This window comes from Nitrosomonas oligotropha, assembly GCF_009833085.1.
Classification (GTDB): domain Bacteria; phylum Pseudomonadota; class Gammaproteobacteria; order Burkholderiales; family Nitrosomonadaceae; genus Nitrosomonas; species Nitrosomonas oligotropha.
On record NZ_QRBZ01000003.1, the window covers coordinates 1 to 57,671 of the forward strand.

The 57,671-nt window shown below is 49.2% G+C and carries 46 protein-coding genes and 1 riboswitch (1 of these 47 running past the window's edge); of the genes, 26 read left to right on the forward strand and 20 right to left on the reverse strand.

Translation table 11 applies throughout. The annotated features are described in order from the left end of the window. The 7 genes from ABD07_RS01195 to ABD07_RS01225 form a co-directional block, all read left to right on the forward strand. Positions 1-2,962: Ig-like domain-containing domain (locus tag ABD07_RS01195; RefSeq protein WP_160816765.1), on the forward strand; the 2,962-nt coding region annotated here is incomplete at its 5' end. 120 nt (positions 2,963-3,082) lie between these two features. Beyond that, a complete protein-coding gene (locus ABD07_RS01200) occupies positions 3,083-4,354 on the forward strand; it encodes a GNAT family N-acetyltransferase (RefSeq protein ID WP_160816766.1) in 1,272 nt (423 codons plus the stop codon). A gap of 190 nt (positions 4,355-4,544) precedes the next feature. After that, on the forward strand, positions 4,545-5,588 hold the full coding sequence (locus ABD07_RS01205) for an MJ1255/VC2487 family glycosyltransferase (RefSeq protein ID WP_160816767.1): 1,044 nt from the start codon (positions 4,545-4,547) through the stop codon (positions 5,586-5,588). A gap of 41 nt (positions 5,589-5,629) precedes the next feature. Beyond that, positions 5,630-6,631, forward strand: a complete 1,002-nt coding sequence (locus ABD07_RS01210) for a diacylglycerol/lipid kinase family protein (protein ID WP_160816768.1) — start codon at positions 5,630-5,632, stop codon at positions 6,629-6,631. Between the two features lie 339 nt (positions 6,632-6,970). Beyond that, positions 6,971-8,119: an ABC transporter substrate-binding protein gene (locus ABD07_RS01215; protein WP_160816769.1), complete on the forward strand. Its 1,149-nt coding sequence runs from the start codon at positions 6,971-6,973 to the stop codon at positions 8,117-8,119. Next, entirely contained in the window at positions 8,116-10,302 is a 2,187-nt protein-coding gene (locus ABD07_RS01220; RefSeq protein WP_160816770.1) for a cache domain-containing protein, read from the forward strand. Before ABD07_RS01215 ends, ABD07_RS01220 begins: the two co-directional genes overlap by 4 nt. 36 nt (positions 10,303-10,338) lie before the next feature. Then, positions 10,339-11,352, forward strand: coding sequence for a hypothetical protein (locus ABD07_RS01225; RefSeq protein ID WP_160816771.1), 1,014 nt, complete (start codon positions 10,339-10,341; stop codon positions 11,350-11,352). 26 nt (positions 11,353-11,378) lie between these two features. Here the strand turns inward: ABD07_RS01225 and ftsH are convergent, their stop codons facing one another. Continuing rightward, entirely contained in the window at positions 11,379-13,211 is a 1,833-nt protein-coding gene (gene ftsH / locus ABD07_RS01230) for an ATP-dependent zinc metalloprotease FtsH (RefSeq protein ID WP_160816772.1), read from the reverse strand. A gap of 115 nt (positions 13,212-13,326) precedes the next feature. Further along, positions 13,327-14,664, reverse strand: coding sequence for an OmpP1/FadL family transporter (locus ABD07_RS01235; RefSeq protein WP_164502716.1), 1,338 nt, complete (start codon positions 14,662-14,664; stop codon positions 13,327-13,329). Between the two features lie 413 nt (positions 14,665-15,077). Here ABD07_RS01235 and ABD07_RS01240 point away from each other — a divergent pair, with 413 nt between their 5' ends. Further along, the gene (locus ABD07_RS01240; RefSeq protein WP_240142362.1) at positions 15,078-17,558 is read left to right on the forward strand and encodes an EAL domain-containing protein; all 2,481 of its coding nucleotides are present in this window, start codon (positions 15,078-15,080) and stop codon (positions 17,556-17,558) included. A gap of 165 nt (positions 17,559-17,723) precedes the next feature. Here the strand turns inward: ABD07_RS01240 and ABD07_RS01245 are convergent, their stop codons facing one another. The 7 genes from ABD07_RS01245 to ABD07_RS01275 all read right to left on the reverse strand — a co-directional run bounded on the left by ABD07_RS01245 (position 17,724) and on the right by ABD07_RS01275 (position 23,206). Then, positions 17,724-18,521, reverse strand: a complete 798-nt coding sequence (locus ABD07_RS01245; RefSeq protein WP_160816774.1) for a carbonic anhydrase — start codon at positions 18,519-18,521, stop codon at positions 17,724-17,726. Positions 18,522-19,188: 667 nt separating this feature from the next. Beyond that, on the reverse strand, positions 19,189-19,710 hold the full coding sequence (locus ABD07_RS01250; RefSeq protein WP_160816775.1) for a GNAT family N-acetyltransferase: 522 nt from the start codon (positions 19,708-19,710) through the stop codon (positions 19,189-19,191). Between the two features lie 38 nt (positions 19,711-19,748). After that, complete coding sequence (locus ABD07_RS01255) at positions 19,749-20,132, reverse strand: SirB2 family protein (protein WP_160816776.1); 384 nt, start codon at positions 20,130-20,132, stop codon at positions 19,749-19,751. 2 nt (positions 20,133-20,134) lie between these two features. Next, a complete protein-coding gene (locus ABD07_RS01260; protein ID WP_160816777.1) occupies positions 20,135-20,617 on the reverse strand; it encodes a hypothetical protein in 483 nt (160 codons plus the stop codon). Positions 20,618-20,757: 140 nt separating this feature from the next. After that, positions 20,758-21,108 (reverse strand): SpoIIAA family protein, encoded by a 351-nt coding sequence (locus ABD07_RS01265; RefSeq protein WP_160816778.1) that lies wholly within the window; start codon positions 21,106-21,108, stop codon positions 20,758-20,760. A gap of 85 nt (positions 21,109-21,193) precedes the next feature. Beyond that, entirely contained in the window at positions 21,194-22,039 is an 846-nt protein-coding gene (locus ABD07_RS01270; protein ID WP_160816854.1) for a DMT family transporter, read from the reverse strand. Positions 22,040-22,096: 57 nt separating this feature from the next. Beyond that, positions 22,097-23,206 carry an aromatic ring-hydroxylating oxygenase subunit alpha gene (locus ABD07_RS01275; protein ID WP_160816779.1) on the reverse strand — a complete coding sequence of 370 codons (1,110 nt, stop codon included), beginning with the start codon at positions 23,204-23,206 and terminating at the stop codon, positions 22,097-22,099. 219 nt (positions 23,207-23,425) lie between these two features. Between ABD07_RS01275 and ABD07_RS01280 the strand changes: the two genes are divergently transcribed. The 4 genes from ABD07_RS01280 (at position 23,426) to ABD07_RS01295 (ending at position 28,520) form a co-directional block, all read left to right on the forward strand. Then, positions 23,426-24,844: an adhesin gene (locus ABD07_RS01280; protein WP_160816780.1), complete on the forward strand. Its 1,419-nt coding sequence runs from the start codon at positions 23,426-23,428 to the stop codon at positions 24,842-24,844. 92 nt (positions 24,845-24,936) lie between these two features. Next, positions 24,937-27,123 carry a primosomal protein N' gene (locus ABD07_RS01285; RefSeq protein WP_160816781.1) on the forward strand — a complete coding sequence of 729 codons (2,187 nt, stop codon included), beginning with the start codon at positions 24,937-24,939 and terminating at the stop codon, positions 27,121-27,123. Between the two features lie 75 nt (positions 27,124-27,198). Further along, positions 27,199-27,435: an HP1242/YdcH family protein gene (locus tag ABD07_RS01290; RefSeq protein ID WP_160816782.1), complete on the forward strand. Its 237-nt coding sequence runs from the start codon at positions 27,199-27,201 to the stop codon at positions 27,433-27,435. An 89-nt stretch (positions 27,436-27,524) separates the two neighbouring features. Beyond that, a complete protein-coding gene (locus tag ABD07_RS01295) occupies positions 27,525-28,520 on the forward strand; it encodes a zinc-binding dehydrogenase (protein WP_160816783.1) in 996 nt (331 codons plus the stop codon). 123 nt (positions 28,521-28,643) lie between these two features. Here ABD07_RS01295 and ABD07_RS01300 read toward each other — a convergent pair whose 3' ends face one another. The 5 genes from ABD07_RS01300 to purB all read right to left on the reverse strand — a co-directional run bounded on the left by ABD07_RS01300 (position 28,644) and on the right by purB (position 34,625). Continuing rightward, positions 28,644-29,093: a hypothetical protein gene (locus ABD07_RS01300; RefSeq protein WP_160816784.1), complete on the reverse strand. Its 450-nt coding sequence runs from the start codon at positions 29,091-29,093 to the stop codon at positions 28,644-28,646. Between the two features lie 159 nt (positions 29,094-29,252). Next, the gene (gene dnaJ / locus ABD07_RS01305; protein WP_160816785.1) at positions 29,253-30,362 is read right to left on the reverse strand and encodes a molecular chaperone DnaJ; all 1,110 of its coding nucleotides are present in this window, start codon (positions 30,360-30,362) and stop codon (positions 29,253-29,255) included. A gap of 142 nt (positions 30,363-30,504) precedes the next feature. Continuing rightward, positions 30,505-32,448 carry a molecular chaperone DnaK gene (gene dnaK / locus ABD07_RS01310; RefSeq protein ID WP_160816786.1) on the reverse strand — a complete coding sequence of 648 codons (1,944 nt, stop codon included), beginning with the start codon at positions 32,446-32,448 and terminating at the stop codon, positions 30,505-30,507. A gap of 68 nt (positions 32,449-32,516) precedes the next feature. Further along, the gene (grpE, locus tag ABD07_RS01315; protein WP_160816787.1) at positions 32,517-33,110 is read right to left on the reverse strand and encodes a nucleotide exchange factor GrpE; all 594 of its coding nucleotides are present in this window, start codon (positions 33,108-33,110) and stop codon (positions 32,517-32,519) included. Between the two features lie 138 nt (positions 33,111-33,248). Continuing rightward, positions 33,249-34,625, reverse strand: a complete 1,377-nt coding sequence (gene purB, locus ABD07_RS01320; RefSeq protein WP_160816788.1) for an adenylosuccinate lyase — start codon at positions 34,623-34,625, stop codon at positions 33,249-33,251. Between the two features lie 205 nt (positions 34,626-34,830). Next, positions 34,831-34,921: riboswitch (cyclic di-GMP riboswitch) on the forward strand. 163 nt (positions 34,922-35,084) lie between these two features. Between purB and ABD07_RS01325 the strand changes: the two genes are divergently transcribed. Together ABD07_RS01325 and ABD07_RS01330 are read left to right on the forward strand one after the other, a co-directional pair. After that, positions 35,085-35,921: an FxDxF family PEP-CTERM protein gene (locus tag ABD07_RS01325; protein WP_160816789.1), complete on the forward strand. Its 837-nt coding sequence runs from the start codon at positions 35,085-35,087 to the stop codon at positions 35,919-35,921. Positions 35,922-36,133: 212 nt separating this feature from the next. Then, positions 36,134-38,338, forward strand: coding sequence for a cytochrome-c peroxidase (locus ABD07_RS01330; RefSeq protein WP_160816790.1), 2,205 nt, complete (start codon positions 36,134-36,136; stop codon positions 38,336-38,338). 77 nt (positions 38,339-38,415) lie between these two features. Here ABD07_RS01330 and ABD07_RS01335 read toward each other — a convergent pair whose 3' ends face one another. Further along, positions 38,416-39,750, reverse strand: coding sequence for a DUF3422 family protein (locus ABD07_RS01335; RefSeq protein ID WP_160816791.1), 1,335 nt, complete (start codon positions 39,748-39,750; stop codon positions 38,416-38,418). A 165-nt stretch (positions 39,751-39,915) separates the two neighbouring features. On the opposite strand from ABD07_RS01335, the gene bioA reads away from it, so the two are divergent. The 7 genes from bioA (at position 39,916) to ABD07_RS01370 (ending at position 48,084) form a co-directional block, all read left to right on the forward strand. Continuing rightward, complete coding sequence (bioA, locus tag ABD07_RS01340; protein ID WP_160816792.1) at positions 39,916-41,253, forward strand: adenosylmethionine--8-amino-7-oxononanoate transaminase; 1,338 nt, start codon at positions 39,916-39,918, stop codon at positions 41,251-41,253. 23 nt (positions 41,254-41,276) lie between these two features. Continuing rightward, the gene (locus ABD07_RS01345) at positions 41,277-42,674 is read left to right on the forward strand and encodes an MBL fold metallo-hydrolase RNA specificity domain-containing protein (RefSeq protein WP_160816793.1); all 1,398 of its coding nucleotides are present in this window, start codon (positions 41,277-41,279) and stop codon (positions 42,672-42,674) included. 293 nt (positions 42,675-42,967) lie between these two features. Continuing rightward, positions 42,968-45,082, forward strand: a complete 2,115-nt coding sequence (gene ovoA, locus ABD07_RS01350) for a 5-histidylcysteine sulfoxide synthase (protein WP_160816794.1) — start codon at positions 42,968-42,970, stop codon at positions 45,080-45,082. Further along, positions 45,079-46,248, forward strand: coding sequence for a MalY/PatB family protein (locus tag ABD07_RS01355; RefSeq protein ID WP_160816795.1), 1,170 nt, complete (start codon positions 45,079-45,081; stop codon positions 46,246-46,248). Before ovoA ends, ABD07_RS01355 begins: the two co-directional genes overlap by 4 nt. A gap of 130 nt (positions 46,249-46,378) precedes the next feature. After that, on the forward strand, positions 46,379-47,140 hold the full coding sequence (locus ABD07_RS01360; RefSeq protein WP_160816796.1) for an RDD family protein: 762 nt from the start codon (positions 46,379-46,381) through the stop codon (positions 47,138-47,140). Between the two features lie 89 nt (positions 47,141-47,229). Then, positions 47,230-47,781, forward strand: a complete 552-nt coding sequence (locus tag ABD07_RS01365; RefSeq protein ID WP_160816797.1) for a hypothetical protein — start codon at positions 47,230-47,232, stop codon at positions 47,779-47,781. A gap of 108 nt (positions 47,782-47,889) precedes the next feature. Then, positions 47,890-48,084, forward strand: coding sequence for an NF038104 family lipoprotein (locus ABD07_RS01370; RefSeq protein ID WP_160816798.1), 195 nt, complete (start codon positions 47,890-47,892; stop codon positions 48,082-48,084). A gap of 16 nt (positions 48,085-48,100) precedes the next feature. Here ABD07_RS01370 and phoR read toward each other — a convergent pair whose 3' ends face one another. After that, a complete protein-coding gene (gene phoR / locus ABD07_RS01375) occupies positions 48,101-49,408 on the reverse strand; it encodes a phosphate regulon sensor histidine kinase PhoR (protein WP_160816799.1) in 1,308 nt (435 codons plus the stop codon). A 158-nt stretch (positions 49,409-49,566) separates the two neighbouring features. Beyond that, positions 49,567-50,289 carry a phosphate regulon transcriptional regulator PhoB gene (phoB, locus tag ABD07_RS01380; protein WP_160816800.1) on the reverse strand — a complete coding sequence of 241 codons (723 nt, stop codon included), beginning with the start codon at positions 50,287-50,289 and terminating at the stop codon, positions 49,567-49,569. Between the two features lie 86 nt (positions 50,290-50,375). Between phoB and ABD07_RS01385 the strand changes: the two genes are divergently transcribed. Both ABD07_RS01385 and ubiE read left to right on the forward strand, forming a co-directional pair. Then, positions 50,376-50,786 (forward strand): gamma-butyrobetaine hydroxylase family protein, encoded by a 411-nt coding sequence (locus tag ABD07_RS01385; protein ID WP_108699770.1) that lies wholly within the window; start codon positions 50,376-50,378, stop codon positions 50,784-50,786. 51 nt (positions 50,787-50,837) lie between these two features. After that, complete coding sequence (gene ubiE / locus ABD07_RS01390; RefSeq protein ID WP_160816801.1) at positions 50,838-51,572, forward strand: bifunctional demethylmenaquinone methyltransferase/2-methoxy-6-polyprenyl-1,4-benzoquinol methylase UbiE; 735 nt, start codon at positions 50,838-50,840, stop codon at positions 51,570-51,572. A gap of 14 nt (positions 51,573-51,586) precedes the next feature. Here the strand turns inward: ubiE and ABD07_RS01395 are convergent, their stop codons facing one another. Beyond that, positions 51,587-52,990, reverse strand: coding sequence for a C13 family peptidase (locus tag ABD07_RS01395; RefSeq protein ID WP_160816802.1), 1,404 nt, complete (start codon positions 52,988-52,990; stop codon positions 51,587-51,589). Between the two features lie 57 nt (positions 52,991-53,047). Between ABD07_RS01395 and ABD07_RS01400 the strand changes: the two genes are divergently transcribed. Both ABD07_RS01400 and ABD07_RS01405 read left to right on the forward strand, forming a co-directional pair. Beyond that, a complete protein-coding gene (locus tag ABD07_RS01400; protein ID WP_160816803.1) occupies positions 53,048-53,359 on the forward strand; it encodes a hypothetical protein in 312 nt (103 codons plus the stop codon). Positions 53,360-53,389: 30 nt separating this feature from the next. Further along, positions 53,390-54,340, forward strand: coding sequence for a chemotaxis protein (locus ABD07_RS01405; RefSeq protein WP_160816804.1), 951 nt, complete (start codon positions 53,390-53,392; stop codon positions 54,338-54,340). Between the two features lie 200 nt (positions 54,341-54,540). Here the strand turns inward: ABD07_RS01405 and ABD07_RS01410 are convergent, their stop codons facing one another. Continuing rightward, positions 54,541-55,710, reverse strand: coding sequence for a PEP-CTERM sorting domain-containing protein (locus ABD07_RS01410; RefSeq protein WP_160816805.1), 1,170 nt, complete (start codon positions 55,708-55,710; stop codon positions 54,541-54,543). Positions 55,711-56,586: 876 nt separating this feature from the next. Between ABD07_RS01410 and ABD07_RS01415 the strand changes: the two genes are divergently transcribed. Further along, on the forward strand, positions 56,587-57,114 hold the full coding sequence (locus ABD07_RS01415; RefSeq protein ID WP_160816806.1) for a DUF3617 domain-containing protein: 528 nt from the start codon (positions 56,587-56,589) through the stop codon (positions 57,112-57,114). A 65-nt stretch (positions 57,115-57,179) separates the two neighbouring features. On the opposite strand, the gene ABD07_RS01420 is transcribed toward ABD07_RS01415, so the two are convergent. After that, positions 57,180-57,671: the 3' portion of a PEP-CTERM sorting domain-containing protein gene (locus ABD07_RS01420; protein ID WP_160816807.1), read on the reverse strand. 141 nt of this gene lie beyond the right edge of the window; only the last 492 of its 633 coding nucleotides appear in the window; its start codon lies beyond the right edge, outside the window; its stop codon occupies positions 57,180-57,182.

Below are 57,671 nucleotides of genomic sequence, written 5' to 3' on the forward strand. Positions count from 1 at the left end.
TACCCGTACCATCGCGATTAACGACGCCAGTCAGGTCACTTTTGACGGTTTCAACGGTATCAGCATCAACCCGGCCGCCGATTTGGTACCCGGCACTAACTACAGCATCCGGATCGACAGCGGTGCTGTCACCGATGTGAATGGCCATGCCTATGCTGGCATTAGCGATGACACTACGCTGAATTTTTCCACCATTGCAACCGAACCGCAGCTAACCGGAAGCTTTCCTGGGGATGATTTCACCGAGTTCCAAGTGGATCAGAATATCGAACTCTATTTTAATGAGCAGGTTAAGCCCGGCAGTAGCGGTAATATTGTCATCAGCAACGGCTCCGATACCCGTACCATCGCCATTAATGATGCCAGTCAAGTCAACTTCGATTCCTATCGGGTCGTCATTAATCCGGTCGCCAACTTGCTTCCCAATAGCCACTACAGCATCAAGATCGATAGTGGAGCCATCACCGATTTGAACGGTCATGCATACGCCGGTATCGGCGATGACACCGCATTGGATTTCTCCACCATTACGGGCGAACCTCGTCTCAACGGTAGCGATCCCAGTGACGATTCCGCCGGTTTCCAAGTCGATCAAAATATCAGACTCTATTTTAATGAGCAGGTTAAGCCGGGCGATAGCGGCAATATCATCATCAGCAATGGTTCCGATACCCGCACCATCGCCATCAACGACGACAGCCAAGTCACTTTCAATGGTAGTAAGATAACTGTTAATCCAACAGACGATCTGGTTCCCAGCACGAATTACAGCATCAAAATCGATAGCACGGCCATTACCGATCTGGATGGTAATCCGTACACCGGCATCAACGACGATACCACGCTGAATTTCTCCACGATCACCAGCGAGCCGCTCTTGTTCTCGAGTACTCCGTGGGATGGTTCCACTGACTTTTCGGCTGACAACAACATTACGCTAGCCTTCAATGAAGAGGTTCAAGCGGGCAGCAGCGGTAATATTGTCATCAGCAATGGCTCCGATACCCGCACCATCGCCATTAACGATGCCAGTCAGGTCACTTTCAACGGCAGTAAGATAACCGTGAATCCAACAGCCGATCTGGTTCCCAATACGAACTACAGTATCCGGATCGATAACGGTGCTATTACCGATTTGAGCGGTCATGCCTATGCGGGTATTAACGACGATACCACGCTTAACTTTTCTACGATCAGCGCTGAACCGCGGCTATACGGGAGCAATCCTTGGGATGGATTCACGGATTTTCAAATTGATCAGGATATCGCTTTAACTTTTAATCAATCGGTTAAACAAGGCGCTAACGGCAATATCATTATCAGCAATGGCTCCGATACACGTACTATCGCAATCAATGACAGCAGCCAAGTTACATTTGATGGATACACTGGCGTAATTATCAATCCAACAGCCGATCTGGTTCCCAATACCCATTACAACATCAAAATCGATAGTGGCGCTATCACCGATCTGGAGGGTAATTCTTTCGCCGGAATCAGCGATGATACGACGCTTGATTTCTCCACCATCTCGAGCGACCCTCAGCTATTTGGCAGTTATCCTCAGGATGACTTCGCCGGATTCCAAATGGATCGAGATATCGAACTCTATTTTAATGAGCAGGTTAAACCCGGCGGTAGCGGAAATATCGTCATCAGCAATGGCTCCGATACGCGCACCATCGCCATTAACGATGCCAGTCAAGTCAGCTTTGATAATCCCTATAAAATCGTCATTAATCCGCTAGCCGATTTGATTCCCGACTCTCATTACAATATCAAGATCGATAACGGTGCGATCACCGATTTGAACGGTCATGCATATGCCGGTATCAGCGATGACACCGCGCTTGATTTCTCCACCATCACGGGCGACCCTCAGCTATTTGGTAGTTATCCTTGGGATGATTACCCCGGATTCCAAATCGATCGGAATATCGAACTCTATTTCAATGAACCGGTTAAGTCTGGCGGCAGCGGCAATATCATCATCAGTAACGGTTCCGACACACGCACCATTTCGATCAATGACAGCAGCCAAGTCACATTTGATGGTTACACGGGTGTAATCATCAATCCAACAGACGATCTGGTCCTCAACACTAACTACAGCATTAGAATCGATAGTGGCGCCATTACCGACTTAGCCGGTAATCCTTACGTTGGTATCCATGACGATACGTCGCTCAACTTTCCGACGGTACCAAGCAATCCTCTGTTGATTGACAGTTCGCCGGTGGATAATGCCAGCGATGTTGCAGTGGGTGACAACATTGCTCTCTACTTCAATGAAGAGATAAAACCAGCGAGCGGTAACATTGTGATCAGCAATGGCACGGATATACGGACTATTTCGATCAACGATTCCAGTCAAGTCTCATTCAGTGACAGTAAGTTTGGCGGCAATCAAATCCTCATCAATCCAACAACCGATCTGGTCCCCAACACTGACTACAGCATTAGAATCGACAACGGCGCTATTACCGATTTAACCGGCAATTCGTACGCCGGCATCAATGACGATACGACGCTCAACTTTACGACATTATCAAGTGACCCGCTATTGTTCGGCAGTTCGCCGATGGATGATGCCGTCGATGTTGCAGTGGGTGATAACATTGCTCTCTACTTCAATGAAGAGATAAAACCGGCAAACGGTAACATTGTGATCAGCAATGGCACGGATATACGGACGATTTCGATCAACGATTCCAGTCAAGTCACGTTCAGTGACAGCAAGTTTGGCGGCAATCAAATCTTCATCGATCCGGCAGCCGATCTGATCCCCAATACGACTTACCATATTGAAATCGATGCAAGTGCCATCACCGATACCGCTGGAAATTATTACGCCGGAATCAACGATGACACCACCCTCAATTTCACCACGACCGACACTTTTGTTACACCGCCAATTGTGGGTGTGGCAGGTATTGGCGATCCGGCTTTTCCAGTTCTATAACACGTAAGTTGCACTCTGTCAGCAGCGTCATCGCGGTTGGATGGCGCTGCTGATACAGTACATGGCAAAGGCAATCGCCTGCAATTTTGCACACATGCCCGATTGACTCCGAATCCACACATGCGACAAATTTCCGAAGCTCTGCAACGTGCTGTCCGCCATCAGCAATCCGGGCAACTTTCCGAAGCGGAAGCGGTTTGCCGCCAAATTCTTGCCGCGCTGCCGGATCAACCCGACACGCTGCATCTGCTCGCGATTATTTATGCCCAGACCAAGCGTTATTCGCTAGCGAACGATAATTTCCGCAAAGCAATCGCCCTAGCGCCCGCGCGCGCCGATTTTGCTGGTAATTATGCCAATGCATTATGGGAGCAAGGTTCGATTGAGGAAGCGATCAGTTATTGCGAACGCTCCCTCGCCATCAATGCCAATCAAGCCGAAGTGCTCAATGTATTAGGCAATGCGCTGATGGCGCAAAACCGCCATGAGAAAGCGGCGGAGTGTTTCCGCCGGGCACTCCAATTGCGTCCGCGGTATCCGCATGCACTCAACAACCTCGGCAATGCGCTGCAGAAAATGAACCAAGCCGCCGAAGCGATTCCCTGTTATCAGCAAGCAATCGAATTACAGGGCGATTATTCGGAAGCCTGCAATAATCTGGGGCAAGCGTTAAAGAATCTGGGCAGAATCGATGAAGCCAGAGCTCAGTTTCATAAAGCATTACAGCTCGCCCCCAGCTTCAATCAGGCGCGCAATAATCTTGCCGAAGTCGATTCCTGCTGGCTGGAACCGCTAGAGGGAAAAAAATTATTCCTGCGCCGCTACGAAGCGCAAGACGCCGCTTATTTGCGATACTGCCACCAAAATAATGATTTCATGACGCTGTACAACCAATATATTCCGCGCCATCAGCCGCTCGACGAATTGGCGGCAAAATTGCATCAGACGCACGCATTGCATCCGTGCCAGACAAAATCCGTCGACTGGGTCATATTGCGTAAGAATACCGGCCAACCGGCCGGTATCGCCAATCTCGTCGACCTCAATTTATCGCACCGCCGGGCGGAATTTCTGATCGGATTACCGGATTCTGAAGATCGCACCCGCGGCATCGCACTCGAAGCGACTTTATTGGTTCTGGACTATGTATTCAACCGGATCAAATTAAATAAACTGGTCGCTCATGTTTACGCGCACAATGCCTTTTCCCAGAAAAACGTTTTAGCACTCGGATTTACGCAAGAAAGTTATTTGCGCGAGCATCTGGTGGATCCGCATGGCAATCTTCTGGATGTGTACGGCAACGGCATGACCATGCGCGATTTCCATTTCAATCCAAAAATTTCCAGACTCTCTCAACGCATACTCGGTCGCGATATTACCGTGGCCTAAGTGGTGGTCGTCCGCAATTTCCGGGTGTTTTTTCTAAGCTTCTTCTTCCTTTCAGTGCATCCGATGTAATCCACAGAACTGTCATTTTTCTGTCATGACAGCTTGCTACACTCTGCCCGATTTAATCACACCCTAACACATTCGGATTTCAAATCACTATCGCAGATATCCATTGAGGAACTGGAGCACCATGAAAATTTTTTACGGCATCCAAGGAACAGGCAATGGCCATATCACGCGTGGCCGCATCATGGCGCGTGAGTTGCAAGCAGCGGATCTCGAAGTCACATATTTATTCACTGGCAGGCCGCAAGATAAGTTTTTCGCTATGGAAGTTTTTAACGGTCATCAGTGGCGCGAAGGACTGACATTCGCGACTAATAAAGGCAAAATCAATCACCTGAAAACCGTGTTGCAATCCAAACCGCTCAATTTTCTCAAGGATATCCGGCAGCTGGATTTAAGCGCTTACGATCTGGTCATTTGCGATTTTGAACCGGTCACCGCTTGGGCAGCACGCCGGCAAAACAAAAAAACCGTCGGCATCTGTCATCAATACGCGTTCCAGCATGACATACCGCGCGCAGGTCATGATCCGGTTTCCGAAGCCGTATTGAAAAACTTCGCGCCGGTTGATGTAAGCATCGGCTTGCATTGGCACCATTTCGATCAGCCCATTTTACCGCCGGTGATTGAAACGCCTTTTATTCCCGGGCGGATTCAAAAAAACAAAATTGTCGTTTATCTACCGTTTGAAGATCAACAGCACATCATCAAACTGTTCGCATCCTTCAAAAATTTCGAGTTCTTCATCTATTCCCCGGAAGCCTCGCCTTCTCAGCATGCGCATATCCATTGCAAACCCTTATCGTTGACCGGATTTCAGCAGGATTTGTCGGATTGCGCGGGCATCATCTGCAATGCCGGTTTTGAGCTGGCCAGCGAAGCATTGCAACTAGGTAAAAAAATCCTGGTAAAACCGGTGCATGCGCAAATGGAACAAGCTTCCAATGCAGCAGCGCTCAGCCTGCTGGGCTATGGCCAGATGATGCAAACCGTCGATGCCAAACGTATTGAACAATGGCTCTACGAAACTAAAGCAATTCGTGTCACCTACCCGAACACTGCCAAACATCTGGTGCAGTGGATCAAGGACGGCATGCCGCCGGTCGATCGGTCATGGTGCGATCGAGTCTGGTCGGAGGTCAATATCATTCCGGTTGAATTATCGTGAATTTGAACAAACACGCTGGAATTAACCCGCACATTTCATCCATGAACGACAATCACTTGTTTCAACCCAATCCGCTATTGCTCAAAATACCCGCACCGGAAAAAATCCTGATCATTTTTAATCCGATATCCAGCGCGGGCAATACCGAAGCGCTCGCGCATCAACTAGCAGCGGCGCTGTCCCGGCAAGGCAAGCATACGGAAATCTGTCCCTCCGAGAAAAAAATGAAGGGCTATACTCGCATTGTGGATAACATTTCGTCCAGTGAGTTGGTCGTTGTGGTGGGCGGTGACGGCACTATCCGGAAGTTATTGGATCTGCTCAACAAAACAACCACGCCGGTGTATGCCATACCGGGTGGAAACGAATCGCTGTTTGCACGTTCCTACGCCATGAGCACCGAGGCGGATGATTTGCTCCAGGCTATCGCTTCCGGGGTTTGCTTGCAGCAGTTTTACGGTTTGATCACCGGCAAGGGCATACGCGGCGAGAAACCCTTTTTTCATATGGCTTCGATGGGACTGGATTCTTTAACGGTTAAGAACATCGGTAAGCGCAAAGGCCCACTCAACGATTCGATCTATCTTTGGCATGGACTGAAAGCGCTGTGTTCACTGCATCACCCTACCATCTCGGTGAATGTCGATGGCGAACAAGTCATCGACCGTGGCTCCGGCTATGTGATCGTGGCCAACAACTCAGCATATGCGAAAAACCTGCAACTCGTACCGAGCGCCGATCCGTCCAAAAACGAATTGGTTGTCGGCTTTCTGTCAGGAGCCCGGCCGCAGCATGAATTGGTCAAAGCCATGCGCATTCTGCAACAAAAACCCGCAAACCTCCCCATGCAGTATTTCAGTGGTAAGCAAATCGCTTGCACGTTGCACGACAAAGCCTATCCACTCCAAGTCGATGGTGATTATTTCCGCAATCGCGATATCGAAGCCGAAAGCACTGTTGTATTCAGTGTCAGTCAACGGCCCATCCGGGTATTAATTCCTCCGGCGCTGAATACAACCGCATTGCACATCAGTAACAGCTGATTGAATTGTTCTCCAAGGAGAATCTCAGATTTTTGGGATTTTCCGCATGCAGTGCAAAGCGATACAAACAACACCGCAACCGGATTCAATAACTCCACTCCGCGCTAAAACCTTTGGCATTGCTTGCACGGCTTTGGATGCACGCTAGCGATAAAACAGCTGGAATGGTTTCTATGTCGCGACAGATATGATATGGTACCGCATTTAAGTATGAAACAATCTAAGATACATAATGTTAGTTGATAGAGTTAATCATACACTCGAAATTAAATTCAGCCAAACCATTGATCAAGCCAAAACGACACCGGCAACGCAATCCTTCCCATCTGAATGATCAGCATGCTTAAATCCATCCCGATAAAGAAATTAAGCCTTTTCTATACACAGTGTTGCGCTTATATCGTTGTTCTCTGCTGTTGCAGTTTTGTGCATGCCGAACCCATCGCGCTCGGCATGAGCACCTCGCTCAGCGGCCCCAATCAGTTATTGGGGCGCGCCATGTACCTGGGTATGAATGCTTTGTTCGAGGAAATCAATCAGCAAGGCGGTATTCGCGGCCGCATGATCAATCTGACCGTACTTGATGACGGGTATGAGCCGGATAGTGTCAAAGTGAACACGATACAGTTGATTGATCAGCATAAAGTCATCGCCATTGTCGGTAACGCCGGCACGCCGACAGCCGCGATTGCCGCACCCCTTGCCAATGCACGCGGCGTGGTATTTTATGGCGCTTTCACCGGGGCCGATTTATTGCGCAAGACCCCGCCCGATCCTTATATATTCAATTTCCGCGCCAGCTACCGGCAGGAAATGGAGTTGATCGTACAAGATATTCTGGATCGCGGCATTTCTCCGTACCGCATTGCCCTCTTTTTGCAGGATGACACGCTGGGACAAACCGGTTTCGACATCACCAAGGCGGTTTTGGAAAAATCGGGGTTTAAGCATACCGATCGGCTGCTGGTCACGCGTTACCCGCGCAATTCTTTAGCGATACAAAGCGCGATCAAAGCGATGATTCAGGCGACACCCAAGCCTGAGGCGATCATCATTGTGGGCGCATATCAACCCGCCGCTCAGTTTATCCGTTTTTCTCACCGCATTTTCCCCAATGCGCGGTTTTATAATTTATCTTTTTCCGCCGCTTCGCTACTGGCCGATGCGCTACCCGGCATCCATGGACGAATCTATATGACCCAAGTGGTGCCGCCCGCAGAAACCGATTCCGAAGAGCAAGACTTCATCTGGCGAGAAGGCTATCTTGCGGCGCAGGTTCTGGTTAAAGCGCTGCAAAGCATCCCCGGACAAATCACCGGCGACAGCCTGAAACAAGCGTTGGAAGCATTAGGATCGGTTAATTTGGAAGGTTTTGGCACAGTCACCTTAAATCCCGGCGATCATCAAGCAAGCGATCATGTCTGGCTGACGCTTTTGGATAAGACCCGTCAATGGAATAGCGTGAAAACTACCGGAGAAGATAATTGAAGGTAACCCCGCAACTGGAATCACCGGAACAAGCGAAGTGGACATTTACTTCCTGGATCAAGGGAATTCTCGGTATTTGCACGGTCATATTCTTGTGCATTTTTATTGCGTCAACCAACGGCATGGTGCAGAAATACCGCACCACCTTGCAGCTATCGCAACAACATGCGGCCGCCACCACGCAAACCATCGCCGATTCGATTAACGATCAATTTACCGCGCTGGCTTCCGCTGCCAATGAGCTTGCGGAAAACTTGCGGAAAATTTCCTGGAGCCAGGAAGCAATCGATACCGCATTGAACGAGGCGGCACTCAATCATTTTGGCTTCAATGCGCTGGGCGTAGCCTTCGATTTATACCAAGCCGACCCGCAGCTGCGTCTGTTTGCGCCGTTTATCCGCCAGCAAGGCACGGCCCATCAAATGGACCGGATCGATCAGTATTACGACTATACCGGTCACGCGGCGTATAGCGCGAAAAACGGTAACAGCAAGAATAGTGACTGGTATCTGCAAGCCACCGGCGGAAGAAGCGGTTGGCTGGCGCCCTACTTTGATATGGCTTATCAACAGCACACGCTGAAGTATGTGCTGCCATTGCAAAAAAACGCGGAAAGCAGCAAAGTGCCTGGCGTAGTGTTTTTGGATATCGACCTGGACTGGGTCAGGCAGCAAGTCGAGAATCACGATGTAGGCGATAACGGTTACGCGATCGTCGTCAATGAATTCGATCAAATTATCTATCACGGACTCAAGGGTTCCAAGAAAATCGTCAGCGACTTGAATCAGGCTATTACACCGACTTACTTTGCTGAATTCACGGCGGGGAAATTAGGGACCAACGAACTCACCGGCCGCTCCGCCTGGTTCAACCGCTACCCCATCGGCGAAACCGGATGGTATGTGTTAACCGTGATGAATGCGGAAATTGGTAAGAAGCACTTATTTGAGAACGACGATGAAGAAGATACCCGGGTAATTCACGAATCCGATTTAATCAGCTGGATCGTCAACGCGGTCGTGCTGTGCCTCCTGATTTATATCTGGATTGCGTTCGTCAAACAGCAGCAATCGGTCGCGCAGTTGCTGCGCCATGCATTTATCTCGTCATTGCTGTTGACCGTGGGCATCGTGTCGATCTGGATCACGGAATATTACACGCCTTCGGTAACTCACAATCAATCGTTGACACTATCGAATCGCGCAATCGTCGAGCAATTTCAGAACGATTATGCCGTCGCTTCATTGCAAGAATCAAAAACACCACCCTTTTTTGTTCCAACCGGTTTGTTCATCCAATCGATTGAATTTCAAAATGCCACCAACGTGGCGATAACTGGTTATGTGTGGCAGCGTTTTCCCAAGCACTTTGAAGAAGAGATCGAACATGGCGTCATTTTCCCCGAAGCTATAGAAACATCTATAGACGAGGCGTATGAGCACGAAGAAAGCGATGAAATCGTCAAAGGCTGGTATTTTGAAGCCACATTACGAGAAACCTTCGATTACAAAATATATCCCTTCGACCGGCAACTTCTGTGGGTGCGTCTCTGGCCTACCAGTTTTTCCAAAAATGTCATTCTCGTGCCGGACTTTAAATCCTTCGATAGTCTGAATCCCAATACGCTACCGGGCGTTGAGCAGGATTTTGTTTTATCCGAATGGAATCCATCGCGAGCTTTTTTCGGGATCAAAGTGAATAAATACAACAGCAATTTCGGCGATCGCCAGTTCACCAGTCACGACAAGATGCCGGAGCTGTATTTCAATCTGGAAATTTCGCGCAACATTGTCAATCCATTCATTGCGCATTTATTTCCTCTGGCTGTCGTGCTACTGATGTTATACGGACTGGTTCTCACCATCTCCAAACAGGAAACGAAACTGACGATCACCGGTTTCAATGTATCGACCATCGTCGCCGCGTGCTCGGCGCTCTTTTTCATCTTATTGATTATGCACGTGCAGCTGAGAGACGAACTGGCGGTAAATACCATTGTATATTTGGAATATTTCTACCTTGTCTCCTACGTCACCATCCTGATGGTAACCGTCAATGCCGTGCTGATTTCATACGATCCACCGCTCGGGATATTGGCATTTAAGGACAATTTCATTCCAAAACTTATTTATTGGCCGGTCTTACTGACTTGGATTTTTATCATTACTGCCATTCTATTTTAACCGCTTGCCTTCAGTGCCACGATACCAGGAGCAATCATGGAAGATAACCAATCGCCCGATCCTTATAAACAAACGAGTCTGAGGTATCAGCTCTACCGGGAAGCGCGGGCCATGGCCGAATACGCGCTTGCCAACGGCAAAACAGTGCCGGATAAAGTGATACGTACCATCGATACATTTACTGTTCAGAGCAATGCCGGTTTGAATGACCGGATTCATGTCCGGGCGGATCTGGATATCGGTGAATTGCTTGCCGCGCACTGCGCATTGGCCAGAATAGTGGAACCCGCCAAGCCGAATACCATTTTGTTGCTGGACATCGAGCAAGGGGTTACCGGATTCATGAAATTTCTCGGTCCGGTTTCATTGATCCGCCAAATGATGATCGCGGCTATCGTGTCGCTGATATTATTCATCGGACTGACTTTGACCGAAGAAGTAAGCAACGACAGCGGCAATATTATGTTGCAGGATGGCTTGGAATTGCTCCTCAATCTGATGTTCTATCTGGCCGCGGCCGGACTGGGCGCTTCGTTTGCCGCACTGTATAAAGCCAATACGTTTATCGCCAACGGTACTTTTGACCCCACGTATCATGCTTCCTACTGGATTCGTTTCTTTCTGGGTTTGATTGCCGGCCTGATTCTCGCCATCATGGTTTCCGAGGATTACTTCAGCAGACACTTGAGTGAAACGCCTTTCCTGGAAAAAGGCATTATCCGGCCGCTACTGGCCATGCTCGGCGGCTTCTCCGCCGATCTCACACACACGGTTTTGAGCCGCTTGGTTGAAACGATCCGGTCGTTGTTCACCGGCAGCCCGAAAGATCAGCTTGCCAACAAGAGGAAAGCCATGCAGGTGGATTTCGCCGCGCAACAGAACCAGCAACACATCAACATGGCTTCCAATCTGATCGATCTTCAGCAGGTGATCAACAGCGGTGCGACACCGGAAGAAATCAATGAGAAAATTGATCGAATATTAAAAGATGCGCTGCCTAATTCGGATATCCGGTTAAAATCCGCGGAAAAACAGGATGATGAAAGTTAAATTCCGCTGTTTTTCCACGCTGGCGCTTATGGCCGCTGGTGCGCATACGCATGAATCGCCTGCTTTAATTGCATGATCTCCGGTTGATTCAAGGTTTCGGTTTTGAGCAGCGCTTCCGCGGTCTGATCCAGTAATGCACGGTTATTCTGCAGGATATTGATGGCGCGTTCCAAAGCCTGATCGACCAGCACGCGCACGGCAATATCGATTTTGTTCGCGGTTTCCTCGCTGTAATTGCGGCTTTGCGGCAATACCATATTGGGTTGTAAGAAAGCGGATTGCTCACGGTCGTACGCCACATTACCCAACGCTTCGCTCATGCCGTAACGCAGCACCATGGCGCGCGCGATATCGGTGGCACGCACCAGATCATCCGCAGCACCCGTGGATACTTCATGAAACACCACCTGCTCGGCCGCTCTACCGCCCAGCAGCACCGCCATTTTGTTCAACAACTCTACTCGTGTCATGAGATAGCGGTCTTCCGTGGGGCGTTGAATGGTATAACCCAAAGCACCGACTCCACGCGGAATAATTGATACCTTATGCACTTCATCGGTACCGGGTAAAGCGAGCGCCACCAAGGTGTGACCGAGTTCATGAAAAGCCACTACACGCCGCTCGTTGGGATTGAGCAAGCGGTTACGTTTTTCCAATCCGGCCACGATACGCTCAATGGCGTTGTTGAAATCGTCCATCGTTACCGATACAGCAGCGCGGCGTGTCGCGAGTAACGTTGCTTCGTTGATCAGGTTCGCCAGATCCGCACCGGTAAATCCGGGCGTTAGCGCAGCGATTTGCTCAATTTTGACATCGGTATTCAGTTTCACTTTTTTCGCATGCACGGCAAGAATCTGTTCGCGTCCGGTTTTATCGGGCCGGTCCACCAGCACTTGGCGGTCAAACCGCCCCGCGCGCAGCAGTGCCGGATCGAGGATCTCCGGCCGGTTGGTTGCGGCCAGCAGCACGATGCCGCTACTGGGGTCAAAACCATCCAATTCCGCCAGGAGTTGATTCAGCGTTTGTTCCTTTTCATCGTGCCCGCCGCCCATACCGCCATAAGCGCCGCGGGCACGTCCTAACGCATCCAATTCATCGATAAAAATGATCGCTGGCGCCATTTGCCGCGCTTGTTCAAATAAATCGCGCACCCGGGCTGCGCCGACACCGACAAACATTTCCACGAACTCCGAACCGGAAATGGAAAAGAACGGCACACCCGCCTCACCGGCCACGGCGCGCGCAAGCAATGTTTTTCCGGTACCCGGCGGTCCCACCAGCAAAATACCTTTCGGTGCGCGCCCGCCCAAACGGCCATAATCCGCCGGATTTTTCAGGAAATTGATAATTTCCACTAACTCTTCTTTGGCTTCATCGACGCCGGCCACATCGTCAAAAGTGACTTTGGTTTCTTTTTCGACAAAAACCTTGGCACGGCTTTTACCGATCGACATCAATCCACTGCCCATGCCGCTACCCATACGGCGAATCACAAACAGCCAGATGCCGACAAAGATCGCCGTTGGCACGATCCACGATAGCAAATCGCGCAGCCAAGTGCTTTGCACCACCCCGGTATACACCACATTGTGTTTATCCAGTATTTCCGCCAATTCCGGCTCCACCCGCGTGGTCACAAAATCTTTCAATCCATCAGCATTTTTTTCTTTCAGTGTGCCAAAAATCTGATTCTGCGTTATCGCAATCTCAGCTACACTGCCCTGTTCGAGCAGACGATGAAATTGGCTATACGGAATGGGTTTTACTTGGGTGTATTGCGAATAGAGATTTTGGATCAGCAGCAAGCTTAACAATGCCACAATGACAAACCAGAAGTTAACATTCGTTTTTTTGTCCATTGTTCAGCCTCGATTTATGAATACGAAGAATGCGTGGTAGCGCCATTACAGATGCCGTCGTAAGATACCTCAAACTGGCATAAGTTTCAGCAAACAACTGGGAATACCGCGCGAATTAGAAACGCCAATCCATTTGAAGGCCACCGATATTGACTTGCTCGGAATATTGTCCGGCGAGAACATCGGCTGTTGCACCGCGATGATTAATACCGGCATCGTTCATGAATAAGTGCGCATATGCCGCGTGAATATTGACATTCTTCATGACGGCATAAGTCAATCCCGCTGTCAGCCAATAGCGGCTTGCATCGGGAATGCGCGGCGAACGGTCCCGGGCATTCGGAACCGGTGTTTGATCGTAGGCGAAGCCCATTCGCACGGTCCATTTATTACTCTCGGAAAAATAATTGACGCCGAAAGCATAGCGCCAGGTATCGTTCCATTTCAGGTTTTGCACATCATCCGCTTGTGCCGATGCAAAATTGGTTCGCAGTTCCCGTATCAAACTCCAGTGCGTCCACAATGCATCCGCGGAAACCGCCCAGCGCGGATTGAAGCGGTGCGAAAAACCGAACAATACCGAATCCGGCAGCGTAACCGGCGTGCTTGTGCTGGAATCGACAAGAATATTGCCTTGCGTCAACGCGATGGCCTTGTCCGGAACGGAAAAATTGGCATGGCCATGAACATCGTGCGAAATTCTGGAGCGGTAACTGACACCCAAGCGCGTATCTTGATTGAGCGCATAAAAAGCGCCGAAGTTATAACCGAATCCGACACTGTCGCCTTTCAATGATACATGGCCATCGGCGGATTGCGGCAAAATGCCTTGACGGGCGCACGGCGTTGGTCCCAATGTCAGGAAACAAGCGGGCCCAAGATCAATGGCGTTGGTCAGCCGGGATTGCAAATACTGCACATTGAAGCCCGCGCCCAGTGAGAATTTTTCGGTGACTTTGAAGGATAGCGATGGATTGAAGTTTAAGGTCAGAATCTCCGAATCGAGCGCTTGATAGCGCCCTTTCCAATCCGGATCATAGCTATTGCGCGTACCAAAAGGGGTATTGAATCCGAAGCCGATGGCCACCCGGTTTGTCAGTTCCTGCACATAATAAACATTCGGTACAAAAGCCAGACTGGGTGAATCGCCGCCATTCCCGCCTTTCAACGGCGCTCCCCCCAAAAAGGGGCTGAGATGGGAAGCGTCATTGTGAAAAACTGCGGAAGGTGCAATGACATATCCCGCTGTCGAAACCAACCGGCCGCGCACCTGACTCATTGCAGCCGGGTTAAAAAACACCATGCTGCCGTCGTCCGTGTTAGTGGGCGCACCGGAAAACGCTTGCCCCAGCTCTTTGACACTTTGTTCCATCACTGCAATACCCGCACCGCGTATTGCAGTAGAGACAACCAACAAACCCAAACCGGCAAACCAGGGAATACTTCGTTCCAAGGAACAATCAGTTATAGATAGCGTTTTAATAGATTAATCTCCATAATTTTCTTGACGATTGAAAATTCACTGTTTTAATCCGGGTGATCCTTACCGCTGTAAAGGTTTTCTTTACTTACATAAAATTCAAAGTATAATTTTCTGATTCTCAATAAGAATATTCTTACGCGTGTAGAAATGAATATTTTTCATTTGCAATTCAGGCAGCAGCATTATGTCATTGAAATAAAATGCTTACAAATCCTCGGCGATCTAGTTGTTTGTTTTAAATTATGGTTATCCCCGCAAATCGCAAATAGTTCTAAACTCTTTGGAAAATCATCCGACAAACTGCGTACAATTTTCATCATTTGTCCGCAATGAAAAATGATTACCGGGCATCAGAGCTTAATCACCACACTGTAGATTCCTCCTTGCAACAAAGCAATCATTCCACGGCGCTATTGGCCGAACAAGTCAAATTGCTTTATCAGCAAGCCCCCAAGGCCCTGGTTGTTACGCTGATCACCTCCGCCGCGCTCGTTTTTATTTTCTGGAATCATGTCGCCAAGGTTTGGCTACTGGGATGGCTGGTCACAATCTACTTACTGACTTTCGTCAGGTTCCTGCTGATCAGCTCCTATTTTCGTAAAAAACCGGCTATTGCCGAATCCGCTCGCTGGGGATGGCAGTTTCTAATCGGCACGTTATTTTCCGGCATACTTTGGGGTTCCGCGGGCAGTATTTTTTTTGTTGACGGCAGCGCCACACACCAATTATTTCTTGCGTACTTATTAGGTGGCATGGTTGCCGGTGCAATGGCTACTTTATCGTCTTACCGCGGCGCATTTATGGCTTTTTCAATTCCGGTTGTCATTCCTTTTACTTATCAGGTGATGACGCACGACGGCGATGTGCAGCTCGCGATCGCCTTCACCTACCTTATTTTTGTCTTTGCAATGGGCAGTATCTCCCATCGCTTGTATCAAACTGTCGCGGAGTCGCTGAAATTCCGCTTCGATAATTTCGATTTGCTCAAGCGCCTGGTACATGCGAAAAATCATCAAAAAAACATCAATCAGGAATTACAAGCCGAAATCGCCGAAAAAGACCGTTCGCAGCAAGCATTGAAAAGTGTTAAGGAACAACTGGAGCAACGTGTCACGGAACGCACCCAAGCGCTCGCTTTGGCCAACGCCGTATTACATCAGGAAAAAGAACTGTTTCAGGTCACTTTGGCCAGCATCGGCGATGCTGTCATCACGACCGATGCCGGCGGTAACGTCACCTACCTTAACCCGATCGCCGAGATATTTACCGGCTGGCGCAACCAGGATGCCAATGGCTTACCGTTACAGCAAGTATTCAACATTCTCGATAGCGTTAACCGGTCGGCTGTCGCCGACCCGCTGGTATGTCATAACGGCACACCCGGAAACGCGCAAAAACACCATGAGTGTTTGTTAATCCGCAAGGATAAACAAGAATGGATTATCGATTACACCGTGGCGCCGATTCAGAATGAGCAACAACACGTTATTGGAACTGTTCTGACTTTCCGCGATGTGACGGAGCAACGTAAGCTGACGCAAAAACTTGCCTATCAGGCGGCGCATGATTCATTGACCGGCTTGCTGAACCGTAAGGAATTTGAAACCCGCCTCGGTAAAATCCTGGCGGCAACACGCAAAAACGATTCACATGCACTGCTGTATCTCGATCTGGATCAATTCAAAATCATCAACGATACCTGCGGACACAGCGCCGGTGATGAGTTACTGCGCCAGGTAACCGCTTTATTGCACGCCAAGCTGCGTACGCGTGATACGCTGGCGCGTCTTGGCGGCGATGAATTCGGTGTGATCCTGGAGCACTGCCCGCAGAACGAGGCGCTGCAGGTTGCGCAAGCATTGCGCGAATTGGTGCAAAACTTTCGCTTTCAATGGCAGGGTAATACATTCAGCATCGGTGTCAGTATTGGATTATTCCCCATCACGCACGCCAACGAAGGTCTCGCTTATGCATTGAATGCGGCCGATAGTGCTTGTTACGCGGCAAAAGAACAAGGACGCAATCGCGTGCATGTCTACCAGACCGAGACCGCGCAGCAAAAATCCGGTGAAGTGCAATGGCTGCCACGCATTCAACAAGCCATGATCGATCAGCGGTTGTGTTTATATTTTCAGCCGATTCAGTCGATTTCGAGCAGCAATGACAAAGAAAAGCACGGTGAAATTCTGTTGCGCCTGGAAGATGAACACGGCCGTCTCGTCACGCCGGGAGCGTTCTTACCTGCCGCTGAACGGCATGATCATATGCTGATCATCGACCGCTGGGTGTTGGAACAGTCGCTTAAATTAATCAAGGCACATGCACACCATCAACCCAACGTCATCCACACCATCAATTTATCCGCGCAAGTACTTGAGAGTACGGATTTTCTCGATTTCACCGTGAACACCATCAAAGCCAGCAAGCTGAATCCCGCTGATATTTGCTTTGAAATCACCGAGCATATTGCACTGACTGAGATGAACCACGCAGTGCGTTTTGTCACCACGTTAAAAGAACTGGGTTGCCGTTTTTCGATGGATAATTTCAGCGGCGGCTTGTCATCGTTCGGGTATCTGAAAAATATTCCGCTCGACTATCTGAAAATCGACGGCCGGTTGATCAAGAACATGCTGTCCGACCCGGTCGATCAAGCCATGGTTGAATCGATCAATCATATTGGCCACGTAATGCGGCTTAAAACCATCGCCGAATGGGTCGAAGACGATCAGACTTTGCAGCTGCTGGAAAATATGGGCATCGACTATGCACAAGGTTACTGGATTGCTGAGCCTTATCCCATTGATTCCAAGGTAGTAAAATTCCCTGTTGATGATAAAATCAATAATAAGCCGGATAGCTAGAATCGTTTGTCAGGAAGTTAAGTGCGAAGAGACCGGAAAGCAGCATGAGGATTCACAGCAAAACGATCGAACTCAGATCGGTATGTGAGAAATCATAAGGCAAATCGTGCATTAACCCGGATTATCAAGTTAAATACACTGATTTACCTTAGATTCTTATTTAAATTATTTGGTCGAAGAAATAACCCGCCCATTCAGATTCTGCGGTGATCTCGCATTATCCGTATAGAATCCCTTGAGCTGTGACAGCTGTGCCGCGGATATCGAAATGCTGTCCAATAAAAGGTACCACTGCACGCCTTCGCTGCAAGGCGGTGTTGTTAAAGAACCAGCGAACGATACGTAATCAAACGAATTATGGCCGAGCGGCGGTAATAGCGTTGTAGGATCAATTTGGATGCCGGTGGCATTGGCATTTTGATCCCCTCCCGTAGCGGGCATATTGTTTAAAATAGTCTGCAATGTTGCATTTTCTTCCCCTACGGTGACCGCGACACCCAGAACGATGAGCCGCCCATCCGGGCTGACATGAACAAAATGTAATTCTGCCGGAAACTTCACGCCACCGACCGCATGTTCACTGGGTTCATGAAAGTGAAATTGAACCAGCGGGTAAGATTCTTCGCCGATTTTCAACTCGCCTTTATAGTGTGTCGAGGTATTGACCTGAACCGCATGGCCGGTATTGAAGAACACCGGGGTGTCCACATCGTACCAAACCTCCAGATTATTCAGTTTCCGGGTATTATCAATTCGCGCATCGGCTAAATCGACCGGCGATTGGTGTGAACCGATACTGCATTCCGCATAGGGATAATTCAATGGCACTACGGTTTGTGCCGGATCCTGAATCGCTCCCCAAGTTGCTTGTTCCTCATGCGTCCAGTGCGGCGCGGAAACTGCCGCTGCGGTATAACATGCAAAAATTGCTGAAGCCAGATTTCTCAATACTTTTTTGTTCATTGGTTATCTCCAATTTGCAAATCGTTATTCGATTAACATGTATGTTTTTTGCAGTAATCCACCATCGGCGGTTTCTGATCTTTATCGGATTCCTTTGCCGATTGAGAGTTTTTCTTTGTGTTCGATGAACTCGATTGTGAAGTTTGTGTTTGTTGGCTGGAATCAGCAGATGACTTTGAATTGTTCGATCCGGATTCAGCAAAACACGAAACACTTAAACTCATTGCGATAGCCAAAAATATTTTTAACAGCATAATTTCCTCGTTTATAAAGAAGTTTGATTACCCTTTTAATTGCAGGAGCGGGCACGATATCATGATAAATGTAAATAAAATGTCAAGAAAAATTACGTATTTTGTGAAAAATATGTGAATTAAAACAACTATTAGTAGTAATGTTATTATAATTTAGATTAAGAATTCCGCAGTGATAAGAGCACAACGGGATTTATACGAGAGGGAAAAAGCGAAAACTGAAGATAAAAGTCTGACGATAACTTTTTCTTTAATGACAGAAAAACTTAATGAAACACTGATTAATTCGGCGGACGAGATGAAGCACGAGCCGCACGGAACACAGCAACCACGGCATATCAATAAGATAGACGAGGGAGCGAGTACCGCGCAACGAAGTGATTCGGTCGTATAGTCAATTAATCAGTGTTTCCTTAACAACGCATAGCTTTCTTTTCAAGATACTCAACGGTCAGCCCGGCAATTTTAGGTACGCCAAGATAGGCCGGATAAGCTTCAACCCGGCCGGTGCAGTGATAGCCCCTGCGTTGATAAAATTCAATCAACTCGGTGCGCTGTGATATCACGAACATGACGAATTGATGCACATTCATGACGCTGCGGGCAAAGGTTTCTGCTTGTTCGAGCATGTATTTTCCGAGCCCCTGTCCTTGCAGATCAGGGTGAACCGAAAAAAAACCGATGTAGGCGTGCTCTTTTTCTGGCGCGATATAAATGCATGACGCCAGCATGGAAGGCAAGTTAACGACAAAAAAATGCGCGCCGGAATTGCGCATGGCGGCTTCGATTTCCTGCCGGTTGGTTCTATTGCCCTGAATAATCGCGGCCTCGGTTGTCCAACCGGCGTTTCCGCGATACGTCAAGTTGATCAGATCGCTGATTGCCTGTGCTTGATCGACATTGGCTTTCTCAAAACGAAAAGCGGAGAAATCCATTCGCTGTCAGTGAATTCTAAGGATGGTGCCGCCGGATTCTAGCCGAGACCTAATACCGGGCTTTTGGTGACTGCAACCAGCACAATGTAAATGAATACACACTGCGCCGCCACCCAGGCAATGATTTTTGTCCGCCGGGTTTTACCGAAGCGAATCGCCACCATACCCAGAGCGATATATAACAGCAAACCGGCAACCTTGGCGGTTAACCAGGAATCCTGCAGCGGATTTTGCTGTATGGTCATCGCCAGAAAGACCGCGCTGGTCAGCAGAACGGTATCGACGATATGCGGCAGAATTTTGACCCAGCGCTGACGTAAATTCGTTGAATCCCGGATCAACCAGACACCACGCAGGAAAAACAATGAATAACTAAGTATCACGCTACTGACGTGAATCATTTTCAACAATGCGTAACTCACATTCAACTCCGGGCTATCAACCAGCCATGGCTCCCTGCCACGGCGCCGGCGATAGTAATTAAACTGAGTATCAATAAGAACAAATGCTTGCGCTGAATTTTGGCAAATGTTTCCGGTGAAACGTCTTGCTGCACCGAGGCCGCGCTTTGGCGGCGTCCGCGCGGTTCCATGATGAACAACATCACGCTAAAAAATATCCAGATCAATACCATCATGTGCATCCACCAGTATTGCCACTGCATGAAACGTGGCCAGGCATTGAGCACATGAACCATGTAGAAACCGCTCAACCCAACGATCAATGTGGAAAAACGCGCTTGCGCGGCAAACCGCTGCCGGAAACGGGAAAAAAATGCCATTGCATCCGTGGCCGACTGCATGCGCGCCAAAGTTGGCAGCAACACAAACGTCACCATTCCAACTCCGCCTATCCAAAGCACGATGCCCAATACGTGCAATACCCGGGCTAAAACCAGATCATCCATTCGATTTTTCTTACCACTTAAGAATAAATTTGGAAATTATAGTGATACTCTGTCGTGTATTACGCATGCACTTTACGTGTAGTGCGGCGTAATACACCCAGCTCGCATTAATTCGTCACAGTCATTCAACCGGGAACCGGTTATTCAGTCTCCGAAACCCAAATTTCGGCTTCCTCGTAATCGTGAAAAACCGTTACATTGGCGTGAATGAATAAATTGAAAACCCATGCGCCCCATGTTTGCCATTCATCGTCGGTCACAACCGCCACCCGATTGAATTCACTACCGTGATCGCGCATGAATTTAACTTCTTCCCAAGCCACATCAACGGTGTAATCGAGCATGTCGCGCCAATCAAACAGTAGATTGGCTTTACTGTCAAAATGGGATTGATACAGCACTTGTTGTTCAAATTCATTGTAGTCGGCTAATGTAAACTCGCCAATAACCGCAACAATTACGAGATTGTCTTTCTTTTGAATAGTTATCATGACTCCCTCCTCAACAAATAATTAGCTCATCATAGGGAATTAAACCGGATGGTGCAAATTTTGCCGCTACTCCGTAAAAGCAAAATCACTTGGGCGTCACAGCGGGAACTTGCTTAATACCGAGGATACCGCTTAATGAACCGCCCAGGACAATCAATCCCATCCCGAGCCAGGCCACGGGAGGCAATATTTCATTCCACAACAGAATGCCCCAAAGACTGGCAAATAATACCGTGCTATAACCCAGTGAAGTCACAACCATCGTCGCACCTTGATGATAGGCGCGCGTCATCGCCAGTTGCGCCAGCGTCGCTGTCACACCGGTACCGAACAGCAGCAATAAACCATCTCCATTAACTGGACTGAATGTTGTAAACAGCAACCACACGCCGGTGCCTAATGTGCTGATTAATGTGAAGTAAAATACCACTTGCCATTCGGATTCACCCAATTTGCCCAGTTGTTTGACATTGATATAGGCGATCGCGGCGAAAAACCCGGAGGCCATTCCCAGTAAACCGGCCATCCAGTGATCTTCGGGCAACGAAGGGCGCAGTAACAGAACGACGCCGATAAAACCGAGCAGAACTGTGCAGATTAACGGCCAGTGAATATGTTCTTTCAAAATCAACGTGGAAAACACTGCCAAGAAAAGCGGCCAGGTATAATTCAGCGAAATGGCGGTCGCCAAGGGTAATTGCGTAATGCAGTAAAAAAACATCAATAAACTGATCAAGCCGGAAATTCCGCGCCAGCAATGAACCCGCCAATGCGGTGTTGTTACCGGAAGGCGGTAATAGCGGATGACCAGATAAGTCATCCAAACGCCGAACAGCGAACGGTAAAATACCAGCTCCGTACTGGAAAAATACGCCGCGCCGAGTTTGACCAATACGCCCATACAGGCAAACATAAAGCCCGCTACCAGCATCCACAATGAACGCACTTGTCGGTTTTCCTAAAAAATACAGCCGTTGCGGTTATTGAATCACCGGATATGCGGTCCGATTTCTCGTTGCAGGAATTGATGGAAGTGCTTCATTCCCTCTTCCATGGGAATTTGATAAGGCCCGGTTTCATTCAAACCTTGCTCAAATAATGCACGCCGCCCGGCGGTCATCCGTTTGCAGATTTCATCGTCTTCGAGCGCGGTTTCTTTGTATGCCGCTTGCTCGGCTTCGACGAAATCACGTTCAAACAGCGCAATCTCTTCCGGATAGTAAAACTCAACCACGTTCATACAGCTCTCCACCCCGGTCGGCAGAATCGTGCTGATGACCAGCGTATGCGGATACCACTCCAGCATGATATTGGGGTAGTACAATAACCAGATCGATCCATGCGGCGGCATTTCCCCTTCCGATTGCTGCAATACTTGTTCGTGCCATTTGGCATACACCGGACTGCCCGGTTTTTGTAAACACCCGCTATCGATGGCCACAGTCTGCACGCTATACCAATCGCCAAAATCCCAATCGAGTTTTCCGGTATCGACAAAATGACTCAAACCCGGGTGAAACGGATCGACGTGATAATCTTCCAAATACACTTCGATAAATGTTTTCCAGTTACAGTGATAATGATCGATCTGCACGCGATCAAAAACGTAGCCGGAAAAATCAAAATCCTGCAACACGCCCAGATTGCCCATATCGCGCGAAACATTACGTTCACCGTTAAACAACAAACCATTCCAATTTTGCAATGCGGTTTTGCTTAAATTCAGGCAAGGATTCTGCTCAAAATGCGGCGCGCCCAGCAATTTGCCATTCAATGCATAGGTCCAGCGGTGTATCGGACACACGATGCTCTTGGCATTACTTCTGCCCGTCAATAAAATCGCCTGACGGTGGCGGCAAACATTCGATAACAATTCGATGCCTTGTTCGTTACGCACCAGCACTTTGGCATTATTCATCCATTCCGGCACATAATAATCACCCACATTGGGGACCATTACTTCATGACCTACGTAGCCCGGTCCGCGATCAAACAAAATACGTTTTTCAAGCTCAAGAATTTTGGGATCCAAGTACCAGTTGACGGGAAGCTGCACTGACATGTCCGCCAGTTGCGAAATCTCAGCCATGTTAGACATATAAATACCTTATACCCCCCAGATAAAAATAGCGGCGAAAATACACGAAAAGACAAAAATTTAAAACCTATTTAAGCAAGTCAGGAAAGAAAAACCGAATGCATGGCTATAATAGCAATCTTGATAGTAAAATATCAGCATCCATCGATACGTTACGCGGACAAAAAAGTAAATTGTACAAGATTGAATTATTTAATTAATCAAAAAGAGAGCATCTTAATGAAATCTAAACAGCAATTAAGAAAAAAATCATGGATACCCGTATTATCCACAGTATTTGTTGTCGGTCTAGCCGCCTGCGACAGCGGCGGTGAAAAAGCACTCGATACCTCTTCATCCGCATCATCGTCAGCAACGGCTGCTAAAAGAACCATGCCGACAGGCCCGGCAACCGGCATTTTAGTTGATTCTCCCGTATCCGGCGTAGCGTTTGCGGCAACTTCTGGAAAATCCGGCACCACCGACGAGAAAGGCAGTTTTAATTTCAATCATGGCGACAAAATCGAATTCAAACTGGGCGGTTTGACACTGGGCAATATCCCCGGTTCACAGATCGTGACCCCGATTGAACTGGCCGGTGACAACGCTAATAAATTACAAAATCTGCTGGTTTTACTGCAATCATTGGATTCCGATAGTAATCTTTCCAATGGAATTTCCATTTCGCGCGAAACGGCTGCTGCTGTTAAAGGGTCGATTGATCTGGATAGCAGCCCGGAAACATTCGCCGATTCCGCCGGGCTAAAAGACATTATGGAAGCCAGCGGCATTTCTGGTGAAATCAGAACACTCGAAGCCGCACGCACGCACTTTCTTTCTCAAGGTGTCGCACTGCTCAGCGCGCAAGTCTGGGTCAGTTATACCAATCAAACCGCCAGCGTGTTGCGGGTGGCCGCCGATAGCAGCGGAGAATACCTGCAAGGCGACGCCAGACCGGACGACTCCTGTGATGAAAACCGGGTATGCGGCGGGAAAACTGTTTTCCAGGCCGGTGTTGAATACGGCGTAGCTCAAGCGACTGATTTTGACAGCCGCGGCTTCAAGCTGGTGAGCACGCCCAGCGTGGATACCAATCTGAAAGCCGGTTTCTCCAACCCAGGACCGACGCGGCGGGTACGCACCGATGGTTCTGAATTGATTAATTCCGATATTGTTACGGTGCAAAGAGCACGCGAACAAGGCAGTGTGTTCGGTGAACTCTTCCATATTGCCAAACCGATACAGTTAAGCAATGAAAATGAAGTGGCGGAAAAAGAAGTTAAAGAATTCCGTTACGCAAAAATCGATAATGATGCAAACGGTATTGTCGGTGCTTGGGCCTATGACAGTGAAGCGATCAAAACACAGACTTTGGTTTTCTTCCCCAACGGCAAATATATGATGATCGATCCGACCGGTGCAACACAGCGTGAAGATCAAGCAAAATGCGCAAAACCCGGCATCGAATTTTCTTCCTATACCTATAACAAAGGCGGAAATAATTTCAATTTAACCAGCTTCACCTATAACACCAATGGCTGCGCCGGTTTCTCCGATGTGGAAGGCAGCATCGGCTTCACCCTCAGTTCGGATGGCAATACCGCCAAGCTGGACAAACCCGGTGAACCATCGGTCACGCTGTACCGTGTTTCCAAATAACCGGTTGTCTGCATCTTAAACGCACAACACTCACCGGAACTTGCTCCAAGCCCGGTGAGTCGTGCTTCACCTTTGTCATAAATCCGCTGCTTATGCCCATCATCCGTGTCGCGCTGAATGTTCCAGTCGACACATTGTTTGATTATCAGGCAGAGGACGTCAGTAAAGACGATATCGGGCTACGCGCCTGTGTGCCTTTCGGCAAAAAACAAGTCACCGGCATTATCCTCGCGGTAAGCGATGAAACGCAGATCCCCATTGAGAAACTGAAGTCCGCACACGGCATTTTCCGGGAAATAAAACCCCTGCCCGCTGCATTGCTGGATTTATTTCATTTTTGCAGCCAGTATTATCATCACCCGCTGGGTATGGTTATCCTGAATGGTTTGCCCGTTAAACTGCGTAATAACAAGCCGGTTAACTTAAAAAGAAAACCGGCTCAGTATCAATACAGTCTGACTTCATCCGGTAAAAACGTTGCGGTAACGCAAATTCCGGCACGTAACCGGGTAGCGCGCCGCCTGCTCGGTGAGTTTCAGCAAACCGAGACGCTGACCAGCCTGCAAATCAAGCACATTTCACCCCGCGCGGAAAAATTGTTGCAAGATTGGATTCAGCTCGACTGGATCACGGCCAAATTCTGTTCCACCGCTGCTGTGGCCCGAGTTGCAGAAATTCCCGTATTGACTGCCGAGCAGGAGGTTGCGGTGAATGCCATCACTGCCGACGCAAAGCAGTTCAATACTTGGCTGCTGCATGGTGTGACCGGCAGCGGCAAAACCGAGGTGTATCTCAGAATTATCGAATCGGTGCTGGTGCAAGGCCGGCAAGCACTGGTACTGATTCCCGAAATCAGTCTGACGCCCCAATTGGAAGGTGTTTTTCGCGCCCGCTTTTCTACCGTTCCGCTGGTCAGCCTGCATAGCGGCCTCAACGATACCGAGCGGCTAACCGGTTGGCTGCAAGCCCAGCGCGGCGAAGCCAAAATTATCCTGGGCACGCGCCTCGCCGTGTTCACACCCATATCCGATCTTGGTGTGATTATCGTCGATGAAGAACAGGATAGCTCGTTCAAACAACAAGATGGATTGCGCTATTCCGCGCGCGATCTGGCGATTTTCCGCGCCAGGCAAAGCGCTATCCCGGTGATCTTGGGTTCGGCCACACCGTCATTGGAAAGTTATTACAATGCGCTCACGGGCCGTTACCGGCATGTCCGCCTGCTTTCCCGTGCGGTGCAAAATGCCACCTTACCCTTGATTCAATGCATTGATACACGGATCAACAAAACCCAGGAAGGTTTGTCCGGTCCACTGATCCAGGCGCTTGATCGGTGTTTACAGAAAAAGCATCAAAGTCTCATTTTTATCAACCGGCGCGGCTATGCACCCGTGCTGTTGTGCAAATCGTGCGGCTGGACAGCCCCCTGCCAGCGTTGTTCCAGCCGCTTGGTTGTGCATCTGCGCGACAAAAAACTATGTTGCCATCACTGCGGTCACCAAGAGCTGTTTCCACGCGCTTGCCCGCAGTGCGGTAATCAGGATATCGCCCCTTTCGGGCAAGGCACGCAACGCGTGGAAGAAACCTTGACTGCCGATTTTCCAACGGCGCGGATTCTGCGCATCGATCGTGACAGCACGCGCCGAAAACATGCGTGGCAAGAGATTCTGCATGCCGTTCATACGCACCAGGTGGATATTCTGATCGGTACACAATTGCTGGCCAAAGGCCATGATTTTCCCAATCTATCCTTAGTGGGCATTCTGAATGCCGATGGCGCGCTCTATAGTACCGATTTCCGCGCCAGTGAGCGGTTATTTGCGCAACTGATGCAAGTCGCCGGGCGTGCCGGACGCGCCAATGTGGCCGGACATGTATTGATTCAAACCGAATTTCCGGATCATCCGTTGTATCAAGCGTTGCAACGGCACGATTACGATGCGCTGGCACAGACTCTGCTGGCGGAAAGAAAAATGGCCGGATTCCCGCCTTACGTTTATCAAGCCCTATTGCGAGCGGAAGCACATCATATAAAAACCGTGCTGGATTTTCTGGCGCAAGCGGCACAACTTGCCCACCCGCCGCAAACGGTTGAATTATTTGATCCGGTACCGGCGCACATGACACGGCTAAAAGGCCTGGAACGTGCGCACTTACTGGTACAATCCTCCTCGCGCAAACATTTGCACGCTTTTCTGACCGGCTGGTATGCAAAAATCACCACATTACCCAGCCAAAAAGTGCGTTGGGTTCTGGATGTCGATCCATTGGAATTTTGATCTGTATCAGCGTCTATTTTTCGCAGTCAGTCAAGATATGAATATTGAAACGAAAACAATAAGAGGAGTATCCCAATGATCGACAAACACGATTTACACCATGAATTCCCGGAATATTATGATCGTATTCATGAATTAAAAACCAGTAACAGTCATTTCGCGCGCCTGTTTGAGGAATATCACGATCTCAATCGTGAAATCCTGAGAATCGAAGAAGGCGTTGAAAATACCACCGGCGAATACTTGGAAGAATTAAAAAAGAAACGATTGTTATATAAAGATAAACTTTATGGAATGATTGCCAATCCGTGATAGTCATCCGGTAAAATACCAGATGTGCGGTATTTTCGATCCGTGCAATACCTTGACCAGCAACAACAGTAACAATAAGAGCGCAGCCCATGAAAGCAATCTATTTCGATACAGGCGGAACAACGGATGTTCTGCAGTATGGTGATGTTGAATCCCTCAGTCAGTGCGGTGACAAGCAACTCTTGATCCGGATTAAAGCAGCCGGTATCAATCCGATCGATTGTAAAATCCGCACCGCGCCGCAGCGTTTCCCGGTGACTTTTCCGGTTATTCCTGGTTGCGATGGCGCCGGTATTGTTGAAAGCGTGGGTACGCAGGTAAAAAATTTCCAGCGCGGCGATGAAGTTTATTTTTCTCAGCCCGGTTTTAATAACCGCCAGGGGACTTATGCCGAGTACGTGCTGGCCGATGCCAGTCTGCTGGCTTTGAAACCGCGTTCATTATCGTTTGAACAAGCTGCTGTGGTACCGCTGGTTTTTATCACCGCCTGGGAAGCATTGCATGACCGGGCACGCGTTGCCAGTGGCCAAACGGTTTTAATTCATGCGGGCGCCGGTGGTGTCGGCCATGCCGCTATTCAATTGGCAAAACTGGCCGGCGCCAAAGTCATCACGACGGTCAGCAGCGAGGAGAAAGCACAATTTGTCCAGCAGCTCGGCGCCGATTTCGTCATCAACTACCGGACACACGATGTGGTTGCGGAAGTGTTGCGATGGACAGACGGTAATGGCGTGGATATCGCGTTTGATACGGTCGGGCCGGAGGTTCTGCAAAGCTGCTTTGGCTGCGTAAAGCCCTACGGCGATGTTGTCACCATCTTGCAACCCTCACCCGATACCGATTGGAGCGAGGCACGAAAGCGCAATGTACGATTCAGTCTGGAATTGATGCTGTCACCGGTTTTAATGGAACTGGAAGAGGCGAAACGCCATCAAGGGGAAATACTGCGGCAGTGCGCCGCATTGTTTGATGAAAATAGGCTGACTGTAAAAATTGCTCGCACTTTTGCACTAGCCGATGCCGCTGCAGCCCAGCAGTTTCTTGAACAAAGTCATCCCGCTGGAAAGATTGTCTTGGCGCTGTGAATTTTCGTTTAACCCGATATCGCCAACAGTACCGGCGGTATCGGGCCTTACTCAACCAACACACACTTGGAAAATGGATCGCGCCAAAATTACTGGCGTGCAAGCGGAAAGATGTGATACCGCTTAAAACAACCCCATATATAACCACCGATGACTAAAGGTATCATCGATTTTAATATTTGAGTCATCGTAATCACCGGAGTAATCAAGCTGTATGTGCGGAAAATCGCTGAGCATAAGCGCGCGCATCGTACTGTGCAGAATAAAACTATAGCTGTTTAATGAACCTTGATCATTATCACGCACGTGCAATTGACTAGCATCCGTGCCATTCTTCAAGCAGCTGATTGTTTCTTCGTTGACAAGGATATTATCGGAAACGGCAGTAATTCTAAGCGAGCTAAGAATACTTTCATCGCCGATATCAAAATATACCCCATACAAATTTCCCATGGCGCTACCGACCTGTTTCACTTTGAACAATAGCGCCCCGCCCGCCACTTCTTCAACTGTCACCCACGCTCTAGCATGATTGGCTGCGGTACCGTTAATCAGAAAAGATATTGTCGCCATGATTGCCCCCTGAATTAAATTTGTAATTACTGCCTTATAAAGTGATCGTGTTTCGTGAACTCAGGCGTAACTATAAATCGCGGGAGCAATCCAATTGTGAAGCGAATGTAAACTCTTTGTTAAATGTTAGTCAAAATTGCTCAAGTTAACACCGGTTTCCTACTCGGAGAAGAATTCCCGCGCTTTGTCCATCCACGACTTAGCACGCGGGCTGTGGCGAGGACCGTCTTTCAAGCTGATCGCTTCCAATTCTTCCAATAGTTCTTTCTGGCGCGCCGTCAGTTTGACTGGCGTTTCCACCACAACATGGCAAAGCAAATCGCCTTTGTCGTGACTGCGCACACCTTTGATTCCCTTGCTGCGCAAGCGGAAAATCTTGCCGGTCTGCGTCTCGGCCGGCACTTTGATTTTGGCATGGCCTTCCAGTGTCGGCACTTCAATGTCTCCACCCAGCGCGGCGACGGTAAAACTGATCGGAATTTCACAGTGCAAATTATCGCCATCGCGGCGGAAAACGGAATGCGCCGATAAATGGATCACCACGTATAAATCGCCCGGCGGGCCGCCGTTTAAGCCAGCTTCACCTTCACCGGAAATACGAATGCGATCGCCATCGTCCACACCTTCCGGGATTTTCACGTTCAGTGTCTTTTGCTGCTTAATGCGCCCTACACCATGACAGCTTGCGCAGGGGTGAGTAATAATTTTGCCGTTGCCTTGACACTTGGGACAGGTTTGCTGGATAGAGAAAAAACCTTGCTGCATTCTGACTTGCCCGTGGCCGTTACAAGTCGGGCAGGTTTTCGGCGAACTACCCGGCTTGGAACCGCTGCCGTGGCAAGCATCGCATTCTTCTAGGGTGGGAATGCGGATCTTAGTTTCGGTTCCGTGCGCCGCTTGCTCCAGGGAAATTTCCAGGTTGTAACGTAAATCGGAGCCGCGATGCACATTGGAGCGTCCGCCGCGTCCACCGAAAATATCGCCGAAAATATCGCTAAACGCATCGCTGAAACCCTGTGCGCCACCGCCACCGCCTGCATTTGCATCAACGCCGGCATGTCCGAATTGATCGTACGCAGCCCGCTTATTCGCATCCGTCAGTACTTCATAAGCTTCCTTGGCTTCTTTGAACATCTCCTCCGATTTCACATCGCCTGCGTTGCGATCGGGGTGATACTTCATCGCCAATTTACGATACGCTTTCTTGATTGTCGCTTCATCGGCATCGCGGCTGACACCGAGTACATGATAATAATCTCGCTTACTCATCTTGACTTCCTGCTCGCGTGATAAGGGTATGTTGTTCTGATTGTTGAAATTTATGCTTTATTCAAACACTAAAACGCAGAGCTCACACCAGCATTTTCTGCGCTGCCGTGTGTGCCTCTGCGTTCGATTGGTTTAACAACAATTACTTTTTGTTTTTAACTTCCTCAAATTCCGCATCCACCACTTCACCTTCCACCGGCTTTTCGCCCCGGCCGGATGATGATGAAGCTCCGGCTTCAGGTTGTGCTTCCCCGCCGCCTTGCTGATCTTTTTGTTGATACATCTTTTCAGCCAGTTTATGCGCCGCTTCGGTTAACGCCTGCGTTTTGGCATCGATCTCGTCTTTATTGTCGGTTTTCAGCACATCTTCTGCATCTTTCAATGCAGCTTCGATCTTGGCTTTTTCATCGCTGCTCAATTGATCGCCATGCTCTTTCAGCGATTTCTTCACCGAATGAATCATCGCATCGCATTGATTGCGGCTGGAAACCAGTTCCAGCGCCTTATGATCTTCCTCGGCGTGTGCTTCGGCGTCTTTGACCATGCGCTCAATTTCATCATCCGACAACCCTGAGCTTGCCTGGATTTTGATTTTATTTTCCTTGCCGGTCGCTTTGTCTTTCGCGGATACGTGCAAAATACCATTGGCATCGATATCGAAGGTCACTTCAATTTGCGGCATACCACGCGGTGCCGGTGGAATATCGCTCAAGTTGAATTGTCCCAGGCTTTTATTTCCTGAAGCCATCTCACGCTCACCTTGCAGCACGTGAATCGTCACTGCGGTCTGGCTATCGTCCGCGGTGGAGAATACTTGCTGCGCTTTGGTCGGGATCGTGGTGTTTTTATGGATCAGTTTGGTCATTACGCCGCCCAGTGTCTCGATACCCAGTGACAATGGCGTCACATCCAGCAGCAGAACATCCTTCACGTCGCCTTTCAGCACGCCGCCCTGAATGGCCGCGCCGACCGCTACCGCTTCATCCGGATTAACGTCTTTGCGTGGTTCTTTACCGAATATTTCCCTGACCTTATCTTGCACTTTCGGCATACGGGTTTGTCCACCGACCAGGATCACATCGTCGATGTCCGATGCGTTTAAACCGGCATCTTTGATCGCCGTACGGCAAGGTCCGGCGGTACGTTCGATCAAGTTTTCCACCAGGCTTTCCAGTTTCGCGCGGGTTATTTTCACCGCCAGATGTTTCGGCCCGGAAGCATCCGCCGTGATATACGGTAAATTCACCTCGGTCTGCTGGCTGGAAGATAACTCGATTTTGGTTTTTTCCGCCGCATCTTTCAAGCGTTGCAGCGCCAGCATATCTTTTTTCAGATCGATACCGGTTTCTTTTTTGAATTCATCCACCAGATACTCGATCACGCGCGAGTCAAAATCCTCGCCACCGAGGAACGTATCGCCGTTGGTCGCCAATACTTCAAATTGATGCTCGCCTTCAACTTCGGCGATCTCGATGATGGAAATATCGAATGTACCGCCACCCAAGTCGTATACCGCGATTTTCCGGTCACCTTCTTTTTTATCCAGACCGAAAGCCAGCGCCGCAGCGGTCGGTTCGTTGATAATCCGTTTTACTTCGAGACCGGCAATCCGTCCGGCGTCTTTGGTTGCCTGCCGTTGTGAATCGTTGAAATAAGCCGGTACCGTGATGACCGCTTCAGTTACGGTTTCACCCAGATAATCCTCGGCGGTTTTTTTCATTTTCATCAGTACTTGCGCGGAGACTTCCGGCGGTGCGATTTTCTTGCCGCGTACTTCCACCCAGGCATCGTTGTTATCCGCTTTAACAATACTATACGGCACCATCTTGATGTCACGCTGCACCATATCTTCGTCAAAACGCCGTCCGATCAGCCGTTTGACTGCAAACAGGGTATTTTTGGGGTTCGTGATTGCTTGGCGTTTGGCGGAAGCGCCCACCAAAACTTCATTATCTTCCGTATAGGCCACGATGGAGGGCGTTGTCCGCGTGCCTTCCGAGTTCTCAATGACTTTCGGTTTGCCGTTTTCCATGACGGCTACACAAGAGTTCGTGGTACCCAGGTCGATACCGATGATTTTTGCCATGTTTAGATCCTTTTAAAGATTAATTCTGTCTGTCGATGGGTATAAAAATGGAGATACTTGTAAAAAATTCAAGAGTCTTTCGCTTTTGAAACGGATACAAGCGCCGGGCGGATAATGCGTTCATGCAGTTTGTAACCTTTTTGCATGACTTGAACAACGGTATTTTGCGGCTGTTCGGAATCAATCATGCACATGGCCTGATGTTGATGCGGATCGAATTTTTCACCTTTAGGATCAATCGCCTTGATGTTGAATTTATCGAAAACGCTGATGAGTTGTTTTTGTGTAAGCTCCATGCCGCTTTTGAAATTTTCAATCGTCGCGTTCTCGACCGCCAACGCGGCGTCCAAGCTGTCCATCACCGTCAGCAATTGCGCCGAGAAGTTTTCGATTGCATATTTATGTGCATTGGAAACATCGGTTTGCGCGCGTTTGCGGATATTTTCCGTTTCCGCTTTGGCGCGGATCCAGGCATCGTGATGCTCGGCCGCTTTAATTTCCGCTTCTTTCAGCAAATGCTCCCAATCGGGTTGCGCGTTGGTGATTTCCCCGGTTTGAATGGTGGCATCGCTAGTCGCTCCGGGGATTTTAATTTCTTCCTGGGAATCTGCCATTTCTTTTGGACTCGCTTCTGTATTGTGTGAATTTTCTGGACTTTGCATCGTAGCTCCTCATAACTGTGAGGGCGATATTGGGATAGCATTGCCAAATTTCAAGCCGGAAATGAAAATTTATCTGTGAATCTGGAGAGAAATGATGAATTAATGATACCAATCAGTATCTTATTCATCGAAATAATTTTAACCTTTGATTCTTCCGGCCAGATCGCGCGCTTTACCAATATAGTTACGCGGCGTCATCGCCAATAAACGATTCTTTTCGGTTTCCGGAATGCTTAAACCAGTGATGAATTGATGCAACGCTGCCTGGGTGATTCCACCTTTGCCACGCGTCAGCGCTTTGAGCTGTTCGTAAGGATTGGCAACGCCATAACGCCGCATCACGGTTTGAATCGGCTCCGCCAGAATCTCCCAGGCATTATCCAGATCGGCGGCCAGCTGTGCCGTATTGACATCCAGTTTGTTGAGTCCTTTGAGGCATGAGTCATAGGCCAGAAGCGTATGGCCTAACGCCACACCCATGTTGCGCAATACGGTGGAGTCGGTTAAATCGCGTTGCCAGCGGGACACAGGCAATTTTTCGCTCAAGTGCCGCAACAAGGCATTGGCAATCCCCAAATTACCTTCCGAGTTTTCAAAATCAATCGGATTGACTTTATGCGGCATCGTGGAAGAACCCACTTCATCCGCTTTGGTTTTTTGCTTGAAATAGCCAAGCGAAATATAGCCCCAGATATCGCGATTCATATCCAACAAAACGGTATTAATCCGCGCATAGGCATCGAACAATTCGGCCATGGTATCGTGCGGCTCAATCTGTGTCGTGTATGGATTGAATTCCAATCCCAATTTCTCGACAAACGATTGCGCGAGCTTTTCCCAATCCAGGTCCGGGTAGGCGGATAAATGCGCGTTGTAATTACCCACTGCGCCATTGATTTTGCCCAGTATGGCGACAGCCGCGAGTCTTTCCTTGCCGCGCTGCAAGCGGTACACGGTATTGGCGATTTCCTTACCCAATGTGGTCGGTGTTGCCGGTTGCCCGTGCGTGCGTGCCAGCATCGCCACATCGGCCAATTGATGCGCCAATTCGATCAAGCGCGCAATGATTCTGTCGAGCACCGGTAGCATGACTTTTTCCAGACTTAACTTCAGCATCAAGCCGTGCGACAGATTATTGATATCTTCCGAGGTACAGGCAAAATGAATGAATTCGGCCACTTTGACCACTTCCGCATTACCGCCGAGCTTTTGCTTTAACCAATATTCCACCGCCTTAACATCATGATTGGTCGTCACTTCGATGGCTTTAACCGCTGCCGCGTCTTCGACCGAGAAATTAGCCGCCAAACCGTCCAGCTGCGCATGAGTTGGTGCGGAAAAAGCCGGTACTTCCGCAATCTCAGGAGCATCGCTCAACGCTTTAAGCCACGCAACCTCAACTTGCACACGGAAACGAATCAGCGCGAATTCACTGAAATAGAATCGTAATGGTTCAACTTTGCTGTGATAACGGCCATCCAGGGGAGATAAAGCGGTAATAACGGTGGAATTCATGATATTGGCATTTTTTCAGATGGCCGGATTTTACCATGCTTGCACTGTGCTCAAAGCGGTTAATTTTCCCGGCAATTTCCCGGCAATTTCTAGCGCAATGCCGCATTGCTATTGAGGTGTGGCAATTTGCCGCAGCGACAATTTGCCGCATTGTTTTATCAGAATTTTCCCATAAACTATAAAAACGTAATTTATTGAGGCAGATATCAGACAAAGCCACGCTTGCCGCAAGACAGGCACGGAAAGCCAGCGGATCTCATCAGAATCTCATCAATTGAGATGGCCGGGTTGCCTCCCATGAGTGTGGGGAGTAGCTGAAACCAATCGTGTGAAATTACTGCACAAGTTTCAGATCATCGCTCAAAAAGAAGCGCCGCACAGTTGTTGTTTCTTCTCAATTCCACAAACAACCGGCAGCGCCGCATAACCTTTTAAATAGTATCGTTTTGGAGAAAAAAAATGCAATTAAAATCATACCATAAGAAAACAAGCACGCTGGCTTCAGCCGTTATTATTTCGCTGGTGGCATTGGCAAGCAGCAGTGTTCACGCTGCCGATGCCGTATCTTTCAAACCCTGGGTCGGCAGCGATAATGCCGTGAGTCTGGGCGAAACGATCACGGCCAATGAAAATGGCTTGAAAAGCGCATACACAGGCAATCCGAATCTGAATTTCTCTGCTTGGGCGCATACCGGAGATTGGTTTGTTTTTCAAAATACCAATTTGGCGGATGTTAGCGTAACCGTTTCCGGCGCTGCTGGATTTGCTCCCGGTTTGACCGTATGGGCAACCGGCGCTGCGAAATTTGACGGCGGCACCGAAGGCTTCGCCTCAGAAATCAGTGCCGCAGGATTTGGCACGCCACACTCACTCAATGCTACCGGTGCAATTGGCGATGCAGGAACGCTGTGGATGGCCAACGGTCAAGGCGGTAACGTCGTTGAAACCCTTGGATATGCAGTCTCAGGTCCGGCAGCATTCACTGCGGCCGACACTGGTTGGGGCGAAACCGTTTTTACCGGCGCACATGATGTTAGCTTGACCAATACGTTTGAAAACGGCGTAACCGGTAGCACGAGTGCAAATTTAGCATCACTGACTTTCAACGACTTAGCAGCGGGCTGGTATACCGTGTATGTCGGTGGAACGAATCACGCATCGGCAGGCGGTGCATTTGCATTGACGGTTAGCGCAGTACCGGAAGCAGAAACCTGGGCGATGTTGCTCGCAGGTCTGGGTTTGGTTGGCTGGCGTCTGAGAAGATCATCAGCAGAATCATGCGAAGCTACAGCTTAATCACCGCATGATGTAGCAGTTACGGAGGGTTTTTTACAGAATCCTCCGGTTTCATCAACAGTATCAATCAAGCCATCATTGAATTTCATGCAGCTTAACCATGGCTCGTGATGAATAAAATTGTGAGCGCCTCAAACATGTAAATCGTTCTGATGTTCCATAACACACCATAGCGCACATACTGAATTACAGGGCGCATGAGGAGTAATATCATGATAATCAATATAAAAAACACCATTATTACCTTAGTCCGGATAGCTTGCCTTACTATTTGTATCGCTTCAGTGGCGCGGGCTGACGGATTCGGGCCTATTCCCATGTCTCTGAAAGGCGCGCCGGTTCCCGAAGTGCCCGGCTTACTGGACGGCCCTGATCCGATCATTATCAACAAAAATAAAGCAATCGCATTGGGCAAAGCTTTATTTTGGGATGTTAATGTGGGAAGTGACGGCATCTCTTGTGCCACCTGCCATTTTCACGCAGGCGCGGATCGCCGCACAAAAAACCAGATCGCACCCGCCGGCAGAAATAGCACACTACCCAAGGAATTTTCGCTGGCCAGCGACGGAACACCTCGTGGACCGAATAGCAAACTGAAGAAGACCGATTTTCCTTTTTTCCAAACCAGCGATCCGATGAGCCCCACCGGTGAACCTATTTATGTCAACGATGACGTGGTATCGTCCTCGGGCACTTTTGGTGGCGATTATCGTGATGTCGAATGGTTTCAGGCGAAATACGACGAATGCGAACGCAGCACCGATCCGGTGTTCCATGCCGGCGCAAAAGGCACGCGTAAGGTTGAACCGCGCAATACGCCGACCATCGTCAATTCAGTTTTCAATTTCCGTAACTTCTGGGATGGCCGCGCCAACAATATTTTTAATGGCAGCAGTCCCTGGGGGGATCGCGATCCGGATGCCGGTGTCTGGGTGAAAAACAGCGACGGCTCAGTCACCAAACAGCGGTTAAGACTAATCAATTCCTCGCTCGCATCGCAAGCCGTCGCGCCTCCGCTGGATAACTTTGAAATGGGTTGTCATGGCCGCACATTTGCCGATCTGGGCCGTAAATTACTAAACCGTAAACCGCTGGAACATCAGCGCGTTCACTGGAACGATAGCGTCCTCGGCCCTTTTGCGTACAGTACCAATAATAACTTGCAGAAAGGTTTGAATACGCGTTATTACCGCTTGATCATGGATGCATTTAATTCCAAGTACTGGAAGCATAACGAAGTCGGTCTGTTTGGCGCTCCCTCGCCCGCCTCGGCAACGCACGATTTGCCTTACCGGCAGATAGAAGCCAATTTTGCCATGTTCTTTGCACTTGCTATTCAAATGTATGAATCGACGCTCATCTCGGACGATTCACCTTTCGACCAAAGTGAGGTTGATGAACATGGCATGCCGACTCAACTCAGCGAATCGGCAATGCGCGGACTGGATGTTTTCCGTGATTCGCATTGCGCACTTTGCCATATCGGCCCTAATTTCACCTCATCCGCTGTCGTGACGAATGGTATTTTGCAAAAAATCAATCCGCATGCTTTCGGCAACTCCTCTTTCCGCATCAGTACCACGAATGTGGTTACCTATTTATCGCTGACCGGCGGCATGATGTTTCAGGACACGGGCTTTTCCGGAACCGGCGTTACACCCGTAGTGAACGATATCGGTTTGGGCGGCACCGATCCATTCGGTAATCCTTTATCGTTTGCCGATCAATATATGCAGCTTTTAGCTGGCAATAAAGCGGGAGTTATTGATCCTTATGTTGCCGATGTGCGGGCATGCGATTTTGATACCGCCATTGCACTGGATCGCGATAAGCCGCACCCGCTGCTATTTACCCGCGCGGATGGCATACAAAAGCAAACGCAGGATAGCGCGGATTGTTTCAATCCGGCAGGCGCATTTATCCCGACAGTTGACTCAGCAGCTGCGGAATTAAAGAAAGCCAAGAGAAAACGTTTTTTAAGCGCTGCTGCGGGTACATTTAAAATTCCGACATTAAGAAACATAGAATTGACCGGCCCTTACATGCATAACGGCGGTATGGCTACATTGGAAGAGGTGCTGGAATTTTATATCCGGGGCGGTAATTTTGAAGTGCCACCGAAAGAATTCGGCAAAGTTTTCTCTCTGGTTGACTTGCAATTGTCAGCGGAGAACCGGGAAGATTTGCTTAATTTTCTAAAAAGCCTGACGGATGATCGCGTACGCTATGAGAAAGCGCCCTTTGACCATCCGGAATTGGTCGTACCACACGGTCATACAGGAAATAATGTGCTGATCACGACAACTCATGCGTTGAGCGATAACCTCGCGGCGGATGAATATTTCACGGTACCCGCGGTAGGCGCCGAAGGACGGGGAATCAACCCGTTGCATTCATTCGAGCGCTATCTGCAGTAACATTTGTAGTGTAGTTTGTTCGCAAAAATAGGCTTGAGAATAACCCGCAGAGGTTTTTTCAAGCCTGTTTATTCATTTTAATGCAACTTAAAAAACTTATCGTGGATGCGCCGCGTAGCCCGCCATACCGCCCAGAGCACGACCGGAATCATCGCACCGGCAACCAGTTCAGGGTGAATCGGCAAACCCGCCGCCTTGCCGGCCTTAGCCATATACAGCAATAAGCTGACGACATAATACGAAATTGCCGCAATCGACAAACCTTCCACCGTACTTTGCAGCCGCAGCTGGAGTTCCTGACCGCGCGTCAGTTTTTCCAGCAACTGCTGATTCTGCGTTTCAGTCAAAATATCGACGCGAGTGCGCAACAAAGCGCTGGCGCGTGAAACGCGCGCGGAAAGATAGCTCATGCGCTGCACGGTCGCTTCAACCGTCGCAATCGCCGGAGACAACCGCCGTTGCATGAACTCACCAATCGTCTGAGTGCCCGGTATGGCTTGCTCCCGAAGTTCGGCGATACGTTGCGTGACCAGCTTGTTATACGCTTGTGTCGCGGCAAAACGATAGGCATGTTCAACCGTCGCACGTTCAATCCGCGCGGCTAGCGCAATCAACGTATCGAGCAATTCCTGATCGGATGCCGCTTTATTTTCCAATCGCGCCGTGATATCCGCCAGCTGCTGTTCCGCGCTGGTCAATTCCGGAATCAGCCGTTTGGCAACCGGCAAACCGCGCAACGCCATCAGGCGGTAAGTTTCGATTTCGAGCAAACGCTGCGACACCCGTCCGGCGCGCGTCTCGGAAGAGCCTGCTGGCATAACCACCAGCATGCGTTCAAAGCCGCTATGCCGCAACATGAAATCCGTAACCGCCAGGGAATGCCGTTCCCTGCCGATCAACGAGGCCACCACAGGATTTCCCCCCAGCCATTTGCGGGCCTGCAACAACAATTCTTCGGGTTGATTGAGATCGCCGCAGACCATCGCCAGTTTAACCGCAGCAAACGTGCGGCCAGGAATTTCAGCCAGCCAATCGCGCGGTAACGTCACATAGGAAAGTAATTCCGGATCGGTCGCACCCAATTGCGCGGTTTCAGGTAAATGCTGCACTACCGAGTAGCGTGTAAATTCGCTGTGACGCTCCCAGCGCACGGCATAGCCCTGTAAGCGCAAACGCAGAAAATTATTTTGCAACTGTTCGAGCATCAGCGTTTGCTGACCGGGAAGACGGCGCAAATGCGCGCATTCTTGTTCACGCGTGATGCCTTCGTTAATGACTACTACATACACCACCAGTGCAGGCAAGCGAATGCGCTGACTGGGACGGGCATGCACCTCGTTGTGCAACAAAATTCGTTGCGGATCATTATCGGGCAGTAAGTCGGTTAAACCGGAATCGATATCGGAGTACATGCAGGCAGAATAAGCAAAATGGTTTGAAGGCTTGAATGTACCAAGGATCCCATGCCAGGTCAAAAACACTGAAAAACTGCACTTCATAGTCTACAATGACCGGTAACTCCAGCAGACAATCTGCGGTTGCATGCATTTTTAGCTGATTTCCGTATTCATAAAAACATGGTAAATTCCGATCACACATCCGCTTCACCGGCCTCGCAACTCCAGCACAGAAGCCTTACCGCTGTATGGCACCCCTGCACGCAAATGAAACAGCACGAAACCTATCCGCTGGTTCCGGTGGTGCGCGGAAAAGGCGTGTGGTTATACGATGCAGACGGTAACCGTTATCTGGATGCGATCAGTTCCTGGTGGGTCAATTTGTTCGGTCACGCCAATCCGGTCATCAATGCCGCGATCCGCGATCAATTGGAAAAAATCGAGCATGTCATGCTGGCGGGCTTTACCCATGAGCCGGTTGTCACGCTATCGGAGCGGCTCAAACGCATCGCGCCCGGTTCGCTCGGACATTGCTTTTATGCCAGCGACGGCGCATCGGCAATTGAGATCGCGCTAAAAATGAGCTTCCACTACTGGCTTTTGAACGGGCAACCGCAAAAGAACGGTTTTATCAGTCTGCAAAATGATTATCACGGCGAAACGCTCGGCGCATTATCCGTCACCGATGTAGCCATTTTCCGTGAAACCTATGCGCCACTGCTCAGACCCTGCACCCATGTCCCCACGCCGGATTGGCGCTACGCGGAAGCGGGCGAATCGGCGGAAAGCTATGCGCTCCGCGCCGCTACTGCATTGGAACACTATCTGGCGGAACATTATGCGCAAACCGCTGCGCTTATTCTTGAACCGTTGGTTCAAGGCGCAGCGGGTATGGGCATGTATCACCCGGTTTATTTGCAGCGCGCCCGGGAAATTTGCAATCGCTATCAAGTCCACCTGATCGCCGATGAAATCGCGGTCGGTTTTGGCCGCACCGGAACCCTGTTTGCCTGCAACCAAGCCAGTATCGCGCCGGATTTCCTATGTCTGTCGAAAGGCTTGAGCGGCGGTTACTTGCCGCTTTCCGTGGTGATGACAACCGATACGGTTTTTCAGGCTTTTTACGACGACAAAACCGCGCGCGCATTTTTGCATTCGCATTCGCACACCGGCAATGCGCTGGCGTGCCGCGCCGCTTTAGCGTCTCTGGATATTCTTGAGCAAGACCAGGTTATTGCAACGAACACACTCAAGACCGCGTATCTGAATCGCATCGCAGCACCGCTAACGGATCATCCCAAAGTCCGGAATTTCCGCAATTGCGGCATGATCTGGGCTTTCGAGGTCGAAACGGACGATGCCGATTTTGCCGCGCAATGCTTTCAAGCCGGATTGAAGCAACAGTTAGTGCTGCGCCCTTTGGATAAAACCATCTATTTCATGCCACCTTACATCATTAGCGAGAAGGAAATGGATTTACTGGTCGACGGCACGTTGCACGTGCTGAATACGCTCTAACTTGATCACAGGGAGTGAATGCGATGCAACTGACATTTTTGGGTGCAGCGGGTGAAGTAACCGGTTCCAGTTATCTGATCGAAACCGGATCTGTCCGTTTTTTGGTCGATTGCGGGATGTTTCAAGGCGGACGTGAAGCCGACAAAAAAAACCGCACGGCATTTCAATACGATCCCAAGACCATCGATTTTGTCTTGCTGACGCATGCGCATATCGATCATTCCGGTTTATTGCCACGGCTAAGCGCGTGGGGTTTTCGCGGTCCGGTTTATTGCACGGCGGCAACGGCGGATTTATTGCAAGTGATGTTGAAGGACAGCGCTTACATTCAGGAAAAGGAAATTGAATGGCGCAATCAATCGCGCCGCCGCGGTCAATCCGCACAGGATCTTGCACCGCTTTACACCGTGACACAGGCGGAAGCGCTGTTAAAGCAATTGCAGCGCGTCGATTACAATACCGAACTCAATCCACATCCGTCGATACGTTGCTGTTTCCGCGAAGCGGGTCATATTCTCGGTTCCGCCATCATCGAGTTGTGGATCAAGAAACAGTCCGGAGACAAGAAAATTGTGTTTTCCGGCGATCTGGGAAAACCCGGCCATCCGATTGTGCGCGATCCGGCTTTCATCCGCCAGACCGACATCCTCCTGATCGAATCCACTTATGGCAACCGCCTGCACCGCAACATGCCTGATACCATCGACGAGCTCGTGTACGCCATTAACAACACGCTCGAGCATAAAGGCGGCAACGTCATCATCCCGGCTTTTACCGTCGGACGCACGCAGGATCTGCTGTTTCTGCTGATTGACTTGTACCGCCAGGGTAAACTGGGCGAAATGGCGATTTATGTCGATTCGCCGATGGCGCGAGCGGCGACCGAAATCACACTGAAACATCTGGCACTGCTCGACCCGGAAGCTTCCGATGCGTTGCACTGGATGAATCAGAACGTGCAAAAACCGCGCATCCATTTTGTGCAGGATATCGAAGAATCCATGCAGCTCAATCACATCAAGCACGGCATTATCATCATTTCAGCCAGCGGCATGTGCGACGCCGGCCGTATCAAGCATCACCTGAAATACAATCTTGACCGCGCCGAATGCAGTATTCTGATCACCGGATTCCAGGCGGAAAGAACATTGGGCCGACGGCTTGTCGACGGTGCAAAACAAGTCAAAATTTTTGGCCAGGAGATTCACGTCAGAGCCGCCATTTATACCATCGGCGGACTCTCAGCCCACGCCGATCAGGCCGATCTGCTCGATTGGCTGGGCCACTTCGAAAAAGCGCCGGAAAAGATTTTTGTGGTACACGGCGAACTCAGCAACTCCACCGCCTTAGCCGCTGCCATTCAGGAAAAACTCCATTGGAATGCGATCATTCCAGACTATTTGTCGGTTGTTACCCTGTAAATCCGCTGTGCCGGGTACAACCGCACCCTTCGTTCGGAATCAATGGTATAAAAGAACATTGCCGCAACGCGTGGTAAGCGGCACACACGCCCCATCGATCAGCAATTAACTGCCCGGAACGCGAAATTGCCCGGCGCTCAGTCCGTGAAACAAGTCATTTTTGTAAATTTCTTGTAATCTTTTGCACGCAATATCAACGCTTAATGACATTTATCCCGGTTAAAGTATGGCTTGAAAATCGCGAGGCGTTATAATACCGGCTAATAACTGAGTAAACTACTAAACATTATCCTATGCAACAAACCTTATTCCAAAGAACACCTCTGCTGGATGGCGACGATATCACCGCAAAACGCGCGGAAATTCGCGCTTATTTTCACACCACACTGGATCGTTACGAGCAGCTTTTTGAAACGTTGCGCAATGACGAAGCCTACTATAAAAAACCGATTTCACTGCGCCACCCGCTGATTTTTTATCTGGGACATACGGCGACTTTTTTCGTCAATAAATTGATTCTTGCCGGACTCATCCCCGAGCGCATCAATCCCCGGCTGGAATCGATTTTCGCCGTCGGTGTCGATGAAATGAGCTGGGACGATCTCGACAGCACGCACTATGATTGGCCCAGCGTCGGCGAAGTGCGCGCTTACCGCAAAACCATGCGCACCTTGGTCGACAAACTGATTACGACGATGCCGCTGGTGTTGCCGATCACGTGGGAAAGCTCTTGGTGGCCGATTGTGATGGGTATTGAGCATGAACGCATTCATCTGGAAACATCGTCAGTTCTGATCCGCCAGCACGCACTGCATTTCGTGCAACCGCACCCGGACTGGCAGCCCTGCCGCAAATCCGGCGCTGCGCCGCAAAATACATTGGTCGATGTTGCCGCCGGAACGGTCACACTGCATAAAACCAAAACCAATCATCAGCACTACGGCTGGGATAACGAATACGGCCTGCACAGCGCCGACATTGCCGCCTTCCAAGCCAGCAAATATCTGGTCAGCAACCGGGAATTCCTGCCCTTTGTCGAAGCCAATGGCTATCGCACCGAAAGTTATTGGCAGGAGGAAGGCCGTTCCTGGCAAAAATTCACGCAAGCGGAATACCCCACTTTTTGGATTAAAAAAGGCAATGACTGGTGTTTGCGCTTGATGACCGAAGAAGTGCCGATGCCGTGGGATTGGCCGGTTGAAGTCAATTATCACGAAGCCAAAGCATTCTGTAATTGGAAAGCCGCCGTAACAAAACAACCGGTCCGGCTGCCGACCGAGGACGAATGGTACCGGTTGTACGATGTTGCGGATCTGTCCGAAGTGCCGTATGACCGCAAAGCCGCCGGCAATCTTCATTTAGACTATTACGCGTCCTGTTGCCCGGTGACGGAATTTCCGCAAGGTGAGTTTTACGACATCACCGGCAACGTCTGGCAATGGACCGAAACGCCGACGTATCCGTTTGAAGGCTTCGACGTGCATCCGCTGTACGACGATTTCACCACGCCGACCTTCGATAATCAGCATAATCTGATCAAAGGCGGTTCGTGGATTGCCTGTGGCAACGAATCGCTGCGCAGTTCGCGCTATGCCTTCCGCCGTCATTTCTTTCAGCATGCGGGATTCCGCTACGTGGTATCAAACGCCCCGGCCACCTTGCTCAGCTCCAATTACGAAACCGACAAACTGCTGTCGGAATATGCGGAATTTCATTACGGCGACACTTATTTCGATGTACCCAATTTCTCCAAAGCATTGGCGGAAATCGCTATCGCCGCGATGGGCAACCGGCCTAAACGCACCGCGCTGGACTTGGGCTGTGCCTCTGGTCGCTCGACCTTCGAGCTGGCCACAGCGTTCGATCACGTCACCGGCATCGATTTCTCCGCGCGCTTCATCGGCCAGGGTGTGCAACTGGCGCAGCAAGGTATTTTGCGCTATACGCTGACCGACGAAGGCGAGCTGGTGTCGTACAAGGAACGTACACTGAGCAACCTGGGTCTCGATCATGTCAAGCACAAGGTTGAATTCTTCCAGGGCGATGCCTGTAATTTGAAGCCGATATTCACCGGCTACGACCTGATTCTCGCCGCCAATCTGATCGACCGCTTGTACGATCCGGCCAAATTGCTCACCGGCATCCACACCCGCATCAATCTAGGCGGTTTGCTGATGATCACATCGCCGTATACCTGGCTGACCGAACATACCAAGAAAGAAGCATGGATCGGCGGATTTAAGCGCGATGGTGAGAATTTCACCACGCTCGACGGCCTGAAAGAAATGCTCGGCAAGCATTTCCGCCTGATTCAAGGCCCGCAAGCCGTACCGTTCGTGATCCGCGAAACCAAGCGCAAATTCCAGCACACACTGGCGGAAGTCACGATCTGGGAGCGCATCGCTTGAGCGACGCGTTCGATTTCGACCGGGAAATCGATCGCACAGGCACACACAGCGTCAAATACGACAGCCGCCTTGCAGTATTCGGCAAGGCCGATGTCATCCCGGCGTGGGTGGCGGACATGGATTTCGCCGCCCCGTCCGCCGTCACCCGTGCACTGACCGGACGCGCGCAACACCCGATCTACGGTTACACGCTGTTTCCCGACAACCTTTACGAGGCGCTGATCGACTGGCTGCAGCGGCGGCACAGCTGGAAAATACAACGTGAATGGATCGTGATGTGTCCCGGCGTGGTGCCGTCGATCAACGCCACCGTAATGGCGCTGACGCAACCGGGCGAGGCCATCATCGTTCAACCACCGGTGTATTTCCCGTTTTTCTCCGCCGCCACGCAAACCGGCCGCAAGCTGGTGCACAACCCGCTACGGCTCGACCACGGCCGCTACAGCATCGACTTCAATCATCTGGAACAATGCGCCCGGCAAGCCAAATTCCTACTGCTATGCTCGCCGCACAACCCGGTCGGCCGCGTGTGGCAACCGGAAGAACTGGAACGATTGCTGCAACTCGCCGCAATGCATAATCTGGTCATTTTTTCCGACGAAATCCACCACGACCTGATCTACCCCGGCCAGCAACACCACATCCTCGCCGCGCTAGCATCCAACCAACACTCCGTCATCACCGCCGTCGCACCGAGCAAAACCTTCAACATCCCCGGCCTGAACCTGTCGGCCTTAATCGTTCCCGACAAAACGATACGCAACGCGATCAATCAAGTCTTCAACAGCCTGCACGTCAGCGCCTCCAACCCGTTCAGCGTCATCGCCTTTGAAGCCGCCTACCGCGGCGGCGAAGCCTGGCTGGAAGCACTAAAAATCTATCTGCGCGACACACGCGATGCCGTCGAATCGTACCTCGCCGAGCATTTGCCTGAAATCACAGCCATCCCCGCCGAAGGCACCTACCTGCTATGGCTCGACTGCCGCGCCATGAACCTGACCGATGCCGAACTGAAACACTTCTTCATCCACCAAGCCGGTATCGGCCTGAATCCCGGCGTGCAATTCGGCCAGGAAGGCAGCGGATTTATGCGGTTGAATATTGGCGCGCCGAGACAGACGGTTTTGCGGGTATTGGAAAAAATCAGATTGGCTATGCGCCGATAGCGTTATGCTCCCAAACTGGGAGAACGAAATAAATTGGGTATGCTGACAAAGCTAAATGGGTCAATCCATTTGAAGTATAAGAAAACGCGGTAAACCACCATATTTTAGATTTCATTTATGACGTATTATATTGCGTCATTTTGAACGTGCGATTTTAACCATAGCTTTGGGGCAGAAGGAAAATTCGATGTTTTGTACTCAGTGTGGCAAGGAAATAATAGATGATGCGAAGTTCTGCAAACATTGCGGAGCACCTCTGGAAGCCACGGATCAAAAAACGCTGCAAGAACCCCATGAGATTTTACCCACTACTTCGCCCATACCAATACAAGCCACCACTTCTGTTGCCCAAGTTCGCCCGTGGGTTCGGTACTGGGCGCGTATGTTCGACCTCTACTTGATCTCTATCGTGAGTGGCATCGCCATCAGCATCATCTATCCAGACGCGTTCATCGAGCAGAGTAGTGATCAGTTGTTCGGACTTGCTGTAATTTTTGCTTGGGTATTCATCGAATCGTTATTCCTTTCAACAACAGGCACAACGCCTGGCAAGTGGCTATTCAAGATCCGCCTTATTCCACCGTCAGGAGAGACAGCGGATTACTCAACTGCTTTCTCAAGAAGTTTCAAGGTTTGGTGGCGTGGTTATGGCATCGGATTTCCACTTGTCAGCCTCATCACTCTGATAGTGTCGTATAACAAATTGACAAATAACTGCATAACCACCTGGGATAGAGATAGTGGATTCACTGTTGTGCATGAGCAAATTGGCCTGCTACGGGTAATTCTTGCTATCGCTTTCTTTGTTAGCTTCCTGTTTCTTGTCGCCATCGGAAGCACAACCGATATCGAACAAATAATTCCAGTCGACACAAGTTCGTGGCATGTTTGAGCTTTGCCGTTAGCCACCTTGTGGAACTAATCAAGTTTGGTATGATGACGAATGAATTAGATAATTCGATTGATAAATAAGGAGATAACATGAGCGATAGCGTGTTAAATTGCATTCGTGATGTAATTATATCGCTTGATCCAGACATCAAAGTCTCCGATGTTATTGCATTTTTTGCATTGCTGATTTCCTTTTACTCGGTGATCTACGCACGTGGGCAAAGAATAGCAGCAGAGCAAGCAAATTTAATCGCAATTCACGAAAGCCGCCGCCCGTTGCGACTGCAAGTTTTCCAATCAATGCACCACTTCTCGAAGTACTGCTCGGCATATTGGACGCGTTATCACATGGGCGAAGTAAACCGAAGCCGAGAACTCATGGAACGCATTGACACTTTCAAATGGGAAATCGAACAGCACGGCCATCTGGATATGCCTAATATAGAGGAGAGGGCCAAGGCCTTCATAAATAGCGCATGGAAGCTTCAGAGGCTTGTCGACCGCATTGCGAACGGGCAGAACAACGCACATGATCCGGAGTATACAACTGCTAAGGAGAATGTAGAGGGGCTCGTAGATTGGTTTGATAAGGAAAATCGTGAACTCAAGGCTCTCTTTCAGCCATACTTGAGCGCGGCATAATCATCCCTCAAATTGAGGTAAGACACGAACCCCAACATAAACGCAATCTTCTACCGTTGGGCTTCATTTCATTCAACCCAACCTACTAGATTCCACCATTCCATATCTATGTTTTCCACTTCCCGATTGCTTATCACATTGCTATTCCTGCTGCATTTGACAGGATGCGCTGTTTTGGCGGTTGCCGATGCTGCCGTCACCGCTGCTGCGACGGCAGCCAAAGTCACGGTTAAAGCTGCTGGCGCGGTTGTCGATGCAGTTATTCCCGACAGCAAGGAAAAAAACTCGGAACCGGATAAATAAGCATCACCTGCAAGCATCACACATCGGCCGATACCAGCCGTTTGGCAGGAAACCAGATCGTGAACCGGCTGCCTTTGCCGACTTGGCTGGTAATTTCGAGGCGCGCCTCGTGCCGGTTCAATACATGTTTGACAATGGCGAGTCCCAGTCCGGTGCCGCCGGTTTCCCGCGAACGGCTGCTATCGACGCGATAAAAGCGCTCCGTTAAGCGGGGAATGTGTTCCGGTTCGATGCCGATGCCGCTATCTTGCACCCAGAATACCCCCTGCCCGTTGCGTTTCTCCCAATTGATCGTAATCTCGCCTCGATCCGGGGTGTAGCGAATGGCATTGCTGATCAGATTACCAAATGCACTGCGCAGTTCTTCCTCACTGCCCAATAATTGATCTTGCGCGGCGACATTCAATTTGATTTCGTGACGGCCCGCGCTGAGCGATTCCGCATCCTGCAAAACAACGTGCAGCAAATTCACGACATCCACGGTCTTTTCGCTTACTTTGTTTTGCTCATTTTCCAGGCGTGACAGAATCAGCAAATCTTCAATCAGCCGTTGCATACGGAATGTTTGTTCCGTCATTAACGCCAGGGCGCGCTTATTGAAACCGGTATTGACCTGTTCATCGGCTGATAAGGTTTCAAGAAACCCGCCGATGACGGTCAGCGGCGTGCGCAACTCATGAGACACATTGGCAATAAAGTCGCGCCGCATCGTTTCTATTTTCTCAAAGCGCGTAATATCGCGGCTGATCAGCAGTTTCTGGTTATATCCATACGGCACTAATTGCAGCGAAACGATAATGCCGTGCTGGCGTGTTTGTTTCAGAATCAGAGGATTGCTGAACTGGCCCGCGGCAAGATACGTCACAAACGGTATTTGCCTGACCAGATAAGTAATTTGCTGGCCTGCATCCAGTGACAGATTAATCCCCAAGTGCTGTTCGGCAACCGGATTACACCATTCAATCCGGTCATTTTGATCCAGGATCACAATGCCGTCAGGCATCGCGGACGTGACACTTTGCATGCGCTCTAGCGCTAAACTGAGTAACTCCTGGCTTTGGCTATGCTGGCGCACATAACGCGCCAAATGGGCGAAGACATCGTCCCAGGCGCCGGAACCCGCCGGAATACTGGCCGGTGTATGATCCGAAAGTTGCAGCCAACGTTCCAGTGCAACGATATGGCGGATATGATGAAACACCATCCATAACATGACCAAGCCGAAGAAAAACAAGGCCTTCGCGGCACCGAGGATCATCCAAAGTAACGCGGTAATAAAGATGACAAACAGAATGTTAGAGGAACGCTGCCAGATATCGGACACTTAATAAATCCTGAGAAAAGTCATTAGGTGAAGAAAATTCCAGCTGAGATCGTTTCGAGAATTCGCTGTCGCATCGGGTAGACAATAATAACTTTGCATTTTTTCTTTAATCTATCGGCCTGGTATCCATGCGCGCATCTACATGCAGCGATCAAGGTTTAAATGCCAGAACCGGAATCCTTGACTGACTGCCCGGCTGTGGCGGAAAACCGGTAGCCCGCGCCGCGGACAGTTTGTATCCATTCATCCTTACCCGCTAATTGTAGCGCTTTGCGCAACCGGCGGATATGTACGTCGACGGTGCGATCTTCAACAAACACATGATCGCCCCACACCCGGTCGAGCAATTGACTGCGTGAATAAACCCGTTCGGTGTGCGTCATCATAAAATGCAGCAAACGATATTCGGTCGGTCCCAATTCAATTTCCTGGTTCCCGGCCATTACGCGGTGATTGACCGGTTCAAGCCGCAGGCCGTCGATTTCAACCGCTTCGTCGGAGGCTTCCGGAATGAGCCTGCGCAGTACGGCATTGATGCGCGCCACCAGTTCGCGCGGCGAGAATGGCTTGGTGATGTAATCGTCCGCGCCCATTTCCAACCCGGCGACTTTATCGGTTTCCTGCGTGCGCGCGGTGAGCATGATAATCGGAATCAAGCGTGTACGTTCGTTTCGCCGCAATATCCGGGCGAATTCAACGCCATTCATTCCCGGCAGCATCCAATCCAGCAGAATCAAATCCGGCAAAGCCGCCGTGATCAGCGTCATGGCTTTCTCGGCATTATCCGCGCAAACTGTCTCGTAACCGGCTTGCTGCAGATTATAAGTGATCAACTCCTGTATCGCAGCTTCGTCTTCCACAATCAATATTGTTGCCGTCATATAAATTCCTGTATCGATCAATTTTTTCCGTACAGTTTGCTACAATGCACCCCATCAGCTTTTAATCCCAATGCAGTGAATACGACATGGCCGGTTTAACCAAAGACACTCCTTATCCGACTGAAATCAAGTTACACCAGAAATCCAGAATACTGGATATCGCTTTCTCCGATGGCAAAACTTTCCAATTTCCCTGTGAATTTTTGCGCGTTTATTCGCCTTCCGCCGAAGTCAGCGGACATGGCCCCGGTCAGGAAGTGCTGCAAACCGGGAAAAAGATGGTCAGTATCGTCAAAATCGAACCGGTTGGTAATTATGCCATACAGCTTAATTTTACTGACGGCCATAATACCGGGCTTTATTCATGGGACTTGCTCTATAACTTCGGTCTTAATCAGGATAAAATGTGGCAGCGGTATCTGCAACGCATGGAAGAAGCAGGTGCGAGCCGGGAACCCGCAAGCCGGACAAATACCGCACCGCATTCCTGCAAGTAAATTTTTACCGGTCATCATTCAGCCATCACACTCTACAATTCAATTCCCGTCATGACAAAAACTACTCATTTTGGCTTTAATACCGTTGCAGAAGAAGAAAAAGCCGGCAAAGTCGCGGAAGTATTTCATTCCGTAGCGGAACGCTATAACCTGATGAACGATTTGATGTCGGTAGGTATGCACCGCTTGTGGAAGCGCTTCACCATTGAAGTCAGCGGCGTTAAGAAAGGTGACAAGGTTTTGGATATCGCGGGCGGCACCGGAGATTTAAGCGCGCTGTTTTTGCAAAAAGTCGGCAAGTCGGGTGAAGTTTGGCTGACCGATATCAACAACTCCATGCTATCCATCGGCCGCGACCGCATGATCGATGAAGGCACGCCCACCCCCGTGGCGCAGTGCGACGCAGAAAAACTACCCTTTCCCGACAATTATTTTAACTGCGTGAGCGTCGCATTCGGTTTGAGAAATATGACGCACAAGGATGTCGCACTCAAAGAAATGCTCCGGGTCATCAAACCAGGCGGAACGGTTATCGTGCTGGAATTTTCCAAAGTCTGGAAACCGCTGCAACCGGCCTATGATACCTATTCGTTCAAGTTACTCCCGGCCATGGGAAAAGTGATCGCCGACGATGCGGAAAGCTACCGCTATTTGGCCGAATCGATCCGTATGCACCCTTCCCAGATGGAATTAAAGGAATTGATGGAGCAAGCCGGTTTTGACCGCGTGGAGTATTTCAATTTGACCGCGGGTATCGTGGCGCTCCATCGAGGATACAAGTTCTAAACATAAAACAGCCATTAAGGAGCGGCGCTACTCACAATATCCCGCTCCAGCAATTTCAATTTTTCTTTCATCAAATTACCGATAAATAATTGCGGCTCCGATGGCGTAAGATTTTCGTAGAGTTCACGTTGCCGGATTTTTTCCATCGCCTGAATAAAGTGTTCAACGAACTGATAAGGCTTGTCTTCCAGATTCTTGAACAGCGCTTCGCCAAAATAAGTGTATTCATTTTCGTTTGCACAGCCAAATGAAGCCTTATCCGGCGCGGCTGCGGTAAAAATCAGACTGTATTCGTTTTGCAATGCCTTGATAAAACCGCCGGAGTAACACGCCGAAATTAAAATAATACGCCAGCGGATATCGGCGTCATCCAAATAGGCTCTGATATCTTCCGGGCGGATACTATTCAGATCAAGCGGCCACATTTGCACTGTAAGCTCATGATCCATCGATCCGTGGCTGGTCAGATAGAGCAATACTACGTCTTCGTCAGGATTCATTTTGCTGCCGATATGTTTTAACGCAATTCTCAGGTTCGTCGAAGATGCCAGCGGTGTTGTATCCAGTGTTTTTAGGTTATTAATCAATGCAACAGAGCGCCCCGATACGCCCAGGCGTTCGTCCATGACACGCTGTACATGCCCGACTTCCTTCATGAAAACATCCTGGGAGGAATCAGAACCAAACCCGACAAAGAAAAGATCATTGACGCCTGCAATACCGGGTTTTATCGGATCCAGCGCGTTGTTCAGCAGCCGGTATTGGCTGTAATAAACATGTTCCTGATTGACTTCAGACATCGCGCCGGCAGAATATGCGACCAATTCATGATCATCGTCATACCCTTCGTACCAGAAGCTGAACGATAGATTGACCAATGGATACGAGGCGCCCAGCCACAGCGCGGCGATCAAAGCAGCTTTGAGTTTGTTCCATTCCAGCAATTGCAGTGCGATATAAAAGCAAACCGCTAAAGCCCATGCGATAAAAGCAACATAACCGGCTACCAGGATCGTCACCGGCAAATAAGCTAAAAGAGCAAAAGAAATCAAATAAAGTGCTGGCAGAACGCAATAAGTTATAACCAGAATCCTGAGCAAATCGCTTTGGTTCCCGGTCAACTTCGCAAAAACATATCCCACTATCAGCGCCATCAATAACTTAACGCCAAGATAGCCCAGGCCGGACAGATCGAAAACAGGATTGGGTGTTGCGCCATACGAAACAGCCAATGCCGTGAGCGTATAAAAACCCAGCAGCAAAATAAACTGATCGTAAGAGACAGTTATCCGGTCGATCGCATTGCGGCGGAAAGTCAGTAATTGAATGCCGCAATAAAGATTCAGGAATAGTATCCGGAATTCCTTGATTAACGCCGGTTGCTTTGATTCTTTGGGAATGCTCGTATATACATCCATTCTTCTCTCCGGATAACGATCAATTACTACAGCGTGCTATGAACGGCATTAATCGATGTGAATATAGGTGCCGTGACAGCCGGTTCCGGCAAAATTACCGCTAAGTCTTATTGGGCCTACGTTCTATTAAATCATGAAAAAACAAGGAGAATAGGCTTTAATTCAGATAATCCGCTTGAAATAAAGTTCAGCCGCGCAATGACATGCTTCATGGACCTTGTAGTAGCGCTTTCAGCCTTACAGCAAAACGGATTTATGTTCAATCGGCAGGAAGTTCATGTGCTTGCTGAAAACGCAAAGAAGCGGGCATTTTATAGCGCTACTACCGTTTTTCCATTAAGAATCGATACGATACACTGTGCCCATTGATTCAAATTCTTTACTTGCGGAGCGTATTTTATGACCACAGCATTGCACGAAATTGACGAACGCACCAACTTGACTACCAATAATAAGTTTGAATTGTTGCTGTTCAGACTGGGCGAAGCCTCCAATAACGGTCAGCGTGAATTATTCGGTATCAATGTATTCAAAATTCGTGAAATTCTGGTCATGCCCGCCATCACCGAAATCGCCAATGCACCTCCTAACGTGATGGGCGTAGCCAATGTTCGCGGTCAAGTGATTACCGTGATCAACCTGCCTAAAGTTGTCGGCTGTACACCGAAAAAAGGACTCCCGATCATGCTGGTGACTGAGTATGCCCGCTCAACCCAGGCTTTCGCCGTCGAAGAAGTCAGTGAAATTGTGCGCTTGGAGTGGAATCAAGTAATCGCCGCGGAAGGCAAAGGCGGTAAACTGGTCACCAGTATAGCCCGTATCGACGGTAACACGGAAAACTCGCGGCTGGCGCAAGTATTGGATGTTGAACAGATACTGCGCGATGTGCTCCCTGCACAGATTGCAGAAATCTCACTCGATAAAATCGGCCCCGAGATCAAATTGCCCGATGGAAAAATCATCCTGGCTGCCGACGATTCGCCATTGGCGCGCAGTATGGTTGAGAATGAACTCAAAGCGCTCAATATTCCTTATGTCATGACCAAAACCGGACTGGAAGCCTGGAATCGTATTCAATCCATGTCGGAGGCTGCCGCAACCGAAGGTAAGACGATTCAGGATAAAGTCGCTCTAGTCCTGACCGATCTGGAAATGCCGGAAATGGATGGCTTCACACTGACCCGCAACATCAAGAGCGATCAACGTTTTAAATCAATCCCGGTCGTGATTCATTCTTCATTAACGGGCGAAACCAATGAAAAACACGTCAAATCGGTCGGCGCTGATGCTTATATCGCTAAATTTGTCGCGGAGGAATTAGCGGAAACAATCCGCAAAGCTTTGCAGTAAGCAGTATTTCCCGGCGATTTGCTGTTAATTGGAAGGGTAAATACACTGAAATCATTATTCAGCATCTTACCCTCTCATGGCCGTGATAAATCTACAGCAAAGTGAACACGATAGAGAATCACCCCTATCTATCGCGTTCAACTACCCACGATTGTTTTAACCATTCAGCACATCAAAGCGCACCGGTAAATACTGGCCGGCTAAATGGTTTGTTGCCCGCGGCGCAACATGAAACCCAGTAATCCCAATCCTGCTAACAGCATGGCGTAAGTTGCGGGTTCTGGCACTGCAACGATGGGAGAAAGCAAGAATGCACGCGAGCCACCGCCGGGTGCGCCTTCCAAATGTCCCCAACCGATGATCTGTCCGCGATTGTTGATGCCAACAGCCGAAAGCTCGCTCCATCCAGCCGCAACGACCGGAGCAAGCAGCGAAAGATCGGTTATTGTGCCTTCGCTATAGAGGAAAGCGCTGCGAATGCAATAGTCACAGTAACTGTTGATTCCCCCCACGACTTGCCCGATATCATTGACAGCATCCGCACGGCTGTAAATTGACGTACCTAGACCGGAGATATTTATGCCGCCCGCATCGGTGATAAATGCTTGAACAGACTGATAACCGATAAAGTCATCATAAAACCCGGAGAATCCAACGACTTGTCCTAAATTGTTAATCGCTCGCCCAATACTAATATTATCTGTTCCTCCGTTAAGGGTAGTTAAATCGGTCATTCCAACACCGTTTGCACCCGTAATAAAGGCATGCTGAACGGGTACATCCGAAATGGAAGATATTCCCGTTACTTGCCCTGAATCGTTGATGCTATAGGCCGTGCTGTAATCTCCGCTCAAAGTACCCAAATCGGTCATTCCCACGCCGTTCGGACCAGTGATAAACGCGTGATATGCGGCATTACCTGCTGTCGAAGACACCCCGACGACTTGCCCAAAATTGTTCACACCATAGGCAATACTGTAATCTCCACCCAAGGTACCCAAATCAGACATCCCCGCACCGTTCGGGCCAGTAATGAAAGCATGCAGGTCGCCTGTATCCGTAAAAGAATAACCGACTACCTGCCCGGCATTATTGATATCCGAAGCAAAGCTTCTGCCTCCGCCAAGGGTATCCAAATAACTCATTCCTACCCCATTGGCGCCGGTTATAAACGCACGATCCACTCCATTTCCATTACCCACTACTTGACCGGAATCGTTGATCGCTTGGGCAACACTGTATGTTCCGGCAAGAGTGCCCAGACCCATAATCGACCATTCCGCACTTGCAGTTGCTGGAATTGAAGCTGCCAAGATTCCGGTAAACAAGACTGCAATGTATTTAAGTCTTGAAAGATTATTATTGCTCATTATTATTCCCCTCGAGTAGATGTATTAACCTGCAGATGGGCCGATCATCAAAGTCAATCGTTAATCTTAGCTGACATAACAAATCTATTTTCTAAAGACTGTTTGCACTGACTTTGAGTACTATGCCGTTTGGAATAGTAATGTTCACTACTTTGAATAATGAGTCAGAATAGCGCCCAATTCACCCGCTATTTCTCAACTTATTAGCCACAATTCAGGCGGCACATAAGAAAAATAGCTCATTTATTTATTAAAAATGAGCTATTTATATTCATTTTTTCCTACACCATAAATTATCTCAATGACTAGAAAAAATGTAGTAATTTGATTACACCCATGTAAATTTTTATTATCATATTTATTTATTATACTTACATATCAATTATCTGAAGTTCAATTTTAAAGCATGGCATAGGATTTATCCGATCAAATATTAATTAACTTTCTAAGATCTTTAAATTTTATCGATAGTATTAGATACCTTCTGTGCGGTATCACACATAATCAGAAAGTTAATCTAACCACAGAATTTTGGAGAGTTTGATCAGAAATTTGCCGGCAGTATCAAGGCAAATCCAACCCCTGGGGTTGTCATTGATGCAAGATGATTCGAGGTATCGCGTTTCAATATCCTGCTTTGCACAGCTACATTTAGTAATCAATTCAATGCCAAAACTGACATAGTTCAATGAATCAGTCCGGCGCGGATAACGCTATCAATATCACGATCCACTCAAGTGATTAATCTTTAAATCAAATACATAAATATAACATCGATAGAAATTTCCGGTGATTTTTTCTATAGTCAGTTAAACTTACTAAAACTTAGAATTTGCAGACCACAAAATGATTTTAAAAAGAAAATGCGAAGGATTCATGCATCAAATTATTATTGCAATCTTATTTATACTGACGATAGCAACTCCCAGCATGGCGCATCAGCATATCCGCCCGGGGTTATGGGAAATCACCACCCGCTCCGATCTGTTGGCGCTCGTGCCGCATATTCCTTCGGAGCAGATGCAGCAGCTGCACGACCTCGCTAGCCGCTATGGTTTTAAATTACCAGAAATAGAAAACGGAGCGGCCGCAGCAAAAATCTGCATCACCCCGGAAATGGCCAAACAAGAAATTCCCGTGTATTTTTATGAAAATCGTTCCGGTTGCACGGTACAAAATGCAACGCGCAAGGGTAACAATTATCAGCTCGAGCTTGTTTGCTCAAACCAATATTTCCAAGGAAATGGGGTTGCACAAGGCACTTTCATCAATCCGGAAAGCTTTTCAGGAAATACCGAATTCGACAGTACCGTTGGCGGCACTCCGATGCATGCATCGGCAGAAACGCAGGGGCGCTGGATTGGCGAGCACTGTACTGCCGTCAATCCTTTAACCGTAAAGTAAAACAGAAAATTCTATTGAGAGATTTGTAATGAAATGGCTACATGCCATTCGCCGGGGGCGTGGACTTACAGTGCGTGCAATGTAATGGCTTGTTTTCTACGCCGTGCGATGAAACCGAGCAAAATCAATCCGGACAGCAACATGGCATAGACTTGCGGTTCTGGTACTGGAGAAATAGGCATATTAAACGCAGCACCGCCAAAAATAGCGACATCGCCCTTGGTTGAATTGGGATTATGCAGGCCAAGTTGCACAATTCTTAACGAATGTACGGCGGAATCCAGTTCGGTAACCACAAGAATTCTATTTCCCCCGCGGTACATATCATAAGTGCCGACATCAATACCATCCACAAAAAACTGCGCAAAGCCATCGTTATGATCCCCAGCCATGACGAAACCAACACTATTGCTGACTGCTGAAAATGAAGTTGCCGCTTGACTGGTTCCGGGTATGCCAGCGGCTGAATCATCAAACAACCACAATTCCCGTATTCCACGCCCGCCTGTCGGTCCATCGCCGGTGACCGTCCAATCGATCCCGCCTTTTCCGGCATT

Coding starts and splice junctions, on each gene's coding strand:
- ABD07_RS01200 (WP_160816766.1), top strand. CDS start 3,083: ATGCGACAAATTTCCGAAGCTCTGCAACGTGCTGTCCGCCATCAGCAA.
- ABD07_RS01205 (WP_160816767.1), top strand. CDS start 4,545: ATGAAAATTTTTTACGGCATCCAAGGAACAGGCAATGGCCATATCACG.
- ABD07_RS01210 (WP_160816768.1), top strand. CDS start 5,630: ATGAACGACAATCACTTGTTTCAACCCAATCCGCTATTGCTCAAAATA.
- ABD07_RS01215 (WP_160816769.1), top strand. CDS start 6,971: ATGCTTAAATCCATCCCGATAAAGAAATTAAGCCTTTTCTATACACAG.
- ABD07_RS01225 (WP_160816771.1), top strand. CDS start 10,339: ATGGAAGATAACCAATCGCCCGATCCTTATAAACAAACGAGTCTGAGG.
- ftsH (WP_160816772.1), bottom strand. CDS start 13,211: ATGGACAAAAAAACGAATGTTAACTTCTGGTTTGTCATTGTGGCATTG.
- ABD07_RS01245 (WP_160816774.1), bottom strand. CDS start 18,521: ATGAACAAAAAAGTATTGAGAAATCTGGCTTCAGCAATTTTTGCATGT.
- ABD07_RS01250 (WP_160816775.1), bottom strand. CDS start 19,710: ATGGATTTCTCCGCTTTTCGTTTTGAGAAAGCCAATGTCGATCAAGCA.
- ABD07_RS01260 (WP_160816777.1), bottom strand. CDS start 20,617: ATGGATGATCTGGTTTTAGCCCGGGTATTGCACGTATTGGGCATCGTG.
- ABD07_RS01265 (WP_160816778.1), bottom strand. CDS start 21,108: ATGATAACTATTCAAAAGAAAGACAATCTCGTAATTGTTGCGGTTATT.
- ABD07_RS01270 (WP_160816854.1), bottom strand. CDS start 22,039: ATGCTGGTAGCGGGCTTTATGTTTGCCTGTATGGGCGTATTGGTCAAA.
- ABD07_RS01275 (WP_160816779.1), bottom strand. CDS start 23,206: ATGTCTAACATGGCTGAGATTTCGCAACTGGCGGACATGTCAGTGCAG.
- ABD07_RS01280 (WP_160816780.1), top strand. CDS start 23,426: ATGAAATCTAAACAGCAATTAAGAAAAAAATCATGGATACCCGTATTA.
- ABD07_RS01285 (WP_160816781.1), top strand. CDS start 24,937: ATGCCCATCATCCGTGTCGCGCTGAATGTTCCAGTCGACACATTGTTT.
- ABD07_RS01290 (WP_160816782.1), top strand. CDS start 27,199: ATGATCGACAAACACGATTTACACCATGAATTCCCGGAATATTATGAT.
- ABD07_RS01295 (WP_160816783.1), top strand. CDS start 27,525: ATGAAAGCAATCTATTTCGATACAGGCGGAACAACGGATGTTCTGCAG.
- ABD07_RS01300 (WP_160816784.1), bottom strand. CDS start 29,093: ATGGCGACAATATCTTTTCTGATTAACGGTACCGCAGCCAATCATGCT.
- dnaJ (WP_160816785.1), bottom strand. CDS start 30,362: ATGAGTAAGCGAGATTATTATCATGTACTCGGTGTCAGCCGCGATGCC.
- dnaK (WP_160816786.1), bottom strand. CDS start 32,448: ATGGCAAAAATCATCGGTATCGACCTGGGTACCACGAACTCTTGTGTA.
- grpE (WP_160816787.1), bottom strand. CDS start 33,110: ATGCAAAGTCCAGAAAATTCACACAATACAGAAGCGAGTCCAAAAGAA.
- purB (WP_160816788.1), bottom strand. CDS start 34,625: ATGAATTCCACCGTTATTACCGCTTTATCTCCCCTGGATGGCCGTTAT.
- ABD07_RS01325 (WP_160816789.1), top strand. CDS start 35,085: ATGCAATTAAAATCATACCATAAGAAAACAAGCACGCTGGCTTCAGCC.
- ABD07_RS01330 (WP_160816790.1), top strand. CDS start 36,134: ATGATAATCAATATAAAAAACACCATTATTACCTTAGTCCGGATAGCT.
- ABD07_RS01335 (WP_160816791.1), bottom strand. CDS start 39,750: ATGTACTCCGATATCGATTCCGGTTTAACCGACTTACTGCCCGATAAT.
- bioA (WP_160816792.1), top strand. CDS start 39,916: ATGGTAAATTCCGATCACACATCCGCTTCACCGGCCTCGCAACTCCAG.
- ABD07_RS01345 (WP_160816793.1), top strand. CDS start 41,277: ATGCAACTGACATTTTTGGGTGCAGCGGGTGAAGTAACCGGTTCCAGT.
- ovoA (WP_160816794.1), top strand. CDS start 42,968: ATGCAACAAACCTTATTCCAAAGAACACCTCTGCTGGATGGCGACGAT.
- ABD07_RS01365 (WP_160816797.1), top strand. CDS start 47,230: ATGAGCGATAGCGTGTTAAATTGCATTCGTGATGTAATTATATCGCTT.
- ABD07_RS01370 (WP_160816798.1), top strand. CDS start 47,890: ATGTTTTCCACTTCCCGATTGCTTATCACATTGCTATTCCTGCTGCAT.
- phoB (WP_160816800.1), bottom strand. CDS start 50,289: ATGACGGCAACAATATTGATTGTGGAAGACGAAGCTGCGATACAGGAG.
- ABD07_RS01385 (WP_108699770.1), top strand. CDS start 50,376: ATGGCCGGTTTAACCAAAGACACTCCTTATCCGACTGAAATCAAGTTA.
- ubiE (WP_160816801.1), top strand. CDS start 50,838: ATGACAAAAACTACTCATTTTGGCTTTAATACCGTTGCAGAAGAAGAA.
- ABD07_RS01395 (WP_160816802.1), bottom strand. CDS start 52,990: ATGGATGTATATACGAGCATTCCCAAAGAATCAAAGCAACCGGCGTTA.
- ABD07_RS01405 (WP_160816804.1), top strand. CDS start 53,390: ATGACCACAGCATTGCACGAAATTGACGAACGCACCAACTTGACTACC.
- ABD07_RS01410 (WP_160816805.1), bottom strand. CDS start 55,710: ATGAGCAATAATAATCTTTCAAGACTTAAATACATTGCAGTCTTGTTT.
- ABD07_RS01415 (WP_160816806.1), top strand. CDS start 56,587: ATGCATCAAATTATTATTGCAATCTTATTTATACTGACGATAGCAACT.